The sequence below is a fragment of the Paraburkholderia sp. RCC_158 genome, assembly GCF_041355255.1.
Taxonomy (GTDB): domain Bacteria; phylum Pseudomonadota; class Gammaproteobacteria; order Burkholderiales; family Burkholderiaceae; genus Paraburkholderia; species Paraburkholderia graminis.
On the sequence record NZ_JBFUPM010000005.1, the window covers coordinates 172,756 to 228,441 of the forward strand.

The 55,686-nt window shown below is 62.1% G+C and carries 59 protein-coding genes (2 of these 59 cut by a window edge); 23 read left to right on the forward strand and 36 right to left on the reverse strand.

Translation table 11 applies throughout. The features are described 5' to 3' along the window. Nucleotides 1–274, reverse strand: the start of a protein-coding gene (locus tag AB6809_RS12335; protein WP_006046714.1) for a transcriptional regulator. It extends 371 nt beyond the left edge of the window; the window shows 274 of its 645 coding nt (coding positions 1–274); the start codon lies at nt 272–274; the stop codon falls past the left edge of the window. Between the two features lie 508 nt (nt 275–782). Between AB6809_RS12335 and AB6809_RS12340 the strand changes: the two genes are divergently transcribed. From AB6809_RS12340 to AB6809_RS12355, 4 genes are all read left to right on the forward strand, one after another. Then, the gene (locus tag AB6809_RS12340) at nt 783–1,064 is read left to right on the forward strand and encodes a hypothetical protein (protein WP_029965846.1); all 282 of its coding nucleotides are present in this window, start codon (nt 783–785) and stop codon (nt 1,062–1,064) included. Nucleotides 1,065–1,189: 125 nt separating this feature from the next. Continuing rightward, entirely contained in the window at nt 1,190–1,462 is a 273-nt protein-coding gene (gene infA, locus AB6809_RS12345) for a translation initiation factor IF-1 (RefSeq protein WP_006046712.1), read from the forward strand. Nucleotides 1,463–1,930: 468 nt separating this feature from the next. Further along, on the forward strand, nt 1,931–2,506 hold the full coding sequence (locus tag AB6809_RS12350; RefSeq protein ID WP_006046711.1) for an ANTAR domain-containing response regulator: 576 nt from the start codon (nt 1,931–1,933) through the stop codon (nt 2,504–2,506). Nucleotides 2,507–2,509: 3 nt separating this feature from the next. Next, the gene (locus AB6809_RS12355) at nt 2,510–3,781 is read left to right on the forward strand and encodes a CmpA/NrtA family ABC transporter substrate-binding protein (protein ID WP_029965848.1); all 1,272 of its coding nucleotides are present in this window, start codon (nt 2,510–2,512) and stop codon (nt 3,779–3,781) included. A 47-nt stretch (nt 3,782–3,828) separates the two neighbouring features. Here the strand turns inward: AB6809_RS12355 and AB6809_RS12360 are convergent, their stop codons facing one another. Both AB6809_RS12360 and AB6809_RS12365 read right to left on the reverse strand, forming a co-directional pair. After that, nucleotides 3,829–5,253 carry a sensor histidine kinase gene (locus AB6809_RS12360; RefSeq protein WP_029965850.1) on the reverse strand — a complete coding sequence of 475 codons (1,425 nt, stop codon included), beginning with the start codon at nt 5,251–5,253 and terminating at the stop codon, nt 3,829–3,831. Then, nucleotides 5,250–5,945 carry a response regulator gene (locus AB6809_RS12365; RefSeq protein ID WP_006046708.1) on the reverse strand — a complete coding sequence of 232 codons (696 nt, stop codon included), beginning with the start codon at nt 5,943–5,945 and terminating at the stop codon, nt 5,250–5,252. Before AB6809_RS12365 ends, AB6809_RS12360 begins: the two co-directional genes overlap by 4 nt. Before the next feature lie 115 nt (nt 5,946–6,060). Here AB6809_RS12365 and AB6809_RS12370 point away from each other — a divergent pair, with 115 nt between their 5' ends. From AB6809_RS12370 to AB6809_RS12385, 4 genes are all read left to right on the forward strand, one after another. Beyond that, nucleotides 6,061–7,149, forward strand: coding sequence for an ABC transporter substrate-binding protein (locus AB6809_RS12370; RefSeq protein WP_006046707.1), 1,089 nt, complete (start codon nt 6,061–6,063; stop codon nt 7,147–7,149). A gap of 112 nt (nt 7,150–7,261) precedes the next feature. Beyond that, the gene (locus AB6809_RS12375; protein WP_371026745.1) at nt 7,262–9,031 is read left to right on the forward strand and encodes an ABC transporter permease; all 1,770 of its coding nucleotides are present in this window, start codon (nt 7,262–7,264) and stop codon (nt 9,029–9,031) included. Beyond that, nucleotides 9,024–10,091, forward strand: coding sequence for an ABC transporter ATP-binding protein (locus AB6809_RS12380; RefSeq protein WP_371026746.1), 1,068 nt, complete (start codon nt 9,024–9,026; stop codon nt 10,089–10,091). The genes AB6809_RS12375 and AB6809_RS12380 overlap by 8 nt, the downstream gene beginning before the upstream one ends. A 46-nt stretch (nt 10,092–10,137) precedes the next feature. Beyond that, on the forward strand, nt 10,138–11,241 hold the full coding sequence (locus AB6809_RS12385) for a porin (protein ID WP_310400654.1): 1,104 nt from the start codon (nt 10,138–10,140) through the stop codon (nt 11,239–11,241). Between the two features lie 205 nt (nt 11,242–11,446). Here the strand turns inward: AB6809_RS12385 and AB6809_RS12390 are convergent, their stop codons facing one another. The 6 genes from AB6809_RS12390 to AB6809_RS12415 all read right to left on the reverse strand — a co-directional run bounded on the left by AB6809_RS12390 (nt 11,447) and on the right by AB6809_RS12415 (nt 16,268). Continuing rightward, nucleotides 11,447–12,391 (reverse strand): copper resistance D family protein, encoded by a 945-nt coding sequence (locus AB6809_RS12390; RefSeq protein ID WP_371026747.1) that lies wholly within the window; start codon nt 12,389–12,391, stop codon nt 11,447–11,449. Further along, nucleotides 12,391–12,765 carry a copper homeostasis periplasmic binding protein CopC gene (gene copC, locus AB6809_RS12395; RefSeq protein WP_006046702.1) on the reverse strand — a complete coding sequence of 125 codons (375 nt, stop codon included), beginning with the start codon at nt 12,763–12,765 and terminating at the stop codon, nt 12,391–12,393. Before copC ends, AB6809_RS12390 begins: the two co-directional genes overlap by 1 nt. A gap of 64 nt (nt 12,766–12,829) precedes the next feature. Continuing rightward, the gene (locus AB6809_RS12400) at nt 12,830–13,189 is read right to left on the reverse strand and encodes a copper-binding protein (RefSeq protein ID WP_029965854.1); all 360 of its coding nucleotides are present in this window, start codon (nt 13,187–13,189) and stop codon (nt 12,830–12,832) included. Between the two features lie 66 nt (nt 13,190–13,255). Beyond that, nucleotides 13,256–14,557, reverse strand: a complete 1,302-nt coding sequence (locus AB6809_RS12405) for a multicopper oxidase domain-containing protein (RefSeq protein ID WP_029965856.1) — start codon at nt 14,555–14,557, stop codon at nt 13,256–13,258. After that, a complete protein-coding gene (locus AB6809_RS12410; protein ID WP_371026748.1) occupies nt 14,554–15,969 on the reverse strand; it encodes a TolC family protein in 1,416 nt (471 codons plus the stop codon). Before AB6809_RS12410 ends, AB6809_RS12405 begins: the two co-directional genes overlap by 4 nt. Then, the gene (locus tag AB6809_RS12415) at nt 15,966–16,268 is read right to left on the reverse strand and encodes a hypothetical protein (RefSeq protein WP_371026749.1); all 303 of its coding nucleotides are present in this window, start codon (nt 16,266–16,268) and stop codon (nt 15,966–15,968) included. Before AB6809_RS12415 ends, AB6809_RS12410 begins: the two co-directional genes overlap by 4 nt. Before the next feature lie 264 nt (nt 16,269–16,532). Between AB6809_RS12415 and AB6809_RS12420 the strand changes: the two genes are divergently transcribed. The 4 genes from AB6809_RS12420 to AB6809_RS12435 all read left to right on the forward strand — a co-directional run bounded on the left by AB6809_RS12420 (nt 16,533) and on the right by AB6809_RS12435 (nt 19,833). Next, entirely contained in the window at nt 16,533–16,757 is a 225-nt protein-coding gene (locus AB6809_RS12420; RefSeq protein WP_157140563.1) for a hypothetical protein, read from the forward strand. Between the two features lie 233 nt (nt 16,758–16,990). Further along, nucleotides 16,991–17,662 carry a heavy metal response regulator transcription factor gene (locus tag AB6809_RS12425; RefSeq protein WP_006046695.1) on the forward strand — a complete coding sequence of 224 codons (672 nt, stop codon included), beginning with the start codon at nt 16,991–16,993 and terminating at the stop codon, nt 17,660–17,662. After that, complete coding sequence (locus AB6809_RS12430) at nt 17,659–19,059, forward strand: heavy metal sensor histidine kinase (RefSeq protein ID WP_371026750.1); 1,401 nt, start codon at nt 17,659–17,661, stop codon at nt 19,057–19,059. Before AB6809_RS12425 ends, AB6809_RS12430 begins: the two co-directional genes overlap by 4 nt. Before the next feature lie 33 nt (nt 19,060–19,092). After that, on the forward strand, nt 19,093–19,833 hold the full coding sequence (locus AB6809_RS12435) for a permease (RefSeq protein WP_371026751.1): 741 nt from the start codon (nt 19,093–19,095) through the stop codon (nt 19,831–19,833). A 70-nt stretch (nt 19,834–19,903) separates the two neighbouring features. On the opposite strand, the gene rhaS is transcribed toward AB6809_RS12435, so the two are convergent. The 6 genes from rhaS to rhaM form a co-directional block, all read right to left on the reverse strand. After that, entirely contained in the window at nt 19,904–20,911 is a 1,008-nt protein-coding gene (rhaS, locus tag AB6809_RS12440; RefSeq protein WP_371026752.1) for a rhamnose ABC transporter substrate-binding protein, read from the reverse strand. 65 nt (nt 20,912–20,976) lie between these two features. Further along, nucleotides 20,977–21,993 (reverse strand): ABC transporter permease, encoded by a 1,017-nt coding sequence (locus AB6809_RS12445; RefSeq protein WP_006046691.1) that lies wholly within the window; start codon nt 21,991–21,993, stop codon nt 20,977–20,979. After that, nucleotides 21,986–23,050, reverse strand: coding sequence for an ABC transporter permease (locus AB6809_RS12450; protein WP_371026753.1), 1,065 nt, complete (start codon nt 23,048–23,050; stop codon nt 21,986–21,988). Before AB6809_RS12450 ends, AB6809_RS12445 begins: the two co-directional genes overlap by 8 nt. Further along, nucleotides 23,047–24,576: a sugar ABC transporter ATP-binding protein gene (locus tag AB6809_RS12455; RefSeq protein ID WP_006046689.1), complete on the reverse strand. Its 1,530-nt coding sequence runs from the start codon at nt 24,574–24,576 to the stop codon at nt 23,047–23,049. Before AB6809_RS12455 ends, AB6809_RS12450 begins: the two co-directional genes overlap by 4 nt. A gap of 56 nt (nt 24,577–24,632) precedes the next feature. After that, nucleotides 24,633–25,526, reverse strand: a complete 894-nt coding sequence (locus AB6809_RS12460) for an amidohydrolase (RefSeq protein ID WP_107707458.1) — start codon at nt 25,524–25,526, stop codon at nt 24,633–24,635. Between the two features lie 37 nt (nt 25,527–25,563). After that, nucleotides 25,564–25,887, reverse strand: a complete 324-nt coding sequence (rhaM, locus tag AB6809_RS12465; RefSeq protein WP_114157115.1) for an L-rhamnose mutarotase — start codon at nt 25,885–25,887, stop codon at nt 25,564–25,566. A gap of 157 nt (nt 25,888–26,044) precedes the next feature. On the opposite strand from rhaM, the gene AB6809_RS12470 reads away from it, so the two are divergent. After that, nucleotides 26,045–27,040: a LysR family transcriptional regulator gene (locus AB6809_RS12470; RefSeq protein ID WP_371026754.1), complete on the forward strand. Its 996-nt coding sequence runs from the start codon at nt 26,045–26,047 to the stop codon at nt 27,038–27,040. A gap of 15 nt (nt 27,041–27,055) precedes the next feature. Here the strand turns inward: AB6809_RS12470 and AB6809_RS12475 are convergent, their stop codons facing one another. From AB6809_RS12475 to AB6809_RS12505, 7 genes are all read right to left on the reverse strand, one after another. Then, a complete protein-coding gene (locus AB6809_RS12475) occupies nt 27,056–27,838 on the reverse strand; it encodes an SDR family NAD(P)-dependent oxidoreductase (RefSeq protein WP_006046685.1) in 783 nt (260 codons plus the stop codon). 42 nt (nt 27,839–27,880) lie between these two features. Then, nucleotides 27,881–29,059 (reverse strand): L-rhamnonate dehydratase, encoded by a 1,179-nt coding sequence (gene rhmD, locus AB6809_RS12480; RefSeq protein WP_006046684.1) that lies wholly within the window; start codon nt 29,057–29,059, stop codon nt 27,881–27,883. Between the two features lie 48 nt (nt 29,060–29,107). Next, nucleotides 29,108–30,436, reverse strand: coding sequence for an MFS transporter (locus AB6809_RS12485; RefSeq protein WP_053859280.1), 1,329 nt, complete (start codon nt 30,434–30,436; stop codon nt 29,108–29,110). Between the two features lie 88 nt (nt 30,437–30,524). After that, complete coding sequence (locus AB6809_RS12490; protein ID WP_371026755.1) at nt 30,525–31,277, reverse strand: SDR family NAD(P)-dependent oxidoreductase; 753 nt, start codon at nt 31,275–31,277, stop codon at nt 30,525–30,527. A gap of 175 nt (nt 31,278–31,452) precedes the next feature. Beyond that, nucleotides 31,453–31,797 (reverse strand): hypothetical protein, encoded by a 345-nt coding sequence (locus AB6809_RS12495; protein WP_006046681.1) that lies wholly within the window; start codon nt 31,795–31,797, stop codon nt 31,453–31,455. 146 nt (nt 31,798–31,943) lie between these two features. Then, on the reverse strand, nt 31,944–33,203 hold the full coding sequence (locus AB6809_RS12500) for an MFS transporter (RefSeq protein WP_371026756.1): 1,260 nt from the start codon (nt 33,201–33,203) through the stop codon (nt 31,944–31,946). Nucleotides 33,204–33,403: 200 nt separating this feature from the next. Continuing rightward, on the reverse strand, nt 33,404–34,306 hold the full coding sequence (locus tag AB6809_RS12505) for a LysR family transcriptional regulator (RefSeq protein ID WP_029965881.1): 903 nt from the start codon (nt 34,304–34,306) through the stop codon (nt 33,404–33,406). 114 nt (nt 34,307–34,420) lie between these two features. Here AB6809_RS12505 and AB6809_RS12510 point away from each other — a divergent pair, with 114 nt between their 5' ends. Then, nucleotides 34,421–34,846, forward strand: a complete 426-nt coding sequence (locus tag AB6809_RS12510) for a cupin domain-containing protein (protein ID WP_371026757.1) — start codon at nt 34,421–34,423, stop codon at nt 34,844–34,846. A gap of 88 nt (nt 34,847–34,934) precedes the next feature. Then, on the forward strand, nt 34,935–35,636 hold the full coding sequence (locus AB6809_RS12515) for a carboxymuconolactone decarboxylase family protein (protein WP_371026758.1): 702 nt from the start codon (nt 34,935–34,937) through the stop codon (nt 35,634–35,636). 24 nt (nt 35,637–35,660) lie between these two features. Here the strand turns inward: AB6809_RS12515 and AB6809_RS12520 are convergent, their stop codons facing one another. The 8 genes from AB6809_RS12520 to AB6809_RS12555 all read right to left on the reverse strand — a co-directional run bounded on the left by AB6809_RS12520 (nt 35,661) and on the right by AB6809_RS12555 (nt 44,381). Continuing rightward, complete coding sequence (locus AB6809_RS12520) at nt 35,661–36,245, reverse strand: cation transporter (RefSeq protein WP_371026759.1); 585 nt, start codon at nt 36,243–36,245, stop codon at nt 35,661–35,663. Between the two features lie 28 nt (nt 36,246–36,273). Continuing rightward, nucleotides 36,274–37,320 (reverse strand): LacI family DNA-binding transcriptional regulator, encoded by a 1,047-nt coding sequence (locus AB6809_RS12525; RefSeq protein ID WP_029965886.1) that lies wholly within the window; start codon nt 37,318–37,320, stop codon nt 36,274–36,276. Between the two features lie 47 nt (nt 37,321–37,367). Then, on the reverse strand, nt 37,368–38,573 hold the full coding sequence (locus AB6809_RS12530) for an ABC transporter ATP-binding protein (protein WP_371026760.1): 1,206 nt from the start codon (nt 38,571–38,573) through the stop codon (nt 37,368–37,370). 4 nt (nt 38,574–38,577) lie between these two features. Next, nucleotides 38,578–39,495, reverse strand: a complete 918-nt coding sequence (locus AB6809_RS12535) for a carbohydrate ABC transporter permease (RefSeq protein WP_029965888.1) — start codon at nt 39,493–39,495, stop codon at nt 38,578–38,580. Next, the gene (locus AB6809_RS12540) at nt 39,495–40,445 is read right to left on the reverse strand and encodes a carbohydrate ABC transporter permease (RefSeq protein WP_371026761.1); all 951 of its coding nucleotides are present in this window, start codon (nt 40,443–40,445) and stop codon (nt 39,495–39,497) included. Before AB6809_RS12540 ends, AB6809_RS12535 begins: the two co-directional genes overlap by 1 nt. A gap of 7 nt (nt 40,446–40,452) precedes the next feature. Continuing rightward, nucleotides 40,453–41,691, reverse strand: coding sequence for an ABC transporter substrate-binding protein (locus tag AB6809_RS12545; RefSeq protein WP_006046671.1), 1,239 nt, complete (start codon nt 41,689–41,691; stop codon nt 40,453–40,455). Between the two features lie 62 nt (nt 41,692–41,753). Then, nucleotides 41,754–43,148 (reverse strand): GH1 family beta-glucosidase, encoded by a 1,395-nt coding sequence (locus AB6809_RS12550; RefSeq protein WP_371026762.1) that lies wholly within the window; start codon nt 43,146–43,148, stop codon nt 41,754–41,756. Nucleotides 43,149–43,391: 243 nt separating this feature from the next. Continuing rightward, on the reverse strand, nt 43,392–44,381 hold the full coding sequence (locus AB6809_RS12555; protein ID WP_371026763.1) for a LysR substrate-binding domain-containing protein: 990 nt from the start codon (nt 44,379–44,381) through the stop codon (nt 43,392–43,394). A gap of 75 nt (nt 44,382–44,456) precedes the next feature. Here AB6809_RS12555 and AB6809_RS12560 point away from each other — a divergent pair, with 75 nt between their 5' ends. Both AB6809_RS12560 and AB6809_RS12565 read left to right on the forward strand, forming a co-directional pair. Further along, complete coding sequence (locus AB6809_RS12560) at nt 44,457–44,855, forward strand: nuclear transport factor 2 family protein (RefSeq protein ID WP_371026764.1); 399 nt, start codon at nt 44,457–44,459, stop codon at nt 44,853–44,855. A gap of 99 nt (nt 44,856–44,954) precedes the next feature. After that, entirely contained in the window at nt 44,955–45,227 is a 273-nt protein-coding gene (locus tag AB6809_RS12565; RefSeq protein WP_006046667.1) for a hypothetical protein, read from the forward strand. A 76-nt stretch (nt 45,228–45,303) separates the two neighbouring features. Here the strand turns inward: AB6809_RS12565 and AB6809_RS12570 are convergent, their stop codons facing one another. Continuing rightward, entirely contained in the window at nt 45,304–45,996 is a 693-nt protein-coding gene (locus AB6809_RS12570) for a hypothetical protein (protein ID WP_308810916.1), read from the reverse strand. Nucleotides 45,997–46,243: 247 nt separating this feature from the next. On the opposite strand from AB6809_RS12570, the gene AB6809_RS12575 reads away from it, so the two are divergent. After that, on the forward strand, nt 46,244–46,570 hold the full coding sequence (locus AB6809_RS12575) for an H-NS family nucleoid-associated regulatory protein (RefSeq protein ID WP_006046665.1): 327 nt from the start codon (nt 46,244–46,246) through the stop codon (nt 46,568–46,570). Between the two features lie 28 nt (nt 46,571–46,598). Here the strand turns inward: AB6809_RS12575 and AB6809_RS12580 are convergent, their stop codons facing one another. After that, on the reverse strand, nt 46,599–47,051 hold the full coding sequence (locus tag AB6809_RS12580) for a low molecular weight phosphatase family protein (protein ID WP_244231069.1): 453 nt from the start codon (nt 47,049–47,051) through the stop codon (nt 46,599–46,601). Nucleotides 47,052–47,256: 205 nt separating this feature from the next. Further along, nucleotides 47,257–47,973, reverse strand: coding sequence for a J domain-containing protein (locus tag AB6809_RS12585; RefSeq protein WP_371026765.1), 717 nt, complete (start codon nt 47,971–47,973; stop codon nt 47,257–47,259). Nucleotides 47,974–48,419: 446 nt separating this feature from the next. Between AB6809_RS12585 and AB6809_RS12590 the strand changes: the two genes are divergently transcribed. From AB6809_RS12590 to AB6809_RS12610, 5 genes are all read left to right on the forward strand, one after another. Continuing rightward, the gene (locus tag AB6809_RS12590) at nt 48,420–49,079 is read left to right on the forward strand and encodes an NADPH-dependent FMN reductase (protein ID WP_371026766.1); all 660 of its coding nucleotides are present in this window, start codon (nt 48,420–48,422) and stop codon (nt 49,077–49,079) included. A gap of 381 nt (nt 49,080–49,460) precedes the next feature. Beyond that, on the forward strand, nt 49,461–49,676 hold the full coding sequence (locus tag AB6809_RS12595; RefSeq protein WP_029965901.1) for a hypothetical protein: 216 nt from the start codon (nt 49,461–49,463) through the stop codon (nt 49,674–49,676). A gap of 151 nt (nt 49,677–49,827) precedes the next feature. Further along, entirely contained in the window at nt 49,828–50,751 is a 924-nt protein-coding gene (locus AB6809_RS12600) for a hypothetical protein (protein ID WP_029965902.1), read from the forward strand. Between the two features lie 11 nt (nt 50,752–50,762). Continuing rightward, nucleotides 50,763–52,217 carry an indoleacetamide hydrolase gene (iaaH, locus tag AB6809_RS12605; RefSeq protein ID WP_371026767.1) on the forward strand — a complete coding sequence of 485 codons (1,455 nt, stop codon included), beginning with the start codon at nt 50,763–50,765 and terminating at the stop codon, nt 52,215–52,217. A gap of 12 nt (nt 52,218–52,229) precedes the next feature. Continuing rightward, entirely contained in the window at nt 52,230–53,078 is an 849-nt protein-coding gene (locus AB6809_RS12610) for a CDP-diacylglycerol diphosphatase (protein ID WP_310400707.1), read from the forward strand. 43 nt (nt 53,079–53,121) lie between these two features. On the opposite strand, the gene AB6809_RS12615 is transcribed toward AB6809_RS12610, so the two are convergent. The 3 genes in view from AB6809_RS12615 to AB6809_RS12625 are tightly spaced (at most 37 nt apart) and all read right to left on the reverse strand, a layout consistent with a single transcriptional unit that may run on beyond the window. After that, nucleotides 53,122–53,928, reverse strand: a complete 807-nt coding sequence (locus AB6809_RS12615; RefSeq protein WP_371026768.1) for a MetQ/NlpA family lipoprotein — start codon at nt 53,926–53,928, stop codon at nt 53,122–53,124. A 14-nt stretch (nt 53,929–53,942) separates the two neighbouring features. Continuing rightward, entirely contained in the window at nt 53,943–55,016 is a 1,074-nt protein-coding gene (locus AB6809_RS12620; protein ID WP_107707471.1) for a formylglycine-generating enzyme family protein, read from the reverse strand. 37 nt (nt 55,017–55,053) lie between these two features. Beyond that, a protein-coding gene (locus tag AB6809_RS12625) for an arylsulfatase (protein ID WP_371026769.1) crosses the window boundary here: on the reverse strand, nt 55,054–55,686 show its final stretch. It continues 1,338 nt past the right edge of the window; 633 of the gene's 1,971 nt are visible here — the last part of the coding sequence; its start codon lies off the right edge, out of view — the gene reads right to left on this strand; its stop codon occupies nt 55,054–55,056.

Here is a 55,686-nt window from a genome sequence, read left to right on the forward strand (position 1 = left end):
TGCTCACGCAGCGCATGCGGCGACCGTCCCAGTTGAGCTTCTCGTACGGGCCGATGGTGCGCCCGCGCGCCGCATAGTGCACTTCGTCGAGCACCGACGGACCGCCCACTTCGAGCTTCGACAGATTGTTCACGAGGTACGCGATGGTCTGGTCGCGCAGATCGTGGATCACGACTTCGGCGCACGGATAGAAGAGCGCCGCGATGCCGTCGGCGATGGGAGCGTAGCGCTCGAGCAGCAGGTCTTTCACGGGGGTCGCGGTTGTCTGGCGCATTGGATGACGATGTGACGGTGTTCGGGGGCGCGTGCTGCCTCGCGCGGCAACTCGCCATTGTAGCGACCGGCCGGCCCCTCTGTTCGTGGATGGAACTTTTTACTATCCAATCAGACGTATTTAGTGCATCATATTGGAATAGTTGTATTCCGCATTCGCAGCCTGGCTGTCTCATACCGCATCTGCGCAACACCCCCGACTGTTCGACCGCCGCCCGTCGGCGATCCCGTCACTCCGGCAATGCGCCGCCAGCATTAGCCGTCGCGAGTTGTGTAGCTGAGTTGTTCAGCTGAGTTTCAGCTTTCACCCGCCTGGTGTCCGCGCGACATCAGCGTGTTTCTTCTCCATCGAATCCGCGAATTTACGCGGCGCGCTCAAGCCCTCGCTATCGGGCCTGCGCTAACTTTTTCAATGGCGGCGCGCCTTTCCGGTGCTGCGCTGCCCGGCCTGCGGTGCCGCGCGTAACACGCGTGACATGCCGGCCACGTATTACAGGACATCTATGCTAATGAACTCGGCAGTCAAGACGTACAAAGGTTATGAGATTCACCCGCTCGTCTATCCGCGCCGCCCCACCGACGGCCAGACGAGCCGCAATCCGGACGCGGGCTACGACGCGTCGGTGCGCATTTGCCGCGTGGGCGCGAATCCGGCCGCCGAGGGCCGCGTGTTCCGCCTGCAGTATCTGTTTCCGTTCGACGGCACGGGCAAGGCGCGCATCGCGTGCATGGCTCACGCCGAGCAACTGATCGACGGCCGCGTGGACGGCCAGTCGGTCGCCGATCTTTGAGCGGTCACGGCGGCGCATAAGCCGTTGCCGCACGGCGGGCCTGCCGCCCGCCCGCAACCGTATCTGATGCAGCGCCGCCCGCAAGGCGTCGCGCAAACCCTTATCCCATCGACCAGGAGTTATGCATGGCGAAAGAAGAACTGCTTGAACTTGACGGTATCGTCGACGAAGTACTTCCGGACAGCCGTTACCGCGTGACGCTCGACAACGGCGTCGTGGTTGGCGCTTACGCGTCCGGACGCATGCGCAAGAACCACATTCGTATTCTCGCGGGCGACCGCGTGACGCTGGAACTGTCGGTCTACGACCTGACCAAAGGCCGGATCAACTTCCGTCACAAAGACGAGCGTGCAGGCGGCGGCGCCGCGCGCAGCAATTCGCAATTCCGTCGCCGTTAAGGCGAGCGGCACGCGCCGGCGGTTTTTTGCGCGTGCCTGCGTGGGCCTCTGCCTTGCGGCCCTGAAGTAACGTTGTACGCGAAGCCATTGGCGCGCCTTCTCGAGTTCGGCCCGGTTCGAACCTGAGCGGCGCGCAGCGGCGGCGCTTTTTAGGCTTTTTTAACGGCGCGTTTTTCGCCGCGTGTTTCAGCCGATTTTTTGTCGCGACGCTCGTCGCGATGTCTTCCGAGCCGTTGCCTTGCCTCGCGATTCTTGTCGCGGGTTCTGTTCGTCTCGCCTTCTTAAGAATTCTCAAGAATCGCCCGCTGTGCGCCGCTTCGGTGCATCCGCGACGCATGCCCTTTCCCGGTGCGCCACTCGTCACGAAAAAGCTCGGCCTCAGTGCGTAATCCCTTCGTACACAAGGCTTCGCGGCCACTGGCATCCAAGTTGCTTTAACGATGTTCAGCCGTCGATTGCCACTACCCCATGCTGCGTGTCCTCCTCGTCACCGATACCGATAAGCCGATAGGCGACCTACGTGACGCGCTCGCCAGGCTCGGTTACGAGATGCTGGCCAGCACCGCGACGCCGCACGCGCTGCACAGCGCGGTTCAGAGCGAGCGGCCGGACGTCATCATCATCGATACCGATTCGCCGTCGCGCGACACGCTCGAACAGCTCGCGGTGATGAACGCGACCGCGCCGCGTCCGGTGCTGATGTTCAGCCACGACTCGAACCAGCAGTTGATCCGCGATGCCGTCGGCGCGGGTGTGACCGCGTATCTCGTCGAAGGGCTGGAAACGGAACGGCTCGCGCCGATTCTCGAAGTCGCGCTCGCGCGCTTCGCACAGGAATCGCAACTGCGCGAACGCCTCGCCCAGGTCGAAAACGAACTCGCGGAGCGCAAGCTGATCGACCGCGCCAAACGCCTGCTGATGGATCAGCAGAAAATCACCGAGCACGCCGCCTACGCCACGCTGCGCAAACGCGCGATGAACCAGGGCGTGAAGCTCGCCGAGGTCGCGCGCGCGGTCGTCGCGGCGGCTGAATCGCACAAGTGAAGCATGCCCATGAACTCCGTTAGCTCACTCGTATCTTCGTCGGCTTCGTCGTCGGCTTCGTCGTCGGCATCGCCTGCTTCGTCGTCGGCATCGTCGCTCGCTTCGTCGTCTGCTTCGCCTGCTTCGTCGCTCGCTTCGTCGTCGGCTTCGTCGCCCACATCCGGCCAGCTCGAGAAAACGCATCTGCGCCTCGGCTTCGTCGCGCTGTCCGACGCCGCCCCGCTCGTCGCCGCCAAGCTGCTCGAATTTGGCCACGCGCATGGACTCACGCTCGAACTGTCGCGCCAGCCGTCATGGGCCGCCGTGCGCGACAAGCTGCTGTCCGGCGATCTCGACGCGGCGCATACGCTCTACGGCCTCGTCTATGGCGTACAACTCGGGCTCGGCGGTCCGCAAACGGACATGGCCGTGCTGATGGTGCTCAACCGCAACGGCCAGGCGGTCACCTTGTCGAACCGTCTCGCCGATGCGCTCGCCGCACACGGCACGTTGCCGAAGGCGCTCGCCGCGCTCGGCCGCAAGCCGGTGTTCGCGCAGACCTTCCCGACCGGCACGCACGCGATGTGGCTGCATTACTGGCTCGCCGCGCAAGGCGTGCATCCGCTGCGCGACGTGGAAAGCGTGGTGATTCCGCCGCCGCAGATGGTCGCCGCGCTCGCCGAAGACGGGCTCGACGGCCTGTGCGTGGGCGAGCCGTGGAATGCGATGGCCGAAGCGCAAGGCGTCGGCAGAACGGTCGCTTATACGAGCGAAGTGTGGCCCGATCATCCCGAGAAAGTGCTCGCTTGCCGGCGCGATTTCGTCGACGAAAATCCGAACACGGCGCGCGCGCTCGTGCGGACCATGCTCGAAGCGTGCCGCTGGCTCGACGGCCCCGGACATCGCCACGAGATCACGCGCTGGCTCGCGCGGCCGGAATTTATCGGCATCGACGAAGCATTGATCGCCGCACGTTTCGGCGACACGATTCCCGCGTCGGTGCCGCACGGTTTACCGGTGCGTTTCTTCGACGATGGCGCGGTGAACTATCCGCAGCCATTCGAGGGCGCGTGGTTTCTGACGCAATTCGAGCGCTGGGGAATGATCGACGCACGCGCCGATTACGCGCAAATCGCCGAGCGCATCAATCAGACGCAGTTGTATCGCGAGGCGGCCGCGCAGGTGAAAGTCGCGGTGCCGGCGCAAGAAACCACGCAACGGTTCATGGACGGCGCCACATGGAACAGCACGACGCCGGCCACGGGTTTCGCACGCAGTTTTCCGATTCACAGATAACGCATCGATAACGCACGGGCAACGCAGCGATAACGCACGAGCCCGCCTCACGCCGCCTCCTGCACGACCGCCGGAAACCACACGCTCACCACCAGCCCGCCGCCGCGCGCATCGCCCAACTCGACGCGCGCGCCATGAACCCGCGCGATCTCGCGCACAATCGACAACCCCAACCCGCTGCCCTCCACCGCCTGCGTCGCCTCGCTGCGGTAAAAGCGCTCGAATACCGCGTCGCGTTCGCTCGCGGCAATGCCCGGCCCGTTGTCGATCACCTGAAGCAAGGGCTCGCCGTGCTCGCACGCGACCCGCACGGTAATGACCGAGCCATCGCCCGAATAACGGATCGCGTTGTCGATCAGATTGCCTACCAGTTCCGCGAGCAGATCGGATTGCCCCGTCACGTCGACGCGCGTCTCCTGCTCGAAGCCGAGGTCGATGCCGCGCGAGCGCGCCACCGGCGACCAGTCGAGCGTCACGCTGCGCGCGACCTTGTGCAGCGGCACCGCGGCATGCCTGACCGTGTAGCCGCTGTCCGCATCGAGCCGCGACAGCGACAGCAACTGCTGCACGATACGCACCGCCTGCTGCACCGCGCGGTTCAGCCGCCGCAAATGGACGCCGTGACGCCTCGGGCCAGCACTGTTCGCATCGACGCCATCGAGCCCGCGCTGCGCCAGTTCGGACTCCGCCTGAATCACCGCGAGCGGCGTTTTCAACTGATGCGCGGCGTCGTTGAAAAAGCGCCGCCGCGATAGCTGCATCTTCTGCGTGCGGCCAATGTACTGGTTGATCGAATCGACGAGCGGCGCGACCTCGCTCGGCAAGCCCACGGTATCGAGCGGCGTGGGATCGTCGTCGGCGCGCGCCGCGACTTTCGCCGACAGACGATTGAGCGGCCGCAAGCCGCGCGCGACACCGAGCCACACGATGCCGAGCGCGAGCATCACCAGCAAGCCTTCCTGTTGCAGCGAGCCGGTAAGGATCTCGCGCGCCAGCGCCTGGCGCGCCTCGATCGTCTCGCCGACTCTCACCAGCACCACGCGCGTTTGCGCACTCGGCACGTCGTGCACCGGCAGCCGCAGCATCGCGATGCGCAGCGGCCGGCCGCGAAATACATCGTCATAAAACTGCACGCTGTACGGCTCGGCCGGCACCTTCTTCGTTTCTGGCAGATCGGGATAACCGGTTACCACACGGCCATGTTCCTCGCGAATCTGATAGTAGATGTTGCCGCCGCCGTTCGATTCGAACATCTCGAGCGCGAGATAAGGCAAGTCGACTTCGATGCGACCGTCGCGCAGACGCACGCCGTCGCGAATCGAGCGCAACGAAAATTCGAGCGTGCGATCGAATGCCGCATGTGCCGCGTTCATTGCGCGTTGATAGGTGAGCCAGGCATCCAGCGCGAGCAGCAATAACAGCGGCACCAGCAGCCATAGCGCGACCCGCACGCGCAGATTCGGCCGCGTCATGGCGTCCTGGCTTCGAGCAGATAGCCGAGCCCGCGCAGCGTGACGATGCCGACCGAACTGCGCTCGAGCTTCTTGCGCAAACGGTACACGTAGATTTCGATCGCATCGGCATTCACCGATTCGTCGAGCCCGAAAATTTTCTCCGACAGCGTTTCCTTGTTGATCGCGCGGCCGTTGCGCAGGATCAATACTTCGAGCACCGAACGTTCGCGCGGCGTGAGCGCGAGCGGTTCGCCGTCGAGCGTGAAGCCGCGATCGACGCTGTCGTAAACCAGCGTGCCGCATTGCGCGACCGAGGCCTCCTGACCATGACCGCGGCGCAGCAGCGCACGCGCTCGCGCTTCGAGTTCGGTAAGCGCAAAAGGCTTCGCGAGATAGTCGTCGGCGCCGAGATCGAGGCCGCGCACGCGCTCTTCCACCGAACCATGCGCGGTCAAGATGAGCACCGGCACGGCATTGCGCCGCGCGCGCAAACGACGCAGCACTTCGAGCCCGTCGAGCTTCGGCAAACCGATGTCGAGGATCACGAGCGCGTAGTCCTGTGTGCGCAATACGTGATCGGCAGATTCGCCGTCATGCATGCAGTCGACAGTGAGTTTGGCATTGGTCAGCGCGTCGGTTAACGAGCGGGAAAGAATCGGATTGTCTTCGACGAGCAGCACACGCATGAACAGAATCCCAGGGAAATCCATGAGGCGAATTCGTCCATTGTGACGCATTTCCCTCGCAAATTGAAAGCGTTCAGAAAGCGCGCGTCTCTTACCATTCGCCTTCACAAAATCAACATGATGTTTTCTGGAGGAAGACGTGCATATCTCTTTAAAGCTTCTCGCCGCCGCTGCCGCATTCGCCGCACATTCGACGTGGGCAGCGTTCCCAGCCGGCTATCCGGGCGATTATCAGGCCACTGTCGACGCAGCGAAAAAAGAAGGAAAACTGATCGTCTACTCGGTCACGGACACCGCGCTCGTGCGTCCGCTGATCAAAGACTTCGAAAGCCTGTACGGCGTGAAAGTCGAGTACAACGACATGAACAGCACCGAGCTGTACAACCGCTACATCAGCGAAAACGCGGCGAGCAGCACGAGCGCCGACGTGCTGTGGAGCTCGGCCATGGACCTGCAGGTGAAGCTCGTCAACGACGGCCTGATGGCGACTTACGAATCGCCCGAGGCGAAGCAGTTGCCGCAATGGGCGCAGTACCAGAAGCAGGCGTACGGCACGACCTATGAACCGCTCGCGATCGTCTACAACAAGCGCCTTTTGTCCGCGGGCGAAGTGCCGCAGACGCGCGCGGACCTCATCAAGCTGCTGCAATCGAAGCCCGATCAGTTCAAAGGCAAGGTCACGACGTACGACATCGAGAAGTCCGGCGTCGGCTTTAACTATCTGACGCAGGACGCGCGCGTGAACCCGCAGGTCACGTGGGATCTCGTCAAGGCAATGGGCGCGACCGGCCCGAAACTGCAATCGAGCACGGGCGCGATGATGGAGCGCATTTCGTCGGGCGAGAACCTGATCGGCTACAACATTCTCGGCTCGTATGCGCTCACCAAGGCCAAGAAAGATCCCTCCATCGGCTATGTCTATCCGAAGGACTACACGCTGGTGGTGAGCCGCCTCGTCACCATTTCGAAGAAGGCGAAAAGCCCGAACGCCGCGAAGCTGTGGGTCGACTATCTGCTGTCGCAGCGCGGCCAGACCCTGCTCGCGAACCAGGCGAGTTTGTTCTCGATTCGCTCCGACGTGGAAGGCGAAACGTCGATGGCCGGCCTCACGAAGCAGCTCGGCGATTCGTTAAAGCCGATTCCTATCGGCGCGGGCCTGCTGGTTTATCTCGATCAGTCCAAGCGCCTTGAATTCCTCAAGCAATGGCAACAGTCGATCAAGCGCTAAACCCTCGCGCCTGACACAGAGGCGCACACGTTCGCGCCGCCACGCGCGAACGTCTCTGCTTTTTCGTTGAACACCTGCCGATATGCGGCTTTTGCGCCGCAGGGGGACACTCATGCTTTTTACTAGCGCAACCGGGCCTCGCGACGCCGCGCCGCTCGCGGCTGACGACGGCCCCATCGGCGCGTTGCCGCGCGGCCGTCTGCAACCGTTGGCGGGGATGCTGCGCTGGCTCGTCGTCGCCGTGCTGACGGTCGCCGTGGCGCTGCCGCTCGGCTTCATCCTGTTTCAGAGCGTGCTCAATGCGCCTTTCTTCGACGCCAACCGCACGCTCGGCCTCACCGGCTTCGAGTTTATCTTCAGTGATCCTGATTTCTGGTCCGCGCTGAAGAACTCGTTCGTGATCGCGAGCGGCATGCTGTTCATTTCGATTCCGCTCGGCGGCATTCTCGCGTTCCTGATGGTTCGCACCGACCTGCCCGGCCGCCGGTGGCTCGAGCCGTTGCTGCTCACGCCTGTCTTCGTTTCGCCGATGGTGCTCGCGTTCGGCTACGTCGTCGCGGCCGGCCCGGTCGGCTTCTATTCGGTCTGGTGGAAAACGCTGTTCGGCAGCGCCGAAGCGCCGTGGACCGTGTACTCGATTCTTGCGATCACGGTGATCGTCGGCCTCACGCATGTGCCGCACGTGTACCTGTATTCGTCGGCGGCGCTGCGCAATCTCGGCTCGGACGTCGAAGAAGCCGCGCGCGTCGCGGGCGCGCGCCCGTTTCGCGTCGCGCTCGACGTGAGCCTGCCGATGACCTTGCCCGCCCTGCTCTTCGCAGGCGTGCTGGTGTTCTTCCTCGGCTTCGAAGTATTCGGCCTGCCGCTCGTGCTCGGCGACCCCGAAGGCCACCTCGTGCTCGCCACTTATCTGTACAAGCTCACCAACAAGCTCGGCGTGCCGTCGTATCACCTGATGGCCGCGGTCGCCGTGTGCATTGTCGCGATTACGTTTCCGCTCGTGCTGCTGCAACGCAGCCTCCTCAACCGCGCGAACCGCTTCGTCACCGTGAAAGGCAAGGCCGGACGTCAGACCGTGCTGCCGCTTGGCGCATGGCGTTGGGTCGCGCTGGCGATCGTCGCGCTGTGGCTCTTGTTGACCGTGTTCGTGCCGATCTCGGGCATCACGCTGCGCGCGTTCGTCACGAACTGGGGCGAAGGCGTGAATCTCGCCGACGTGCTCACGCTCGCCAACTTCACCGAACTGTTCGAACAGGACAACCTGGTTCGCGCGATCCTCAACACGCTCGGCATCGGCATATTCGGCGGCGCGCTCGCGGTGGGCTTCTATTCGCTCGTGGCGTTCGCCGGCCATCGCCGCAACGACTGGGCGACGCGCCTGCTCGATTACCTCGTGCTGCTGCCGCGCGCCGTGCCCGGTCTGCTCGCCGGCCTCGCGTTCCTGTGGATCTTTCTCTTCGTGCCGGGCGTGAAAGAGCTGAAGAATTCGATGTGGAGCATCTGGATCGCGTACACGGTCGTCTGGCTCGCGTACGGCATGCGCCTGATTCAAAGCGCGCTGCTGCAAGTCGGCCCCGAACTCGAGGAAGCGGGACGCAGCGTCGGCGGCACGCGTGCGCGCGTGAGCCTCGACGTGACGCTGCCGCTCGTGCGCTTCGGCCTGCTCGCCGCGTGGCTACTGATCTTCATGATCTTCGAGCGCGAGTATTCGACCGCCGTCTATCTGCTGTCGCCCGGCACCGAAGTGATCGGCGCGCTGCTCGTGTCGCTGTGGGCGACCGGCGCGGTCGATCAGGTCGCGGCGCTTTCTGTCATCAACATCGCGATGGTCGGCGCCGGGCTCGGCGTGGCCCTGCGCTTCGGAGTGAAACTTCATGGATAAGCTCTCGGTCGACAACCTCTTTCTGAGCTATGGCGATAACCCGATTCTCAAGGGCGTGTCGTTCGAACTGAATCCGGGCGAAGTGGTGTGCCTGCTCGGCGCGTCGGGCAGCGGCAAGACGACGCTGCTGCGCGCGGTCGCCGGTCTCGAGCAGCCTTCGTCGGGGCGCATCGAACTCGACGGCAAGGCGTTCTTCGACGGCGCCACGCACGCCGATCTGCCGGTCGAGCAGCGCTCGCTCGGTCTCGTGTTTCAGTCGTATGCGCTGTGGCCGCACCGCACCGTCGCGGAAAACGTCGGCTATGGATTGAAGCTGCGGCGCGTGTCGGCGGCCGAGCAGAAAAAGCGCGTGCAAGGCGCGCTCGATCAGCTCGGTCTCGGTCATCTGGCTGCGCGCTATCCGTATCAGCTTTCCGGCGGCCAGCAGCAGCGCGTCGCGATTGCGCGCGCGCTCGTCTACAACCCGCCCGTCATTCTGCTCGACGAACCGCTGTCGAATCTCGACGCCAAACTGCGCGAGGAAGCGCGCGCCTGGCTGCGCGAACTGATCGTGTCGCTCGGTCTCTCGGCGCTTTGCGTGACGCACGATCAGACCGAAGCGATGGCGATGTCCGACCGCATCCTGCTGCTGCGCAATGGCCGTATCGAACAGGAAGGCACGCCCGCGGAGCTGTACGGCGAGCCGCGTTCGCTTTACACCGCGGAATTCATGGGCAGCAACAACCGTATCGACGCGCGCGTGGCCGCCATCGACGGGGAGCGCGTGACCTTGGCCGGCGACGGCTGGCAATTGCAGGCGCAAGCGCGCGAAGCGCTGACGGCCGGCCAGCAGGTGCAGGCGGTGATTCGCCTCGAGCGCGTGCAGGTCGCCGACGGTCCGGGCGCGAATCGCCTCGAAGCGGACCTGATCACGTCGATGTATCTAGGCGACCGCTGGGAGTACCTGTTTCATTGCGGCGAACTGCGTCTGCGCGCATTCGGCAACGTGCCGCGCGCGGCCGGGCGCCACTGGATCGAATTCCCCGCGAACGATTGCTGGGCGTTCGCCCACGCGAGCTGACGCACTCACCCACCGAAGTAAAAAAACCAGCTACAGGAGACTGTCGATGAAGTTGAGCATCAAAAGAACGACCTTCGGCGCGAGCCGCGCAGGCCTCGCGTATTTCGCGGGCTTTGCGGGACTCGCCGCATTCGCGACCGGCGCGCACGCGCAATCGAGCGTGACGTTGTACGGCATCGTCGATGCGGGCGTCGAATACGTGAATCATGCGAGCGCGGACGGCGGCGCAACGCGTCTCGTGTCGGGCGGCAAGAATACGTCGCGCTGGGGTCTGCGCGGCGTCGAGGATCTCGGCGGTGGATTGAAGGCCGTGTTCCAGTTGGAAAGCGGCATCAACATCGCGAACGGCCAGTTCGACGACGGCCCCGGCGCGATCTTCGACCGGCGCGCGACCATCGGCCTGAAGAACCGCTTCGGCCAAATCACGCTCGGCCGCAATTTCACGACCACGTACGACTACATGCTGCAGTTCGACCCGATGGGTTATGCGCCGAACTACTCGTGGGCGACCTCATCCACGGCAACGGGCGGCCGCAAGGACGGACTGTTCTCGCGCTCGGCCAACGCTGTGCGCTACGACGGCACTTTCGCCGGCGTTAAATTCGGCGCGATGTACGGCTTCGGCAATGTGCCCGGCAGCATGAAATCGAGCTCGAAATACGACTTCGGCCTCGGCTACGAGAACGGCCCGTTCGCCGCCGTGGTTACCTTCGACCGTCAGAACGGTGCGAACGACAGCGTCACGCCCGCGGACACCACCAACTACATTCAGGGCATTCATGCCGGCTTGAGTTACGACTTCGGCCCGGTCAAGGCAATGGCCGGCTATCGCAACTATCGGCGCACCTTCCACACGGCCACGCCGACGCTGCGCAGCGACATGTACTGGATCGGCGGTCAATACGAAGTGACGCCGTTCTTCTCGCTGTTCGGCGCTGTTTATCATCAGGACATCAAGAACGCGAGCGACGCCGACCCGACGCTCTTTTCGCTGCGCGGCCAGTACGCGTTGTCCAAGCGCACGGTGCTGTATCTCGCGGGTGGCTATGCGATGGCGAAGCATGGCAACGCCGTCAGCCTGTCGCGCGATCTGACCGGCGCGGCGGATACGCAAGCGGGTGTGACGGCGGGTATCCAACATCGGTTTTGAGCGGCCGAGTTTAGTTCGCGCGTGACTTGCGACGCGAATACATGGCGCTCCGCCGCGATCAGCGCATCGTGGCGGAGCAAAAAAAGGCCCGACGCGCGGCCGAGCCTGTAAAAGATGGAAGCGCCAGTGCACGGCGATCATTCGACAAGACATGAAGCCGCTGCACAGACACCACCATCTGCGTGGACTGGTAAAAAGTTTTCCGTCAGGAAGAAGTCCCCGGTAAAGGACTCGAAACGAGAACCGCGGCGACAATAAGCACACCGGCCAGCACGACCGACTCAACCTGAAGTACTCGCGCAAAGCGCTTCAATGCAACGCGCGACTGCATCGCATGCGAGCCCTTCAATGACATGAGTACTTTCGGCATTTCAACGATCCGGTTATGTCCTCCAAGCGCCGCTGCAATCAGCACAAGCGCGAGCTTAAGCACAAGAACCTGCCCGTAAGTCGACGTCCAGAGATTGACGGGACTGTTCACGCCGCGCCAACCGTTGTACGTGCCCGTGATAGCCAGCATCGCGAGCGCAACAGTGGCTGCGTTTGAAAGCGATTGCACGAATGCCGCGCTATTGGGCGCGTCGTCTTCCGGGGCCTTGCCTATTCGCGGCACGACGATACTGGCCGCCACAAGCACGAGGCCGACCCATACGCTGATAGCAAGCACGTGTACCCAGTCGGCCCATACCGGCGGCGAAAAAGTACCGGCATCGACCGGATGTCCCGTATTGCTTCTCGCGAGGGCCGCGCCCGCAGTGGCGAGTGCAATGACGACTGCGTATGGTCCACGCTTATGCACGTTCACCAGCAGAAGCAGAAAAACGATCAGCAACAGAACACAGTTGACGAGCCAGGCATGACCGAACCCGGTCTCCTTCAGCATCGATACGACTGCCGGCCCCGCTTCAAACAAAGACGATTCACTCATCAGCGCGCAGTGAGCCCAGAATGCCGCGAAGCTCGAAAGCAATACAACTAACGCCGAAATCCTCATGGTCGTCAGGAGTCGCCGACTGACGCCCGACTGCCATCGCGACGCGCGTCGCGACAACCACATGTCACTCAGCATCGCTCCGATAAGCACGGCAAAGCTCACGTTTTGCAGCGCTACCGATATCAGCCGGACAACGCCGAGGAAGCCTTCGTTCATCACTTCACCGCAAATGTGTAGATGCCTTTTGTCTTGTGCGCGTCATGCGTCATCACAGCCCATTGCACGGTGTAAGCACCCGAAGCGAGCTTCGGGATCGCGACGGCCAGTACGCGCGGATTGGCGGCGTCGACGGTTGCTTTTTCTTTGGTAACAGGCGCGCCGCTCGCATCGGCGACCTTGATCGTGCTGAACGATGATTCGAGGTCCTCGTTGAACGTCAGCCTGAGTAAGTCGGGCGATACATCGACTGTGCTGCCCGCCGCCGGCGTCGCCGTTTCCAGCTTGCCGTGCGCAAGCGCGAGCGCGGGTGAAAGCATGAGTGCAGTGGTTGCCACCGCACCAAAGAACGTTTTTCGCATGTTGGTATTCATGATGTTGCCTCCCGGAATTTAACCAGGGCGCCGTGCGTGCGTCATGGGCGGCGCCCATTGCACGTCACTGCTTTTGCAGGCTCGTCACGGTCAGTGAGCCATCGACTTCTTCGGCGACGAAATCGATCTTGTCGCCGACGTTCACCTGAGACAACATCGCCGGGTCTTTAACCTTGAAAACCATCGTCATGGCTTCCATGCCAAGGTTCTCCAGGGGACCGTGCTTGATGGTGAGTTTGCCCGCGGCGGTATCCACCTTTTTAACTTCGCCATGCGACATGCTTTCGTTCGCGTCCGCGTTCACGTCCGCGCTTTGCTGTGCGCCACTCGCCATGTTCATGCTTCCCATATCGCCGGCTGCATAAGCGGTCGCGGAAACCGAAACAGCACAACACATTGCAATGAAAGCCACTACGTTCTTCATACGTTCCCTCAACAGTCAAAGTGATAAAAAATCCGGCCGAGTCCAATCATCCGGCTTCGGGCTAAATCAGCTATCCGGCATTTCGCCGGTGTACTCGTACGCCACGGTGCCCTTCGGGTGTTTGAACCAGCCGGGGTCGCGATAGTCGTTGCGGCCGAGACCGTCGCGCACTTTCACGACACTGAACATGCCGCCCATTTCCAGCGGGCCAAATGGACCCGTACCCGTCATCATCGGCAGCGTGTTGTCCGGCAGCGGCATTTCCATATTGCCCATCGCGCCGCCCGTCGCGCCCATCGCCATGTAGTCCGGCACCAGCTTGTTGATGCGCTTCGCGAGATCTTCTTGCGGTACGCCGATCAGGTTGGGAACCTGATGCCCCATTGCATTCATCGTGTGATGCGACTTGTGGCAATGAAACGCCCAATCGCCGGGCCGGTTAGCGGTGAACTCGATCGCGCGCATCTGACCGACCGCGACGTCGGCGGTGACTTCGGGCCAACGCGCGGACGGAGGAATCCATCCGCCATCGGTTCCTGCCACCTCGAAGCTGTATCCGTGAAGATGGATCGGATGATTGGTCATCGTCAGATTGCCGAAGCGAATGCGCACCCGGTCGCCGGTGCGAACGGGCAATGGATCGATGCCCGGAAACACGCGCGCATTCCACGTCCACATGTTGAAGTCCGTCATTTCGTTCACGCGTGGCGTGAAGCTCCCCGGGTCGATGTCGTAGGCCGACATCAGGAACACGAAGTCGCGGTCGACCGGCATGACGCCGCGATCCTTCGGATGAACGATGAACGTGCCCATCATGCCCATCGCCATCTGCACCATCTCGTCGGCATGCGGGTGATACATGAATGTGCCGTGTTTCTCGAGCTGAAACTCGTAGACGAACGTCTTGCCAGGCGGAATATGCGGTTGCGTCAGACCGCCGACGCCGTCCATTCCGCACGGCAGCAGCATCCCGTGCCAGTGAACGGTCGTGTGTTCCGGCAGCTTGTTGGTCACGAAGATGCGGACCTTGTCGCCTTCCACGGCCTCGATGGTCGGGCCAGGCGCCTGGCCGTTGTAGCCCCACAGATTTGCCTTCATGCCCGGCGCCATTTCGCGCACGACCGGCTCGGCGATCAGATGAAACTCCTTCCATCCGTTCTTCATGCGCCACGGCAGCGTCCAGCCATTGAGTGTGGCAACGGGCGTATAAGGCCGGCCATTGGGCGGGACGAGCGGCGGCTGCGTGGCGGTTTTTTGCATCGTTGGCGCTTCTGGAAGCGAAGCCGCGCCCGCCTTGCTGACCAGCGCTGCACCGAGCAGCGCGGCGCCTGAGCCGCCAAGAAAATTTCGACGTGACACCATGTTCATTTACCTTCTGAATTCGTCGGCGACGCCGGTTGAGCTGCGGACATCGCGGCAAGCGGCGGAAGACGGCCACCAAGCGACTGCTGAAGGTCCGTCTCGGCAACCCAGTAATCTTTCAGCGCATCGATATATCCGTTGACGGCCGCGACCTGATCGCGCGAATCGGCGAGCAGTTCGAACACGCTCGCGAGCATGCCGTTGTAGCGCAGCAGCATTTCGTCAGAGATGGTCTTGCGCACGGGCACGACTTCGTCGCGGTAATGCTTCGCGACGTCATAGCTCGTGACGTAAGCGGAATACGACTCGCGTACTTCGGAGCGTGCATCGATTGCCGTCTGTGCAAGCCGGTTAGCCGATTGCATATAGATGGCTTCGGCGCGTGCGGTCTTTGCACTGCCCCAGTCGAAGAGCGGAATCTCGACGCTGATTTCGTAGCCGCGCTCATGTCCCTTGTCGGTCTCGAAGTTGTTGAGATAACCGACGTCGAGTGCATTGACGAAGCGCGTTGCTTTCGTCAGTCCCAGAGAACTGGCAACGCTTTCGGTTCTCAGCTTCGCGGCCTGAATGTCCAGCCGATTTCGCATCGCAAAGCTCTCGAGATCGTCGAGTTGAGGCTTTTCCTTTGGCAGTTCCGGCAGACGGTCGGGTAGTTCGAATTGCGTTCCCGAACCCCATAAGCCGATCGCGCGCGTGAGCTTCTCGCGCGCCATGACTGATTGCTGCCGGGCCTTTGCGAGTTGCGCGACGGACTCGGCATAAAAGGCCTGCTCGCGCGCGTAGTCGAGTCTGCTGAAGTTGCCCGCCTGGCGCATGCGCAGCGCGAGTTCCGCGCCGGCTTCGGCCGAGTCCTTGACCTGCTCCGCGTAGAGCGCAGCCTGTTGCGCAGCCACCGCGTTCACATAAGCCTTGCGGGCGTCGGCGGCCACGGCAAGCATCGCATTGGCCGTCTCGAGCTTCGTCTGCTCGAACCGCCGGCCTTCGACGCGTGTCGCCAAAGGCAGCGTAAGCAGACTGAGCACGCCCATCGAGAAAGTACGGCTAATGCCGAATCCATCGCTCCAGTGCGTTCTGCTGAACGTGAAGCCTGGATTCGGCAGACGGCCCGCCTGCACGAGGTCGGCCTCCGAGACGCCCAGTTCTCCGTAAGCCGCCTGAAGCCCGCGGTTGTTCAGCAGCGCGAGTTGCACCGCGTTGTCCATGTCGAGCGGCTTTGACAGCAGTTCCCGCGTACGCTTGAAAACGGCTTCGCGGTCCTCGTCGGTCTTCACATAGACCGCATCCTTGCCGAGCCGCTGCGATGCAGTCGTCGATACGGCGCCGAAGCCGCCGTCGTTTGAAAACGTTGTGCAGCCGGTGAGCAGAATCGCCGCGACGGCGATGCACGCGACGCGGGTCTGCGCGAGGTGACGCATCATTTGGAGTCGCCTCCCTGCTCGGAACCGCTTTCGCCGGCCGATGCCGCATTCGCGTGCTGCCCGTGTTTCGCGTGTTTCGCACCAGTCGCTGCCCGGCTCGGTGCGACTTCGCGATTGAGCTGTTGCCAGCTCGGCGCTTCTCCATCGCGCCAGGGCTTGTAACCGTCGAATGCCGACGACGTTGCAGGCGGCGGCACCGAAGCTCCCGCATCGGCCGGGTCGGGCAAGGTCGTCGCGGCGTGCACGAGCAGCGGCAACGCCGCGGCCGCGCCAAGCAGCGCCACAGAAATTTTTCGCATGAGTTGTTCTCGTCGTGAATCATCCGGAGGCCGGTTGCCGGTCTCCAGGAACATGCCCGTTGCAGCGAACGGCTGCGAGGGCGCGGACTAGACGAGAATCGAGCGGGGAGGTCGTTCAATGCCGCCCGTCAGGAACGACACGACGGGCGCGGAAGAAGACGGGGACAAGAAGAAGTGAGCGGTTTGAGCCGTGGGCGGCAGGATCGGCACGAACAGCATGACTGCACCGGAACAGCACGATGCGCAGGTTGCGCACGCGTGCGCTTGATGACCATCGTGGTGATGATCGCCGCTTGCGTGAAGATGCTCTGCACCGGACATGGCTGCATGATGCTCGCCGCCTTCCGGCGCAACATGCGCACTATGATGATGCGCCTGGCCGACGCCACATTTCATCGCGACGGCCGCGAACGACTGAGCCGGAAGGCTCAGTGCAAGCAGAACGACGATGAAGAGTTTGCGCCAGTAGTACATGGGGCCGGAGTCTAGCACGCGATTTTGGGCGGTTGTAAGCTGAAACGTGTCAACGCGTAACGGCACGGCCGACGCTCAGGACCAAAGCTTACTGCGGGCCTTCTGACGCCGCGATGGCCACGAGATGACTGATTTTTCATGCTCGCGAAGATGAAAAAAATGTCATGCTCCCGTCATCTCACGACTGCCGAGCCATGTCTAAGCTGACCACACTCCCCTCCTTCCGCGAAAAGATGAACCGTTGACCGATGCGCATACTCATTATCGAAGACGAGCCGAAGATGGCCGCCTATCTCAGGAAGGGATTGGTTGAGGCCAGCTTTACGGTGGACACTGCCGACAACGGCGTCAACGGTCTGTTCCTCGCGTTGCACGAGGAATTCGATCTGATCGTACTCGACGTGATGCTTCCCGGAATAGACGGCTTCGAGTTGCTTCGGCGGCTGCGTAAGGAGAAGCAGACGCCGGTTCTTCTGCTGACCGCGCGCGACACGGTGGCGGACAAAGTCGAAGGTCTCGAGTTGGGCGCGGACGACTATCTGTCGAAGCCTTTCGCCTACGCCGAGTTCCTCGCCCGAATCCGTTCGCTGCTGCGGCGGGCGCCACGCGCGGTCAAGGACGTGCTGCGCATCGCCGACATGGAAGTGGACTTCATCAAGCGCCGGGTGAAGCGCGGCGATCTGCGCATTGACCTCACGGCGCAGGAGTTCTCGCTATTGCAATTGTTAGCCGAAAGGCAGGGCGAAGTACTGACGCGCACCTTCATCACGTCGCAGATCTGGGACATGAATTTCGACAGCGATACCAATGTCGTCGATGCCGCGGTCAAACGCCTGCGTGCAAAAATCGACAACTCGTTCGAGACGAAGCTGTTGCACACGGTCCGTGGAATGGGCTACGTACTCGAGGATCGTTCGTGACCGCGAGGAAGGTTCCCTATTCGCTTCTCAAGCGATTGACCGCTGCATTCGCGGTAGCGGCCCTTATCGTATTTGCGCTCATGGGTGCATTCCTTTATCGCTCGCTGTCGCAGGAATTGCAGCGGCGCGACGACATTGAGATTATCGGCAAGCTCGCGCAGTTTCAGCAGCTCGTGCGCGATGCCGGATCGATCGACGCCGTTAAAGCGGCGCCGGCAATTTTCCATGAAGTGCTGCTGTCGCATCCCGGCGTCTATCTCGGCATTTTCGACGCGCAGAATCGCGTGCTGGTAGAGCACGTTGGCCAGGAACATCTTGATCTTGCGGCTGCGTTTTCCGGCAAGCACGCTGGCGGCAGTCCGTTCACCTGCGAGATCGCGTCAATAGGTTCATCGCGTTGCATCTTCTCCGCGGCAACGCTGCCGTCGCATGAAACCGTGCGTGTGGTGCTGGTGCGCGCCGCCTCCGACCGGCAATCGCTTCTCAAGAGCTATCGCGTCGACGTGCTGATTGCCGTCGCGCTCGGTGCTGCTCTCGTGGGCACGGTCGGCTATGCCGTTACGCGGCGAGGACTTTCGCCGGTAAAAAGCATCGGCCGTCAGACTTCGCGCATCGAGGCTCACAACCTGAGCGAGCGGCTCGATATACACGGCGGACCCGTCGAGCTTCAGGCTATTGCGCTGTCGGTCAACCGGATGCTCGACCGGCTGGAACGCGCATTCGTGCGTCTGTCGCAGTTCTCATCCGACCTCGCACACGACATGCGAACACCGCTCGCCAATGTCATCAGTTCATCGCAGGTCACGCTGTCTCGCACGAGAACCATCGACGAATACGAAGCACTGATCGACTCGAATATCGAAGAGTGCGAGCGGCTTCAGCGGATGATCGAGAACATGCTGTTTCTCGCGCGCAACGAAAACGCGCAGCAGCTTATTCACGTCGTCAAACTGGACGCAACGAGCGAATTAAGCCGGCTCGCGTCGTACTTTCAGGGCCTCGCGGAAGAAGCCGGCGTGAATCTCGCCGTGGATGGAAATGCACAATTATCCGCGGATGCGACGCTGTTCCGGCGCGCTGTCAGCAACCTGATGTCCAACGCACTCGACCATGCTTTTGCGGGCTCTTGCGTCGAGTTGCGCTCGTTCGAATCGCCGAAGTACTCCGTCGTCGAAGTAACCAACCGGGGGCATGCGATTGCGCCGGAACACGTCGAGCGGATTTTCGAACGTTTCTATCGCGTCGACGCGTCGCGGCACCGTTCGGCGCGAAACGCGGGTCTCGGCCTTGCTATCGTCAAATCGATCATGGAATTGCATCGTGGCAAAGTCGAGGTCGCGAGCAATGACGAGCGCACCACTTTCACGTTGTACTTTCCGCGTCCGGTCGACGTATAGCCAGTTCAGAAGTTTCCCAAGCAGGAGGTTGCGATGCAGATAGTTACTGCTCTCGGTCACGCGCTATGGATGGCTTTCACCATGCTGTGGCAAATCTTCTGGGGCCTCAGTCTCGGCTTTCTTTTCTCTGCCGTGATTGAAGTCATCGTCTCGAAGTCCGAGATGTCGAAGCTCTTGCCCAATTCATCGGCCAAAACGCTGACCGTCTCCGCGCTGTTAGGCGCCGCGTCGTCCTCGTGTTCTTATGCGGCAGTCGCGATGGCCCGCTCTATTGTGCGCAAGGGCGGCGACTTTACCGCCGCAATGGCGTTCCAGTTCGCCGCAACCAATCTGGTGCTTGAACTCGGCGTTTTGATGTGGGTGCTCATTTCGTGGCAATTCGCCGCGGCTGAGTTTATCGGCGGCCCGATCATGATTGTCGTTATGGTGCTCTTCTTCCGTTTCTTTCTTAAAGACTCGCTCAAGCGCGACGCGATCGAACAGGCGGACAAAGGTATTGCCGGCAGCATGGAAGGCCATGCGGCGATGTCGATGAGCGAACAGCAAGGCACCTGGAAAGAACGCCTGTCGTCCAGAGAGGGATGGATAGCGATCAGTCACAGCTATGCGATGAACTGGGCGATGTTGTGGCGCGACATCGGCGTTGGCTTACTCATTTTGACGGTGATCTTTTTTAAAACCGGCGGGCCAGAGATGATGCGCATGATGGAGGGCGGTGAGCACCATCATGCGGACCATTACGGCCATCAGCACCATCACGGTCGCTCGGAATGACCTTCAGAGAGCGCCCAGCGGGGCGTTCTCTGCTCTGATTCACGAATCTATCGCGTCGTGCTCGACCGCTCTAGAAATTGAAGTTGTCGATATTGCCGGCATCGAATGTAGTCGGCGGTCCGAGAATGATCTCGCCTTGCGGGCCGATGGTGCGCTTGCCGAGTTTGCCCGCATCGAAAGACTCGCCCTCCTTGCCGCTGATCGTGCCCGACGCGAGCGCCGCGGCCGCATAGCCGGCGAGGTAACCCAACTGGTTCGGGTCCCACAACTGGAATGCCTTCACCGTGCCGTTCTTCACGAACGCGCGCATCTGGTTCGGCGTGCCGAGCCCTGTCACCGCCACCTTGCCCTTGCTTGACGACGACGAGATATAACGCGCCGCCGCAGCGATGCCCACCGTGGTCGGCGCAACGATCGCCTTCAGGTTCGGATACGCCTGCAACAAACCCTGCGTTTCGACGAACGACTTCTGGTCGTCGTCGTTGCCGTACGCGATCTTGACGAGCTTGATCTTCGAGTACTCCGGCTTCTTCAGTTCCTCCTGCATCCACTTGATCCACGTATTCTGATTGGTCGCATTCGGCGTGGCCGACAGCACCGCGAATTCGCCCTCGCCGCCGATCAGCTTCGATACCAGTTGAATCTGGCCTCGGCCGATGCCTTCCGCGTTCGCCTGATTGACGAACAATTGACGACCTTCAGGCACCGTGTCCGAATCGAAAGTGACGACCTTGATGCCTTGCGACATCGCCTTCTTCAGATACGGGACGACCGCGTTTGCGTCGTTGGCGGCGATCACAATCGCGTCCTGACGCTGCGTGATCAGCGTATTGATGTACTGCACCTGCGACGACGCGCCCGCATCCGACGGACCCACCACCTTGCCCACGCCGCCGAACTCCTTGATCGCGGCGAGGCCGCCGTCGTCGGCGATCACTTCATACGGGTTGTTGATCTGCTTCGGCAGGAACGCTATTTTCAGGCCGCTTTTCAGGCCCGCGGCGGGCGCCGCGCAACTGATCGCGAGCAACGCGATGCACAGCGCGGCCGCGCCGGTGTGACGAAGAGGTTTGAACATGAAGTGTCTCCTGCTTGTTGTTGGACGTGGTGATGTCCGGGTTTGGTGGTCAAGCAATGGTCACGTTATGGCGAAGAAACCGACTTCGCGATGAACCGCCGGTCGCGTGCCGCGCGCCAGCGTGCAACCAGATTCGGTATCAGCACCGACGCAAGCAGCAGCACGCCGGTGACGATGGTGAGCGTCTCGCTGGACACGTCGTCGAGCGTCAACGCGTTTTTCAGCACGCCGATAATCAGCAGCGACAGCAGCACGCCGATCATCGAGCCGCGTCCGCCGAAAATGCTCACGCCGCCGAACAGCACGGCGGCAATCACCGACAACTCGAAGCCTTCGCCGTTATCGCCGCGCGCGCTCGTGAAGCGCAGCGTGTAGACCACGCCGGCCAGCGCGCTCATCAAACCCGACAGCACGAACAGACGCAGCCTGATCTTCGCGACCTCGATGCCGGAGAACGCGGCCGCGGTCGGATTCGCGCCTATCGCATAGAGGCTGCGGCCAAACGCGGTAGCCTGCAGCAGCACCGTAAACAGCACGGCGCCGACGATCACGATCGCAAACGGCAACGGGATGAAAGTCGCGCCGAGCGTGTCCATGCCGAACGCGGTGTAAGCAGGCGGAAAATCGGCGACGGCCTGATCGCCGAGCAGCACATACGCGAGCCCGCGAAACAGCGCGAGCGTGCCGATCGTGACCGCGAGCGACGGCAGGTTCAGCTTCACGATCACGAGGCCATTGAGCAGCCCGGCGACCGCACCCGCGACCAGCACGAGCGCGATCACGACCGGCATCGGCAAGCCCATGTGCCACAGCACGCCCATCAATGCGCTCGATGCACCGAGCACCGAAGCCACCGACAGATCGATTTCAGCGGCGACGATAATCAGCGTCATCGGCAGCGCCATCAACGCGATCTCGGTGAGATCGGCCAGCACGTTGCTCAGATTTGCGCCGGTCAGGAACACGGGCGACAGCATGCGTCCCAGTGCAAGCGACAGTATCAGCACGATCACCAGCAGCGCTTCCCATTGCAGCGGCGTTTCGCGTTTGCGCGTGAGCAGCGCGGAATCGGGTTTAGCCATGATCGCGTTTCCTCATCATGCGTTTGGCGACGGAGCGCGCCAGCAACGTATCGGCGGTGATCGCGGCGACGATCAGCGCGCCTTCGATCGCCTGCTCCCAGAACGGCGAAACGTGCAGCACGACAAGCGCAATGCTGATCACGCCGAGCACGAGCGCGCCCAACGTTGCACCGAGTATCGTGCCGACGCCGCCTGTAATGGCCACGCTGCCGACCACGGCCGCCGCCACCACTTGCAGTTCGATGCCCTTCGCGGTGCTCGCATCGACGGTGCCGAAGCGCGCGAGCCACAATGCGCCCGCAAAGCCGGCAATCGCGCCGGACAGCAGAAAGCCCGCCATCACGCGCCGCTCGACATTCACACCGGCAAGACGCGCCGCTTCAGGATTCGAGCCGATCGCATAGTGCTCGCGTCCGCCGCGAAACTGCTTGAGGTAGATCGCGAGCGCGAGCAGCACGACGGCGGCGATCAGCGCGAGCGTCGGTATGCCAAAGAAAGTGCCTGTGGCAAGGCGCGAATACGCTTCGGGCAAGCTCGTTGCGTTGATCTGCCCGCCATGCACCCACGCGTAATCGGCGCCGCGAAAAATGTAAAGCGTCGAGAGCGTCGCAACGAGCGACGGCACGCGGCCCACCGCCACGAGCAACGCGTTAATGCCGCCCGCGACGAGACCAATCGCGAGTCCCGCCACGAGCGCGACGATTACCGGCATCTGCGGAAACGCAACGTAGAGGCTGCCCACTGCATACGCGCTGATGCCGACCGTCGAGCCCACCGACAGGTCGATATGACGCATCAGGATCACCACGGTCATGCCCGCGGTCAACAGGCTGATGATCGACACGTTGAGCAGCACGTCACGCAGATTCTGCAAGTTCAGGAACTGCGGCCTCGCGAGCGCGGTGCCCACGATCAGCAGAATCAGCACGACGAAGAGCGTCGTCTCGCGGCTCTTCGCGAGGCTCGCGACGAAGCCGCCTGGCGTACTCGCGGAGCGCTTCGAAGATGGCGGCGGCGTCTGCACCGGCGCGGCATGAGTCGATGAGTGGCGCATCATGCGGCCCGTCCCAGCGGTGGAATGGGTTGTCCGAGTGCCGCCGCCATGATGCGTTCCTCGTCGGCCTCGGCGCGCGCGATCTCCGCGCTGATGCGTCCTTCGTGCATCACCAGCACGCGGTCGGCCATGCCGAGTACTTCAGGCAATTCGCTCGAAATCATCAGCACCGCCATGCCGTCCTGCACGAGTTCGGCAAGCGCGCCATATACCTCGGCTTTTGCGCCGACGTCGATACCGCGCGTGGGTTCGTCGATGATCAGCACTTTCGGGCCCGTTGCCAGCCACTTGCCGAGCACCACCTTCTGCTGATTGCCGCCCGATAACGTGCCCACTGGCGCATGCGGATCGCCTGCTTTCAGACGCAGCCGCGTGCCCCACTTGTTCGCAAGCTGCGTCTCGCTGCGCGTCGTGATGAGACCGTGTCTGACGAGCCGGCCGAGCACCGTCATCGACGCATTGCGCGTGATGCTCAGCTCCAGCGCGAGCCCTTGCTGGCGTCTGTCTTCGGGCACGAGCGCGAGTCCCGCGCGCACCGCGGCGGCTGCGTTGCCTGCGGCAAGGCGCTTGCCGCCGACCAGGATTTCGCCGGCATCCAGCGGATCGATACCGAAGATCGCGCGCGCGACTTCGCTGCGCCCGGCACCGACGAGACCCGCGAGCGCGACGATCTCGCCCGCGCGGACATCGAACGAAATGTCCTTGAAAACGCCGACGCGCGTGAGACCGCGAACCGACAGACGCACTTCGCCGGGCGGCCGCTCCGCTTTCGGATAGAACGTTTCCAGATCGCGGCCGACCATTTTTGCCACGATAGCGTCGGTGTTCAGATCGGCGGTGAGGCCGTCGAACACCTTCGCGCCGTCGCGCATGATGGTGACGCGCTGCGTCAGCGCGAACACCTCGTCGAGCCGGTGCGTGATGAAAAGAATCGCCACGTCCCGCTCGCGCAGCTTGCGCACGATTGCAAAGAGCCGTTCGACTTCGGGCAGCGACAACGCGGCGGTCGGTTCGTCCATGATCAGCACGTTCGCGTTCAGCGACAACGCCTTGGCAATTTCAATCACCTGCTGATCCGCAATCGACAAACCGCGCACCAGTTGATCGGCACGCAGATCGACGCCGAGCGACGCGAGCAGGCCGTCCACTTCGCGGCGCATCGCGTCGTACTGAATGCGGCCGATGCGGTCCACGGGCTGCCGTCCCATGAAGATGTTTTCCGCAATCGACAGGTCGAAGAACAGCGTCGGCTCCTGGTAGATCACGGCGAGTCCGGCATCGCGCGCTTCGGCGGGCGTCGCAAAGCGGCGCGGCGTGCCGTCGACGAGCATCTCGCCGCTATCGGGCTGATGCACGCCTGCGAGAATCTTCACGAGCGTCGACTTGCCCGCGCCGTTCTCGCCGAGCAGCGCATGCACTTCGCCGGGCCACAGCACGAGATCGCCGTCGGACAGTGCGCGCACGCGCCCGAACGATTTGCTCGCATGCCGCAATTCGAGCCTCGGCTGAGCGGTTGAGGGTTGCTGCACTGCGTGTCTCCTTCGTTTGCGTTTATCGGGCGCTTTTGTTTTTTTGCCGCGGTTTTTCAGATCCGATAGAAGCGCTCCGCGTTGCCGCAAAAGAGCGCCTCTTTCTCCGCGACACTCGCGCCTTCCACAATCGCGGCATACGCATGCCACAAATCCGTATACGACCCGAACAAACGGTCGACGGGGAAGTTCGACGCGAACATCGCGCGCTCGGCACCGAACGCGTCGATTGTCTCGAGCACATAGGGCCGCAGGCTTTCCACGGTCCATTGATGGTCGAACATCGCGAGTCCGCTGATCTTCACGTACACGTTGCTGCAACCGGCGAGCATGCGCAGGCCGTCGCGCCACGCGCGATAACCGGCGACGCTGCTTCGGTCCACGAACATGCCCGCATGATTGACGGCGAACAGCGTGTCCGAATGCGCGCGCGCCAGAGCGGCGGCCTCTTCCATTTGCGACGGATACAACTGCAAATCGAACGACATGCCGTGACGGCGCAGCAACGCAAAGTTCTCGCGCCACTGCGGCTCGCGCATGTAATGGCGGCCGACGTAATCGAACAATCTGTTCTCGTGCACATTGAGAATCTGCCGCACGCCGCGCGTATTCGCAAACGACGCATGCGCTTCGAGCACCGCGGGCGCATTCGGCGAAGCGAGATCGACGGCGGCGACGATCGCATTCGGCATGCCGCGCGATTCGGCTCGATCGGCGATGCCTTGCAGCCAGCGCGTTTCCTCGACCGGATCGGCGGGATCGTGATTCGCTTCAACGTGTACGAGTTTTTTCACGTCGATGTCGCCCGCTTCTGCAAGCAGGTTATCGAGCAGATAGTCGTGCTTCAGAGCGCGCGCGTCGCCGACGAACGACACGCCCGGATTTTCCAGCCAAGGGTAACGGTGCGTCTTCAGATCCCACAGGTGGATATGCGAATCGACAACCTGCATGCGATGCCTCCGTCTTTATAGCGTGGCAAGCAATCAATTAGCTGAGCGAACTCAGACGAAACACCTGTTCGAGCGGCTGCTGAAGCGGCGTGTGGTCCGCGGCGGTATGCATGATGTCGGCCATGTAATCCCACCATTTGCGCATGACTTCGAGTTCGGGAAGCGCGTCCATCGTGTGATGCGTGGTGCGCGTGAGCACCGCGAAAAGATGATCGGTGCCGGGATCGAAGAAGATGCGGTACTCGTGCACGCCTGCGTTGTGCAATGCGTCAACCAGTTCCGGCCAGATCTGTGCGTGCCGGCGCTCGTATTCCTCGCGCATGCCGGGGTTGAGCACCATCCGGAAAGCGATTGTCTCCATTGCGGCTGTCTCTTCGTTGTCTATTCGTTGTCGTTCGTTGTCTCGGCGTTATGCGCTTTCGCGGCGAAGCGCCTGCAAAGACTATAATTCGAGCGTCGATAGCATCTCAATCCGTTGTTGGGATTGGGCGATCCACAATCCGAATCGCACCGGGACCATGAGCCAACTCTCAGCAACCGTCGCACTCGTCAATCGGCTCAAGTTCAAGCACCTCGCGCTGCTCGTCGCGCTCGACGACGCGCGCAATCTCCATCAGGCCGCCGAAGCCGTCAACGTCGCGCAGCCGAGCGCGAGCCGCATGCTCGGCGACATCGAGGAAGCGTTCGGCTTTCTGCTGTTCGAGCGCAATGCGCGCGGCATGACGCCCACGCCGCTCGGCGTCGTCACGCTGGCCTACGCGCGGCGCGCGCTCGCCGAACTCACGCGTTTCGCCGAAGACCTCGAAGTCAAGCGCCGCGGCGGACACGGCCAGTTGACGGTCGGCGCGATCATGGGCGCCGCGCCCGATCTGATGGCGATGGCGGTGGCCGCACTCAAAACCGAAAGCCCCTTGCTCAACGTGCGCATACTCGGCGAAACCAGCGACCAGGTCGTGCAGTTGCTGCATCGCCGCGAAGTCGATCTCGCGCTTGGACGGCTGACGAGTCCCTTGCAACACAACGATTTCAGTTTCGAGCCGCTCGCGCGCGAAACCTTGATGCTCGTGGTGCGCTCCGTACATCCGCTCGCGAGCCGCGCGCGCATCACGTTGCGCGAACTCATCGACTGGCCGTGGGTTGCGCAGCCTGTCAGCAGCCCGGCGCGCGTGCTGTTCGAGGAAGAACTCGCGCGTGCGGGGCTCGCGACGCCGGTCAATCTCACCGAATGCGCGTCGATCTTCGCGACGCTGCAATTGCTCGAGAACTACGATGCGGTCGCGATGCTGCCGGAGTCGGTCGTGCGCGATCACCTGCGCGGCAAACTGCTGGTCGCATTGCCGCTCGAAATCGGCAAGAGCCTTGCGGGTTTCGGCATTCTCACGCGCAAGGAAGAACCGCTCGCCGAGCCGGCGCTGCGCTTCATCGAACTGCTGCGCAATTTCTCGCGGCGCCTCACACGCGATGGCGGCACCACGTCCACGCTGGCCGCGAATGCTTCCGCACCGGTTAGCTGAAATCGGCATCGCGCGTCATTGCAGATTGACGAACAGCCCGCCGTCGACGAGCAACGCCGCGCCCGTCACATAGCGCGCACGGTCGGACGCGAGAAACACCACGCAGTCCGCCACATCGTCGGGACGGCCCAGGCGCCCGAGCGGAATGCGCTTTTCGAAGTAGGCTTTCTTCGCTTCGTCGGCGAGGTCGTCCGCGTTGAGGTCCGTCGCGATCGTGCCTGGCATCACCGAGTTGCAGCGGATGCCATACGGTCCCAATGCAACCGCACACGACTGCATCAGCGAGTGAACGCCGGCCTTGGTCGGCGTGTAATGCGTCTGCATGCCGCCGCCGACGAGCGCGCTGATCGAACTGGTCGCGACAATCGCGCCGCCCGTGCCCTGCGCTTTCATTTGCTGCGCCGCGGCTTGCGTGACGTAGAACGCGCCGTTCAGATTCACCGCGACGGTGGACTCGAGTACTTCCGCCGGCATGTCGAGAAACGCATGGAACGGGCAGATGCCGGCGTTACTCGCGAGCACGTCCACCTTGCCGAATGCCTGCACGGTTTCGCGCACCAGTTGCTGCCCTGTCTCGCGCGCGGCGACATTGCCTTCAATAGCGATCACGCGCCGCCCGAGCGCCTCGATTTCCTCGACCACTTCGGCGACGGCCGAGCGGCGTCCGTACGACGCGTCGTTATCGCCCCAGTAGTTGATCGCGACGTCCGCGCCTTCCGTTGCGCACGCAACGGCTATCGCGCGCCCGATGCCGCGCGAACCGCCGGTGACGATCACGACCTTGTCCTTGAGCAGCACGTCATTCTCCTTCGCTGATTGAATCGAAAGAAGTGCAGCGCATTAGCGCGGATAAGGCCGCACCAGCGCGCATTCCGGATTGAGCCGCACGCCGAAGCCCGGCGTGTCGGGCACTTTCATGCGTCCATTGACGGGCACCGGTTCGTCGAGCAGAAGCGGCGTGAACATCGGCACGACTTCGTCGGCTTTGGGCGCCATCATCAGAAACTCGGAGAACGGCGAGTTATGACGCGTGACGACGAAATGATAGCTATACACCGACGAACCATGCGGCACCACCATCACGTTATGCGCATCCGCAAGCGCCGAGATCTTGATGAGCTCGGTAATGCCGCCGCACCAGCCCACGTCCGGTTGAATCAGATCGCAGCATTGCATCTCGAGCAGCATGCGAAAGCCCCAACGCGTCGCTTCGTGTTCTCCCGTCGACACCATCATGCCGCGCGGCACGTTGCGCCGCAGTTCGGCGTAACCCCAGTAGTCGTCGGGCGAAAGGCACTCTTCTATCCATTTCAGTCCGTACTCGTGCGCAGCATGTGCGAGCCGCGTCGCATATGGCACGTCCAGACTCATCCAGCAGTCGTACATCAGCCAGAAGTCGTCGCCGACGCGGCTGCGCATGTCGGCAAGTTTCTCGAGATTGAGCTTGAGTCCCGCTTCGCCTTCGGCGGGACCGTGCTGCAACGGCAGCTTTCCGCCGATAAAGCCCATTTCTTTCGCGAGGTCGGGACGCGCGCCGGTTGCATAGAACACCAGTTCGTCGCGCACCGGACCGCCCAATAGCTGATACACCGGCTCCTTGCGCACTTTCGCGAGCAGATCCCACAGCGCGAGATCGACGCCGGAAATCGTATTGAGCACCACGCCTTTGCGCCCGTAATAAAGCGTGGCGTAGTACATCTGATCCCACATCTTCTCGATGTCGGTGACGAGCTGGCCTTCAAGAAAACGCGCCAGATGTTTTTCGACGATGAATGCGCCGATTTCGCCGCCCGTCGTCACCGCGAAGCCGACTGTGCCGTCGCTCGCTTCTATTTCGACGACCAGCGTGCCGAGTACATTGATGCCGAACGACTGACGGCTCTGACGGTACTCGGGATAACGCGCCATCGGCGTCGAGATGTGATCGTCGATCCAGTGTCCGCCGGGTTGGTCGTGATAGTCCGCTCCGCCGCCGCGGACGATGAAGGCACGCACGTGCCGGATTGTGGGCATGGCCATGAGAGAGAGGCTCCGTGATGGGCGTCGAAGGTGTCGCCGGAAATGCGCCTAGCGGGCGCGATGCAGCAGATCGTGAAATGAATCGGCAGGCTGCGCGCCGTCGCGGCGCAACAGCGTGCCGATCAGCAGCGCGGCGAGCAGACTGGACGCGCCGAGCACGACCAGTCCCGCCGATGTCGAGGAAAACGCGCGCTCGGCCGCGGTGCGCAAGCTCGGCGCAATGAAACCGCCGAGGCTGCCGAGCGAGTTGATCAGCGCGATGCCGCCCGCGGCGGCCGCACCGGTCAGGAGGCGCGTCGGGAATGTCCAGAACAGCGGCTGGGCGGCAATGAAACCGCTTGCCGCGCAGCACAGCGCAATGAGCCCGATGACCGGGTTATGCGCGAGCCCCGATAGGCCGATGCCGAGACCCGCCATGACGAGCAACGCGGAAGCCCAGCGACGATGCCCGCCCGTCCGATCCGCGCGGCGCGGCACATACCAGGTGACGGCGAGCGCACACAACCACGGCAATGCCGCGACGAGTCCGACGTGAAAACCCACGGTCGTTCCAAGCAAAGCGGCGACCTGTTGCGGCAAATAAAAGATCACGCCATAGACGCTCATCTGAATCAGCAGATAGATGAGCGACAGGAGCAACACGCGGCGATCCACCAGCGCGGCGAGAATGCGATGCGGTCCATGTGCCGAGGCTGCGCGCGCGTCTTCATCGAGCGCCGCGCGCAAGCTCGTGCGTTCGTGCGAATCGAGCCAGCGTGCGTCGTCGGGACGATTGTCGAGATACCAGAAAGCCCATATGCCGACGAGCGTGGCGAGCAAGCCTTCGACGAGAAAAAGCCACTGCCAGCCCGCGAGGCCGAACGCGCCATGCAGTTCGAGCAGCGAGCCCGACAACGGACCACCGAAAATAAACGCCAACGGCGCGCCGAAATAGAACATGCCGACGGCGCGGGCGCGCGCACGCTGTGGGAACCAGTGTGCGAGGTAATAAATGACGCCGGGAAAGAAGCCTGCTTCGGCGACGCCTAATAGAAAGCGCAGCGTGTAGAACATCGTCGCGGTATGCGCCATGCACATCGCCGCCGAGACGAGTCCCCACGTCACCATGATGCGGCACATCCATGCTCGCGCGCCGACGCGATGCAGCAGCAAATTGCTTGGCACCTCGAACAATGCATAGCCGACAAAGAAAACGCCCGCGCCGAACGCAAAGGCCGCGTTCGAGAGCCCGGTGTCGTGCTGCAGCGCCTTCTGTGCGAAGCCGATGTTCGCGCGGTCGAGAAATGCCAGCACGTACATCAATAGCAGGAATGGCAGCAGCCGGCGCATGACCTTGCCGGTGATCGCCTCCAGCGAAGCGCTCGCTTGCGGGTCCATGTCATCTCCTTCGCGCAGCTCGCGTTCGCGGCCTCGCGGTTCTTGTGTGATGTGACGCGTGCGCCTTGAGCGGCGCCGCGTTGGACGCTCAGTAAGTCGCGCGTCCGCCCGACAGATCGAATACCGAGCCGGTGCTGAATGCGCAGTCTTCGGAGGCGAGCCAGAGAATCAGCGACGCCGCTTCTTCGGGGAGAAGAAAGCGGTTCATCGGAATCTTTGAAAGCATATAGTCGATGTGCTGCTGCGACATTGAATCGAAGATCTCGGTCTTTGCGGCTGCGGGCGTCACGGCATTAACGAGAATGTTCTTCGTCGCGAGTTCCTTGCCGAGCGATTTTGTGAGGCCGATGAGCCCCGCCTTCGACGCGCTGTAGTGCGACGCGTTCGGGTTGCCCTCCTTGCCCGCAACCGACGCGATATTGACGATCCGCCCATAGCCTTGCTTGAGCATCTGCGGAACGACGGCGCGGCAGGTGAGATACGGGCCGATCAGATTGACGTCGATGACGCGCCGCCACATCTCCGGCTCCAGTTCCCATGTCGTGCCGTTGCCGCCGGTAATACCCGCCGAATTAATCAGCACGTCGATCGCGCCGTGATCGAGAACGGTCTGCGCAACCGCATGCTGGACGGCCGCTTCCTGGGTAAGTTCGACGGTGACCGCGGTCACCTTGCCGAGTGCGTTGAGTTCGCGCTGACTGCGGGCGAGCCGCTCGCCGTCGATGTCCCATAGCGCGACCGATGCACCCGAGTTCAGCGCGCGTTGCGCCACCGCATAGCCGATGCCGCGCGCGCCGCCCGTGATGGCGACAACGCGTCCTTCCAGATCGATTCGGTTCATTCGCGTCTCCAGCGTCCGTGTTTTCGTAGTGGGCTTTACGCCAATATACGGGCGCCGTGATGCGGCAACAATCCGAGAAATGGAAAGGTCGATAACAAAACTGGATCGGTGGGAGGGCCGTGCGGACGCGCGGCACGATTGGCGAAGTCCGCAGGAAGAGACAGTATGAATCCGGTCAGATCGCTTCCTGGCACAGCGCCATCATGCGCTGAACCATCGTGCTCGCTTCGTTCAGTTCCATTTCGCTCGTAAAGAGCGCCTGTACATTCGACAGGCGCACGGCCACGCCCGCGTCGATGAGATCCTGGCTTGCGATTTTCAAGGCGAGTTGCCCGATGCGCACACGCTCGAGCCAATGCATGGTCGTTCTATTTTTTGCGAGCCACTGGCGGCAGCACTGAACGACGTGATCCACGCGCCACTCGGCGCTAAGCGCATACGATGCCGCCGCGATCGCCACGAGAAAGCACAGCAACTCCGCACGCGTCGCCGGAGTGTGTGTCGAGTCGACTTTTTTCATCCGCGTGATTTTTCCACCTGTCCTGTTCAACTGTGAGCACTTCGACTCGCACTTGCCGGCCGTATCCGGCCGTATAAATAGTCAGCTTAGTGAATTGAGGGCGCGCGCGTCGAAATCAACACCCGCGCCTTCTGAATGACCAAAAGCTACACGCGGCAGTTGCATTCGGTGCACGCCACCGCTTCAGGCGCAGGCTTGCTCTCGCCGCTTCTACCGAAGCTCGCGAGCGCCGCCAGTCCGAGCAACGCGAGGCCGCTGCCGAACAGAAAGTCCGTCGCAATGCCCACGTGATCGACCACGATTCCGCCGACGAGCGAACCCACCGCAATCGCCACCTGAATGATGCTCACGAAGAGCGCGGAGCCGGCTTCCGGAGAATCGGGCGTCGCGCGCTGAATCCAGATGCTGAAGCACAGCGGCAGCGCGCCGAACGCCACGCCCCACGCGAGTACGAGCGCAATGACGCCGGGCGGCGAATGCTGTAATACGGGCAGCAGAACAAGCGCGAACAGCAGCAGTGAGATCATCGCGCCGAGCGAGATTTTCAGACTGCGCGTAACCGTCGACGAAACAGCGAAGTTCGAAAAGAAGCCGATGATGCCAAAGCCGAGCAGGAGCCAGGTAATGGTCGGCATCGTCAGGTTCGCATTGCGCAGCAGGAACGGCGTGATGTACGTGTACGACGAGAAGTGCGCGCCGAACACGAGGCCCACCATCATCATGCTGCGGCGCGGATGCGGCCTGCGCAGCAGCGAAACGAGATCGTGCAAACGCAATGCGGCGTTCGAGGGCAGCGACGGCACGAACAGGAACTGCGCAATCAGCGCACTCGCGACGAGCCCGCCCGTTGCCATGAACGACGCGCGCCACGACGCGAAACTCGCGATGAACGTGCCGAGCGGCACGCCGATCACCGTTGCACACGTGACGCCGGTGAGGATTGTCGCCATCGCGCGCGCCGAGTCTTTCGGCAGCACGAGACGCCCGGACGCGGCAGTGGCGAGCGTCCAGAAGCCGCCGAGCGCGGCGCCGAGCAACGCGCGACCCGCCAGCATCACACCGAAATTCGGCGCGAACGCCGAAATCAGATTGGATGCCAGCAATAAAGCCGTGAGTAACAGGAAGACGCGCCGCCGATCCATGCGGCCCGCGACCAGCATCAGGCCAGGCGCCGAAATCGCGGCGATCACGCCGGGCACCGTGACCATCAAACCGGCCGTGCCAGGCGACACGCCGAGATCGGCGGCGACGCGCGGCAAGAGTCCGACCGGCAAAAATTCCGTCGTCACGAAGGCAAAGGCGCCGATTGCAACGGCCACAACGGCGAGCCATGAACGCAAGGGCGACGACGCTCCGTCGTCGTCGGGCGCGACCTCGCTCGCCGGCAAATTATCTTCTCTCAACATGGGTGACGCATGCTCCATCGTGATTCGTTGAAATCAAGGAAACCTCGCGAACAAAGGGGTTTTTTCATTGCCTCGCTGTCCGGTATCCTTCAGCGCAATTGAGCAAGATACAGCAGTTTGGCGGACTTCGTTTGGACACGAACGCTCTCGCGGCAAGCGTCGCGAGTGAGACAAACACGCCGCGCGATTGAGCACTGTTCTTATCGCGTTCGCCCCGTAAAGCCGGCCTTCAGTGCATCGACGACGAGTTCAACCGCCCTCGACGACTTATGACGGCTCGGATAATAAACATGGTGGCCGACAAATGTCGGAAACCAGTCTTCGAGAACCCAGGCCAGACGCCCGGCCTCGACATGCGGCTCCACCAGTTTCTTCGGCACGTACGCAAGCCCGAAGCCGGCGAGCGCGGCCTCGACCATCTGATAGACGTTATTGAAAGTCAGTTGTCCCTCTACGCGAACCTGTAGCTCGCGCCGCCCCTTACTTAACTCCCAGGCCAGCAACGAGTTCATGGTCGGCAGCCGCAGATTGATGCAGTTGTGCCGAGTCAGATCCTGCGGTGTTTTCGCCACGATTCTCGATGCGAGATATTGCGGCGATCCGACTATCGACATCGTCATATCGGGCGCAATGCGCATCGCGATCATGTCTTTGGCGACCTGGTCGCCGAGGCGCACGCCAATGTCGTACCCGTCCGCGACCAGATCGGAAAGACCATAGTCGTACACGAGCTCGATTTTGATCTCCGGGTATTGGTGCAATAGCGTTTGTACTCGCGGCCAGACGTATTCGTTTGCCGCGTAGTCCGTCGTAGTGATCCGAACGCTTCCGGCGGGCCGGTCCGTCATTGCACGCAGCGATTCAAGCTCTGCCTCGATGTCCCTAAGGCGCGGTCCGATTGACGAAAGCAGCCGCTCGCCCGCCTCTGTCGGCGCGACACTGCGCGTCGTGCGAGTGAGCAACGGCACGCCCATTCGCGCTTCGAGCGCGCGCACCATGCGACTCAGAGCCGATTGCGACATGCCTAGCTGCGCGGCCGCACGCGTGAAGTTCCGCTCATGCGCGACTCGCATGAACGCGGCCAGTTCGTTGAAGTCTTCCATTTCGATTCATGCACCATTGCATAAGACCATGCCAAGTTTGCCACCTAGTCGCATGAATGGCGAGACGTTACATTGATGTAATGCACCGACCCACCTCGACGGAGAAGCAGCACGATGGAATTGAAGCGCGCGGGCTCGCAGCCCTCTATTAAAGGCCCTGACGAATGGTTCACCGGCACTGTCCGCATCGATCCTTTGAATGCTCCGCCGCCGCCCGCACGCGTGTCGTGCGCCAGCGTCACGTTCGAGCCGGGCGCGCGGACCGCGTGGCACACGCACCCGCTTGGCCAGACGCTGCTCGTGACGGCCGGTTGCGGCTGGACGCAATGCGAGGGCGAGCCGCGTGTGGAGATTCGTGCCGGCGATGTGATCTGGTGCCCGCCCGGCCACAAGCACTGGCATGGAGCGACATCGACTACCGCGATGACTCACATCGCAATTCAGGAAGCGCTCGACGGCAAGAGCGTCAATTGGCTCGAGAAGGTGACGGACGAGCAGTACCTCCAATCGGTCGGCGATGAGCAACACCGCCAGCCATAACCTCGTTCTCCGCCGGCCAGCGTTAATCGCGGCACTGAGCGCGTCGCTCTTCGTCTGCGCCTGCGCATCTATTAAAGGGAGTGGAAGTATGGAACAAGCACCGTCCGTTGCGGACTTGAAATCGGTATCGCCGGCTTTCGCGCGATACACCGCGAACACTGTGTTCGACGGTCTATGGAAGCGGCCGCTGCTCTCGCCGCGCGACCGCAGCATCGTCACGCTTTCGGTAATGATCTCGCGCGGGCAGACCGCCGACATGCCGTTTTACTTCGGGCTTGCGCTAGACAATGGCGTTAAACCAGCCGAGATCTCGGAGATGATCGCGCATCTGGCGTTCTATTCCGGGTGGGGCAATGCAACCGCTGCATCGAGCGTGGCGAAGTGCATCTTCGACGAAAGAGGCATTGGACCTGATCAGATTCCTGACGCCGACGTGACGTTACTGCCTTTAAACGAAAGCTCGGAACAGCAGCGCGCGCGGATGGTCGAGGAGAACTTCGGCGAAGTGGCGCCCGGCGTCGTTCAATACACGACCGATGCACTGTTCCGCGATTTGTGGCTGCGTCCGGGACTCGCGCCGCGAGACCGGAGTCTCGTGACAGTGAGCGCACTGGTTGCAAACGGTCAGGTCGCGCAGATTCCGTATCACCTGAACCGCGCGATGGACAATGGGCTCACAAAGGAAGAAGCGTCCGAGGCATTGACCCAATTGGCCTTCTACGCGGGATGGCCGAATGTATTCTCGGCAATGCCTATGTTCAAGGATGTGTTCGCAAAGCGTGCGGTGTGACGGATCAATTGCGGCGCTGCCCGCTCATGTCTGCGCAGACCGATGCTCATCCCTCGCAGCGAGCCAAACTTCCTTCGCGGCGTCCGCATTGACAATGGCGATTCCGAGTCCAACCAGAAGGTCGGGCCAGCCAGAACGCCAGAACAACGTGACCAGTCCGGCGAGAATGATCGCGATATTCGCGAATGCGTCATTGCGGGCCGACAGGAATGCCGCGCGAGTAAGGCTGCCCGAATGGTGCCGGAATCTGGCGAGTACAACCGCACACGCGAGGTTGACCGCTAAAGCTCCGAGTCCGGTGCCCGACAGCAGCCAAGGCTCCGGCGGTGTCGGCGCATTGAACTTCTGCCATGCGGTCCAGAGCAGCGCCAACGCAGGGACTAATAGAATTGCCGCGAGCACCATGCCGGCACGCGCTCTATTGCGCACGGACCATCCGAGAGCGGCGAAAACTAAAAAGTTGAGCGCGGCGTCTTCGAGAAAATCGATGCTGTCGGCGAAAAGCGAAACCGATTCAATTTTCCGGGCAACAAAGAACTCGACAAAAAAATACGCAGCGTTTGCCAGAGCGACGCCGGCCACGACCCGACGCAGTAGCGGCTGCGTCATTGCAGATGATGCCTTCGGCTGCATCGCATCATGCCTGCGTCGATTCACCGATGGGAACAGCCTCTACTCCACGCGCCGGCCCCACCGACTCGCGCATCGTCACGCTGACCGGAAACTCGCGGAATATCTCCCACGTGGTTCGATAGCACTGGTTGATGAGCCAGCGCACCGCGTTCTGCGTCAGTTCGGCAGTCGGAATATGCACCGATGTGAGGCCGGGCGCGGCATAGGCAGCGGAGTAATCGTCGTCGTAACCGATCACCGACAATTCGTGCGGCACTGAAACGCCCGCCTGATGAAAACGCGCGAGCGCGCTGACAGCCATCGTGTCGTTTGCGCAGAAGAGACCCGTAAAACGCTGCTTCGAATCAAGCAGTTTTTGCGCGGCCGCATAACCGCCTTCCGGCGAGAAGTCCGATTCGATCAACGTCACGTCGCCGCGCGCAATGCCCGCGCGCGCGAGTTCGGCGAAGAAACCTTCGAGCCGCGTCATGTTGTCCGACGCGGTAAAAGGCCCTGAAATCACGGCGATTTCGCGATGCCCGTGGTCCAGCAGTGTGCGCGCAGCCAGCTCGCCGCCATGCCGATGATCCGCGCAAAACGACGCTTCTGGAAACTGATCGAACGCGCGATTCAGAAAAACCATTTTCGGGTGCATCCGATGCAGCATGATGAGATCTTCGTCATGCAGATCGTGGCTGATTACCACGACGCCATCGCAGTCGCGGCCAATCAGAAAACGCACGGCCTCGATGGCCTGCTCGCGCGGCGACACTTCGCCGCAGCCGGTTGCCACGACCACATGACGTCGCACGGCGCGCAGTTCAGTGTCGGTCTGCTTGAGGATCGTGCCGTAATACGAGCCGAAGAACGTCGGCACGAAAATGCCGATCATGCCGAGCGACTGCGTCGCCATTGCGCGGCCAATGGACGATGGGCGGAAATTGAGCTGCTCGATTGCCGCCCGCACGCGCGCGGCCGCGTCGCCGGAAACCGGCCCTTTGCCGGAAATAACGCGCGATGCGGTCGACATGCCGACACCGGCCAGCGCCGCGACATCTTTCAGTGTTGCCACACGGTTCTCCGTCACCCAGGCGGGTTTCATCCCTACTCTGACCGGCGCTATAAACGCGCGCCGCCCGCTGCGTCGAAGAGCGAGACGTGTGTGCTGTCTAGCGAGAACGATACGGTGTCGCCCGGCATCAACGGCGCTTTGCTCTGATCGATCGACGCGATCTGCGCTCCATGATAGTCGAGCCAGACCACGCGGTGGTTGCCCATCGGCTCGACAAGCGAAACTTTCGCGCGCTCGCCGGCCTGCTCGCCGCTCTGCGTTGTGTGAATGCGCACGTCTTCCGCGCGAACACCGAGCACGCATGACTGAGGCTGCGCTTGCGCATCGCTACGCGGATTCGTGAACGCATACTTCGACACATCGAGCCGCCAGTGCGCAGTGCAAAAATGCAGCGCCCCGTCGCGCTGCTCGAGCGTACCGTCGACGAGATTCATCGCCGGTGTGCCGAGAAACGTTGCAACGAACAGGTTGGCGGGCCGCGCATAGACTTCGGCGGGCGTGCCGAACTGCTGGATCGCGCCGCCGCGCATCACGGCCATGCGCGTGGCGAGCGTCATCGCCTCGACCTGATCGTGCGTCACGTAAATCATCGTTGCGCCGAGCCGCTGATGCAATTGCTTGAGTTCGCGGCGCAATTCGGTGCGCAGTTTCGCGTCGAGATTCGACAATGGCTCGTCGAATAGAAACACGTCCGCTTCACGCACGATCGCGCGGCCAATCGCGACTCGCTGCCGTTGTCCGCCCGATAATTGCGCCGGCTTGCGCTTGAGCAGCGGTCCGAGTTGCAGCATCTCGGAAGCGCGCGCCACGCGCCGCGCGATCTGCGCCTTCGGCGTGCCGTTGATACGCAACGCAAACGACAGATTGCGCTCGACGCTCATCGTCGGATACAACGCGTACGACTGGAATACGAGCGCAATGCGGCGATCTTTTGGATCGGCCCACGTCATGTCCTCGCCGGCAATTTCAATGCTGCCCTCGCTCACGTCGATCAGCCCTGCGATGCTGTGAAGCAGCGTCGATTTACCGCAGCCCGAAGGCCCGAGCAGCACGACGAATTCGCCCGCCTGAACGTCGAGATCGAGGTTTTCGATCACGGTATTCGCGCCGAGCCGGATAGTCAGGTTGCGCACCGCGACGTTTGCGGCGTGCGCGACGTCCGCCGCACTCGCCACGCCCGGCGCCTCGCTGTTGCGCGGCACGCTTCCCAGCGGACTGGTCAGCGCATTTGTCTCTTTCGCCACGTATGTCATCGCCCTATCCTTTGACCGCACCGGACGCAATGCCGCGCACGAACCAGCGGCCGGAGATGAAGTACACCGCGAGCGGCACCAGCGAAGTCAGAATGGTCGCCGCCATGTTGACGTTATAAAGCCGCTCGCCGGTCGTCGTATTGATGATGTTGTTCAGTTGCACCGTCATCGGCAAGTTTTTAGTGCCGGCAAACACGAGGCCGAGAATGAAGTCGTTCCAGATACCCGTCACCTGCATGATGATCGCCACGACAATGATCGGCGTCGACATAGGCAGCATCAACTGGATAAAGATACGCCAGAAACCGCCGCCGTCGATGCGCGCGGCCTTGAACAGTTCTTGCGGAATCGACGCGTAGTAGTTGCGAAACAGCAGCGTCATGACCGGCATGCCGAAGATCGTATGAATCACGACGATGCCCGGCAACGAACTGAACAGATGCACGCTCGCCAGCACGCGCACAAGCGGATACACCATCACCTGAACCGGGATAAAGGCGCCCATCAGCAATACGCCGAACAGCACGCCGGCACCGCGCGGCCGCCAGAAAGACAATGCATAGCCGTTCACCGCGCCGATCGCGATAGAGAACACCGTGCTCGGCACGACGATACGCACGGAGTTCCAGAAGCCGACCTGGATACCGTTGCAATCGAGTCCGGTGCATGCGGACTGCCACGCGGCGCTCCATGCTTGCAGCGTGAAATGCGTGGGAAAAGCGAGCAGATTGCCGAGGCGGATTTCGCTCATCGGTTTAACCGACGTCACGAGCATCACATAAAGCGGCAGTAGAAAGAACAGCGCGGCGGTGAGCAGAAATGCGTACACGCCGACGCGCGCCGGCGTGAGCGCCGCGCGGCGCCGGTGCTTCAGCATGGGTCGCGGCATGCCGCTCTTCAGTGCAGAGCCGGGCGTGTTCATCACACCTCCTTGCGTAATGCCGCACGGCTGCGCGCATAGAAGAACGGCGCGAGAATCGCGAGCACGGTCGCGAGTAAAACGATCGACGCCGCCGACGCGAGACCGATATTCGCGCGGCCGAACAGATAGTCCATGATGAACTTCGCCGGTACTTCGCTCGCGGTGCCGGGGCCGCCTTGCGTCATCGCGACGACGGCGTCGTAGAGCTTCACGACCATCACGAAGAGCAGCACGAAGGCGGTCGAGATCGACGGCCCGAGCATGGGTACGACGATGCTTGCATAGACCCGCCAGCGCGGAATGCCGTCGATACGCGCGGCTTTCCACAACTCGTCGTCGATGCCGCGCAGGCCCGCGAGCAGCAAAGCCATCACGAGTCCGGAAGCCTGCCACACGGTGGCAATGACGATCGTATAGATCGCCCAGTCCTGGTCGACGATCCAGTCGAAGCGCGCATGCACGAAACCCAGCTTGTGCAACACAGCCTGCGCGCCGAGTTGCGGATTCAGAATCCATTGCCAGACGAGACCTGTCGCAACGAACGACATCGCGTAAGGATATAAAAACACCGTGCGCAATGCGCCTTCCGCGACCACGCGTTGATCGATAAAGATCGCGAGCAGCAAGCCGATCACCATGCACGCGACAATAAAGCACGCGCCGTAAATCACGATGTTTTGCAGCGACAACAACCAGCGGCCGTTGTTGAAAAGCCTCGCGTATTGCGTGAGGCCCGCGAAGTCGCCGGATGGAAACGTGCGCGAGTTGCTGAGCGAAACCCGCGCGGTCCAGATCATCGTGCCGAGATAGGCGAACACGACGGTCAGCGCCATCGGCAGCAATGCAAGCCATGCTGCCAACGAAAAGCGCCTTTTTAGCGGCTTTTTCGCGGGGTTTTTACGCAACTCGGAACCCGAGCGCGACGACGCATGCAGCTTGAGCGCGTGCATGTCGAGCCTAGCTCTTGAGCGCGCTTGCGAACGCCTTTTGCGCGTCGTCGACCGACTGGTTTTTATTCCAGAAGTTAGTGACGACGTCGATCAGCGCGCCTTGCATATCCGGCGACAACAGCATTTCCGGATTCGGCAACTGGCGCGACTTGTCCTTCATGATCGCAATGCCCTCCTTCGCGCAGATGTCGAGCGTGCCCGCGTCCACGTCGGGGCGAATCGGAATCGAGCCTTTCCTTGCGCTGAATGCGACTTGCGCGGACGGCGAGGTCATCACCGTGGCGAGAAGATTTTGCGCTTTCACGGTGGCGGCGTTATCGCTCTTCGGAAATACGAATACGTCGCCGGCGACGAGATACGGCGAATGCGGACCGAAGCCGGGGAAACAGCCGAATTCCTTACCCGCGCTCTGCTTCGCCGCGGAGAACTCGCCCTTCGCCCAATCGCCCATGATCTGCACACCGGCCTTGCCGGAAATGACCAGTGCCGTCGCATCGTTCCAGTTGCGGCCGGGCGAACCGGGGTCGACGAAATCGTGCAGGCGCTTGAATGCAACCAGTACTTTTTTAAACGCGTCGGACTTCACCGCATTGGCGTCGTGATCGCGATACACCTTCAGGTAGAGGTCGGGACCGCCTACATCGGCGAGCACGGCGTCGAATGTGATCTTTTCCTGCCAGGGCTGGCCGCCGAACGCGAGTGGAATGATGCCTGCGGCTTTGAGCTTGCCGAGATCGGCGATGAACTCGTCATAGTTTTGCGGCTCGGCGGTAATGCCGGCTTTCTGGAATGCGGGCTTCGAGTAGAAGAACCACGCCGGCATATGAATGTCGACCGGCGCCGCATAGTAATGGCCTTTTACTTTGATGCTGTCGAGTATCGATTGCGGGAATACGCCGTTCCAGTTTTCTTTTGCGGCGACGTCGTCGACATTGTTGAGCAGTCCCTGATCGATCAGATCATGAAACTGCTTCGACGTATTGAACTGCGCGGCCGTGGGTGGATCGCCGCCGACAATGCGGTTGATCGCCGTGGAGCGCGCCTGGTCCGCGCCCGCGACCGCGTTATCGACCCACTGGCCGCCGGCTTTGTTATACGCATCGGCGAACTGGCGAATCGCGGCTGACTCGCCGCCCGAGGTCCACCAGTGAATCACATTCGCCTTCAAAGGCTCGGCGTGCGCGACGATGCCATACAACGCGAGTGCTGCAACCATCGCCCGCAAGACCGTTTTTCTGCTGTTCATTCCGTCTCCTCCAAAGGCTCACGCCCGTGTTCCAGGTCGACATGCAAACCAGCTTTCGTTGCCTATATGTATTGCTTCCGTTCCTTGCGCTCTTTCAGGAAGCGCGACACCAGTTCGGCACTCCGCTTTATCGTGCGCTTCTGCGTCGCGTAATCGACATGCACGATGCCGAAGCGGCGCTCGTATCCGAATGCCCACTCGAAGTTGTCCATCAGCGACCACAAGAAATAACCGCGTATGTCGACGCCCGCCTTGATGGCTTCGTCGACGGCCGCAAGATGGCGCTTCAGAAACGAAATGCGTTGTGTGTCGTCCACGCGGCCGTCGATCACTTTATCGTCGGACGCCATGCCGTTTTCGGTGATATAGACCGGCGGCAAATTCGCATACTCGCGCCTGAAGCTGATCAGCAGATCGCGCAAACCGTCGGGATACACTTCCCAGCCCATCTGTGTACGCTCGACGCCTTGCAGCGGCACGTCCTTGAAGCCGTGAGCACCATCGCTCGCGACATTCGTGCGGAAGTAATAGTTGATGCCGAGAAAATCGAGCGGCGCGGAAATGGTCTGCATGTCGCCATCGAGTATCAATGGCTCGGTGCCTGGCCACAGTTCGAAAAGCGCCTGCGGATACGTGCCCTTTAGCAATGGATCGAGAATCCACGCATTGTGCTGAACCTCGAACAGATGCGCGGCGCGGCGATCGTCGGCACTATCGCTATCGGGCGTGCCGCGCCCGATGTTCGCGACAATGCCCTTTTGCGAAGCCGGATCGTTCGCGCTCAATACAGGTACGGCGAGACCGTGCGCGAGCAGCAGATGATGCATCGCCTGCGTGGCAAAGCGCCCGTTGGCAAGACCCGGCGCGTGATGGCCATTTCCATAGCCGAGATACGCGGAACACCAGGGCTCGTTGAGCGTCGCCCATGCATCGACGTTGCCGGCCAATTCCCGGCTCATCAAATCCGCGTAATCGGCGAAACGGTACGCGGTTTCTCGATTCAGCCACCCGCCGCGATCTTCAAGATGCTGCGGCAAATCCCAGTGATAAAGCGTGACGAACGTCGTGATGCCCTTCTCTTTCAGACGCGCGAGCAGGCGCTTATAGAAGTCGAGTCCCTTGCGATTGGGCGTGCCGTCCAGATGCATCACGCGCGGCCACGCGATCGACAATCTATAGCCTTCGAGCCCGAGCCCCGCGAGCATGTCGACATCCGCTTCCCAACGATGATAGTGATCGCAGGCCACTTCGCCGCTGTCGCCGGCAAGCACCTTGCCGGGCGTCGCGCAGAAGGTGTCCCATATCGAAGGCAGGCGGCCGTCTTCGTTGACAGCGCCTTCGATCTGATACGAGGCAGTGGCCGCGCCTAATAGAAAGTTCTCGCGCCACAAAGTAGAGTCGGCGGGCGGCGTGAACGGATCGGCGGATGAATGAGAGGAAAGTGCGTCGTGTGCCACGGATTCTCCATGCAAGCGAGTTGCTCGGCTGAACTGACTGAACCGGGTACGGCAATGACGAAAAGCGACTGCGGAAAAGCGACTGCGTTGGACGTCGAAAGACCTGAGACTGGAAGCGCTTCCACACAAGCGCCCGCGAACAATATCAGTGGGCTCTTTGGCGCAGCAATCAGGGTTTGTCTGGAGGGGCGCTCGCACGCGCGCTTAATGCATGTGCAATGCATCGCGACGCGTGGCGATGCATTAAAGCGGAAGCTTTGCGCGCGTGGTCAAAGACGAAGACGGTATCGATTGTTCTTCTTCCGCCATCGTCGCGAGAACATCGGCAAGCGCACGAATCTTGTGCTGCGGCGCGCGTTGCGACGGATAGACGAGAAAGTAGCCGAGGCCGTTGCGCACGACGTGGTCGAAGGGCGTGACGAGCACTCCGGCTTCGATTCGGTCTCTTGCCATCCGCGCATCGCCGATAGCGACACCGTGCCCTTGCGCGGCGGCGGTGAGTGTCAACTCCAGTGTGTCGAGAACCAGTCCCTTGTCGGGATCGACATCTTTAGCAAGCGCACTATCGAGCCAGCATCGCCATTCGTCATGACTGGGTCCGGGATGCAGCAACGTGAGACGCGCGAGGTCGGCTAAACATGTCAGCGATGCGGCCACCTCCGGCGTGCACATTGGAGTCAGCGTCTCTGCAAACAAAGGTATCGCATTCAGGCCGGGCCACTGCCCACTGCCGCGCACGACAATCGCGTCGATGTCGGGCGTAGTGAATTCCGGCGTGTCGTCGGATGAAGTCGAGATGCGCAACTCGATTCCCTTGAGCGCGCTATTGATCTCAGAGAGCCGCGGCAGCAGCCATCGAATCGCAAACGTGGACGGTAATCGCAGCGTGAGAACCGCGCCCGTTGCAGCGTGTAGATCCGCATGCTCGACGAGCCGCGCAAGTACATCGACTGCGACGGCCTGCAGCGCCTGTCCCTCGGCGGTCAGTGTCAGCCCCGACGCATGGCGCACGAAAAGCGCGCAGCGATAGTGCGCTTCCAGTTGCTGAATCTGGCGACTCACCGCGCCTTGCGTGCGGCACAGATGATCCGCGGCTTTGCTGATGCTGCCGAAATGCCCGGCCGCCACGAATGACTGCAATGCCGCGAGTGGCGGCAAGCGGCGCGTGAGGTCGGCAAGTGGATATGCGAGCGCGGCATACCCGGCTTGCAAATTTTTCGATGGTTCGGTCATCGGTGCATCGCTATGGTGTCGATACCGGATGCCCGTTTGTTCAGACGGGTCGGATTGCCAATAAGGAGGACGATCGTGAATTCATCGTCGAAAGAACTATACACGGAGCGGATTCGTACTTACCTCGCAGCGCTGGAACGCGGCGACGTCGGCGCGATTTGCGCATTGTTCACACCGGACGCGCAAATCTTCTCGCCGCTTCTCGGCTGGATGAAGCCGGCGCCGTTCTTTGCAAAGGTCAATGCGGCGTCTGGCAAAAGCACGATCACACCTATCGACATTTGCGTGAGTGCGACTGGAGCTCCGCGCGCGACGGGTTACTTCATCTACGATTGGGGACTGAAAGACGGCTCGGCGGTGCGCTTTGAATGCGTCGATGTATTCGAATTCGATGAGAACGCAATCATCGAACGGATGATCATCGTCTACGACACCTATCCGATTCGCAGCACGGTCGGCGATAAGTACGCGTAGCGGGAAAGACGCACTAGGCACGCTAACGCGCTGGGCATGGTGCTTGCTGACGGGAAACCACATCCAACGTACTCATTGCTCGATTAGAGGACATTGAACATGGTGAACAACCGCCCTTGCACCGCGACCTGCGTTATCGACGGCATGCCGGTTACTCTGACTTTCTATCCTGACAGCGGCATACTGCGAATCGCCGATCCTTCGGGCGCGTGCATCAAGGAAACGCGCTGGCACGCGTCGTGGCGCTCGCTGCTGGACGAGTTCCGCCGCTTCGGCGAGCGCGCGGCGATGCAAGGGCCGGGCGTGGAGGCAATGGTGAGCCGCATCGTCGACAGCACCGATCACTCGACGACGCAATCCGCTTTGGCATAAAAGAACCGCGAGGCAGCGGCGTCGAAACCCGCTGCCTCATGCACTGCTTCGAATAGCAACGCCGAGCGCCTTTATTTCACTGGCCAAAGTAAATAGTGCATTGCGGGCCGCCGGAACAGCGCATATTTTGCCGGCTGCCGGCTTCTGAGTGCCCTGCCGCGACGCCTCCATAGGAAACGTTTTGCGTCGGCTGCGAAGCGCCTCCGGTGGGCTCGCTCAACGACATGTCGGTCGTGGCCTGTGCCGATTCGTTCGCATGGTTCATCAGCCTTTCGCTGGCGGGCGTCGCCGTCGATGTCCCAACGCCAGGCTCGCTCGTCATGTCGCCTGCGCTCGCAGCGCGCGGCGCGAGAAAAAGAAGAGCGCTCACAAACACCATCAATAATCGTAGTTTCATGTCCAGACTCCTTGAATCCGGCGCAGCAGTGTCGTCCCTCCTCGAGAATCGATCCGTGTAAAAAGCCAGCGTGGCCAAGCCTGGGACCAACGAAAAACCAGTTGTGACGCGGGCCTGCTGCATGGACTCGTCGAATGAAACGGATAGCGAGTCGCCCGCACCTGGCGGCCGGCGTGCCTGCGCGTACGATGATTGGCGCTCGGACGCCGCAGCCGGAAAAACACGGATTGTCCTCTCCGCTATTTCTTTTATAGTTCGGCCGGCGCGGAATTCAATCCGGCGACGCGGAACCGGTGAACGATCCCGGTTGCGCAGCCGGCAGTCCCAGTCGACGCTTAAATGCGAGAAAATCAGTTCAAACGGTGCGTGCATTACGCTCGCAGTGCGTTATGATGACGACATAACCACAAGACTGGCCCCGCACATGCACCGTTGCGAAACGGAGCGTGCACATGAGACGGCCGCCCAATGTCAGTGCATCGCCCCCATCGTTTTTTCCAATTTCGATTAATGACCTCACCGCGGACGGACGCCATTTAAATGGACTCCAATCTTTCGCGGGTTTTCCTCGCAATCTGCATTTGACAGAACGCTGACGCTTTAGAAGGACGAATATCTTATGGACGAAAGGAAGCGAGATAGCATGATTGCGTATCTCCGCCATCGCATGGAAGAGTTTGGCATCAAGCCGGAAGACCTTGCCGCCGTGCTGGCATCCGAACCGGTCGCGGAAAAGAACGCACGCTACCGCAGCGCGACGGGAGACAGTTGGGACGGCCAAGGCGAAATGCCTCAATGGTTGAAGCAGGCCATTAGCGCAGGACAATCTATCGACCACTTTGAATTATCGGCGCCGCCCGCGCCCACGCCGCAGCCGAAAAAACGCGTCGACTGGAAAAACGACCCGTTCGCAGGCAGTCCGCTCGCGCGCTCGAACGAACACTAAGCGGCAAGCGCCGCGCTAACGCGGCACATCACAGGTTGGCAAACTGGCCGGTGCACGAGTGCTTGCACTGCGTCGCGGCGTCGCTCGCTCTGGGCACGGCATATTGCGGCGCGTCGATAAAGGCGCTCAACTGACGCACGATTTGCCAGAACACCTTGTCGAATAAACGAGCCCGTTCGGGTTCGGTGACGTCGTCCGCGAGCGGATTGGCGAGATTCCATTGAGAAAGCGCGGGACTGCCGGGAAAGACCGGCGCATGCGGCGCAGCGACGCCCGAGTCGAGCGCGACCACGAAATCCATGCGCGGCGCCCATTCGCCGGTGAATTCAAGCCAGCTTTTCGGGCATAGCACGCCGAGGTCGGAAACGCCCGGCCGCAATTGCGTTATCGCAAGCGGATGCACTCGCGCGGCCGGTTCCGGGCCCGCGCTGAAAGCCTCGAACCGGTGTCCGGCCAGTTCCCGCAGCAAAGCTTCGGCCATGATGCTGCGTGCTGAATTCTCTCGGCAGAGAAACAGCACTTTATATTTCTTGGTCACGCTTACCCCGTACCGTGTTTTTCGTCTCTTGTATGTGCGATTGTGCCCGCAGAGTCTTGCGCCCCCGTGACACTACGATGTCTTTATTCCGCGCGCTACGGGAATTTGCCCCTGGAGCGGGCGGATCAAGAAACCGCCGACCGGATGATCAGAAGCGCAGCCCGTTGAGGAACTGGAACCAGAGACTGGACAAGCCACCGGCTGTATCGGCTTCTTTCGCCGTTTCTTTAGCAGGTTCTTTAGCGGTCTCTTTTGCGGCACGCGCGCGACGACCGGCAGGGTCTTCGGCGCCGGCGCCCATCGTGGCCGATTCCGGCGAGCCGGCGGCCTTTGCGTGCGAGGCGGCCTTTGCGTGCGAGGCGGCATCTGCCGCTTCCGCGGCCTCTGTAGAAGCATTATTGGCCGCCGTCTCGCGCCTCGAAGCGTGCAAGGCGGCCACACTGTCGGCAATCTGCGCGGCGCGCCCCGGCTCGCATTGGCGTCCGAGCAATACGCCGAACACGACATCGCGGTTGTGGCCTTCGTCGGCAAAACGCATCGCGAGCGACACCATTTCGGCGTACGCGGCCTCGTCCGCGGCACGCGCCGCCGCCTCGCGCTCCGCCTGCGCCTGTTGATGGCGCGCGCGCTGCGCTTCCCATTCGCGCATCTGCTCGGTGTACACGGCGTCGTAAATCTTGCGCTGAGCCGCGTCCGAGAGGATCGCGTAGGCGTCCCTGATCTCCTGAAAGGTGGCGCGCGCAACTTCCTCGGAACCCGCGTTGCGGTCCGGATGCCACTTCATCGCGGCCTTGCGGTACGCGCGTTTGATCTCTTCGTCGGTGGCGTGCATGGGCACGCCGAGCGTGTCATAGAGAGTTGCCATTTGCGTGCTGGACCTTGCCGGGTATCGTGTCGCGGATCATCGTAGCACGCGATAAACGGCGCGATCGTGAAGCGGCGCGCATGCGCCTGACTGCAGAACGCGCCAATAGAGCCCACGAAAAATGCCAAAAAAAAGGCCTCGCCAGCAATATGGCGAGGCCGAGTCCCATGTCAAGGAGTGTCATGGAGGAGACGCTTCGATCATAGCGGCCTGCCCGCTCCAACCTAAACAATTGTTCGCCATATGCTTATCGGCGCGGCATGGTCGGCGATCGCGGCATCGCGGCCATCGCGGCATGCACGTCGCGGTTATATCGTTAGAACAAAAAGTCGCTTCGTGCCGCACGCCTCGCTGATTAAGATGGTGCTTCATAGTCCGGTTCGCCCCGGCGCGCTTGTGCGCAACCCGCGCGAAGCGCCGTGAGCCGCTACCGAAGGAGCATTTCGTTGACCAGTTTCGATCATCACCGCCGCCCGCTCGTCGTCGGCATTGGCGGCACGACCCGCGCAGCTTCGTCGACCGAACGCGCACTCGGCTTTGCGCTGCGTGGCGCGGAAGCCGCGGGCGCCAGGACCCGGCTCTTTGGCGGCACGTTTCTGCATAGTCTGCCGCACTATGCGCCCGAACACAGCAAACGCACCGACGAACAGCTCGAATTGATCGAAGCCGTGCGCCACGCCGACGCGCTGATCATCGCGACGCCGGGCTATCACGGCGGCGTCTCCGGTCTCGTCAAAAACGCGCTCGACACGCTCGAGGAACTGCGCGCCGACGAGCGTCCGTATCTCGACGGCCGTGCGGTTGGCTGCATCGTCACGGCTTATGGCTGGCAAGCGCCGGGTTCGGTGCTGACTTCGCTGCGCTCGATCGTCCACGCGTTGCGCGGCTGGCCGACGCCGTTCGGCGCGGGCATCAACACGCTCGAGACGCGCTTCGATAGCGTCGATACCTGCTCCGACGCGAAGGTCGTCGACCAGCTCGCCACCGTCGGCCAGCAAGCCGCGCAATTCGCGCTTGCGTTCACCGCTCATCGTGCGCCAGGTCCGAACGCATCGGGCATTCAGGTTCAGCAAGCACAGTCCGCGCGTCTGCTGCACGCGGTTTAAAGCTCGGGCTCGAAGCCCCCGTTAGAAAGTTTTCGTTTACAGCGCCCCTCGTTTCGCGTCGTCTCGCTACGCGAACGAGGGGCGCCTGCATTCGTGCGCATGGTGCAGATCATGTGGACCGTGCGGCACATAACAGACTCATCGGCCGCCTGGCGCCATAGTGTCTGCGAACCCACCAAACGCGCCGTTATCCGGTGTTCCGAAGAGCGTTGCGGAACTCCCCTGATTTGCTTGCGAAGAATGATTGGTTCACGGGCCCTTCAGTGCGGCCTACGCTTGAGCCAGCCCGCAGACTCATCCGCCGCCTGATGCAAACGCGCATGCCACGCGTCATCTGTACCGGCTTCCTGTAAAAACGCGGGCATATCCACTGCCACGATCATGAATTCACACATCCGCTATAAAGGCTACGAAGTTGCGCCGGCCGCGCAGCGTTTGCCCAATGGGCTGTTCGCCGCCAACCTGACCATCGAAAAAGCCAGCGCAAGCCACGGCCCGGCCTATTGTTTCGACGCGCTCGACTATTTCTTCGACGAAGAACACGCGCTCGCCTATGCATTCCGCTGGGGACGCATGTGGGTCGACAATCATCAGTGAGTTATTCGCAGTGACCCATCCGCAGTAACCCAGCGCCAATGACGCGGCATCGACGCTGACGCGCGCCCGCGATCGTGCACCGTAGACGCCGCGTTGCGGGGCAATGTGACAGAATAGGCGACACATCGAGTTCGCTCTCTGTATGCTTGCCATGTCCGACACATTGACAGATGTAGCCGAAGACCCCAGCCTGCGCCACTGGACATTCACGGGCACTGCCCGCGTGAAGATCGGATCGGAGGCGCACAAGCACATGTTCTGCCGCATGCTGCTGGAGACTCACGATCCCTACAAACCCGCCGTGATCGACTGGCCGGCGCTGCCGCCCGACGCGCTCGCGCGGCTCTGCTCGCTGCCGATCTGGGACATCGCCGTGCAAACGGAAGGCCGCGCGTCGATCAACGTTCACACTTACGCCGCGCAATTGCAGGACCCGCTGCTGCGCGAAGCCATCACGATGGACGGCGACGAAGAAGCCCGTCACAAGCGCGTGCTCGCGAAGCTGATTGCGGCCTACGGCATCGAGATCGCGCCCGAGCCGAATTATCCTGCGCCGCGCGATCCCGAATGGGCGTGGATGCGCACAGGCTATAGCGAGTGCATCGACAGTTTCTTTGCGTTTGGCCTGTTTCGCGCCGCGCAGCAATCCGGCTATTTTCCAGAAGCGCTCGTCGAGACTTTCGAGCCCGTGATTCAGGAAGAAGCGCGTCACATTCTGTTTTTCGTCAACTGGGTTGCATGGCATCGACGTAACATGCCGCTATGGCGCAGGCCGTGGCACGCATTGCGTGTGGCCGCGATCTGGGTCGTGCTGATCTGGGATCGCGTGGCGATTGCGAGAGGCATCGACGCAAACGGCGTGGCACGCGATTCGAATTTTCTGCCCGCGAACAGCAGCGTGATCGGCAAGGGGCTGGACACGCCCGAACTCATCGAGCTATGTCTCGCGGAAAACGAGCGCCGCATGAGCGGCTACGACGTGCGGCTGCTGCGTCCGCGACTCGTGCCCGCGCTTGCCCGATTCGCGCTGCGCTTTTTTATCCGGCGTTCGCGCGGCCCGGACACTGAACCATAAGGAGAACGGCCATGACATGGACCGTCGATGAACAGCTCGCGTTGAGCGCAACCGAAGCCGTCGCCGCGATCCAGTCGGGCCGGCTCAATGCAACCGATTATGTCGCGACGTTGCTCGCGCGCGCGGCCGCACTTCAGACGCTCAACGCGCTGACCGTGATCGATCTCGGCGGCGCGCTCGCCGCGGCACGGCGCATCGACGCGCTGCCCGCCGAAGCAAAAGCGCAACTGCCGCTTGCCGGCCTGCCGATCGTCGTGAAGGACAACATCAATACGATAGGGTTGCCGACCTCGGCGGGCACACCGGCTCTCGCAGGCTTCGTGCCGCAGACCAATGCGCGTTCGGTGCAACGGCTTCTCGATGCGGGCGCAATCATTCTCGGCAAGGCCAACATGCACGAGCTCGCGTTCGGCATCACGAGCAGCAACCTCGCGACGCATGCGGGCCCTGTGCGCAATCCGTACGACCCTGCGCTGATTCCGGGCGGCTCGTCGGGCGGCACTGCGGCGGCGATTGCCGCGCGCATCGTGCCCGCGGGACTCGGCACCGACACCGGCGGCTCGACGCGCATTCCCGCTGCGTTGACAGGCACCGCGGGCTTTCGTCCGTCGGTCGGCAATGGCGGCGCCGAGCGGCGCTATGACGACGCGTACGGCGTCGTGCCGATCAGCCACACGCGCGATACGGTCGGTCCGATGGCGCGCAGCGCAGCCGACATCGCATTGCTCGACGGCGTGATTACCGGCGCCGGTCCGCTGCCCGCCGTCGCGCTGAACGGCTTGCGCATCGGCTTGCCCGCGCCGTTGTGGGCAGGACTCGAACGACAGGTTGAGGACGTCGCGCGCGCGGCGCTCAAAAAGCTCGAAGCAGCAGGCGTCGTATTTGTACCGGTCGCGATGAGCGAACTCGCGGATCTCAACGGCATGGTCGGCGGACCGATCGCGATTCATGAAGCGCGCGTCGACCTGCAAGCGTGGCTCGCGGCCAATCAGGCGCCGGTGCAAACCGTTGCGGAGATCGCGGCCCGCATCGCGAGTCCGGACGTGCGCGCGATCTACGACGAAGTGCTCGCCGGCACGCTCGACCCGCACTATGAGGCAGCGCTCAATCACTGGCGGCCGCTGTTGCAGGCTTATATCGCCGCCACTTTCGCCGACGAGCGTCTCGACGCGCTGCTGTTTCCGACCACGCGGTTGGCCGCTGTGCAGATCGACGAGATCAACGGTTCGTCGACAGTGTCGATAGACGGCGCACCGCCGATCGACACGATGGAAGCCTTCTTGCGCAACACCGACCCTGCGAGCACCTCCGGCATTCCTGGCTTGTCGTTGCCTGCGGGAATCAGCGCGCAAGGTTTGCCTGTCGGCCTCGAAATCGACGGGCCGCTCGGCAGCGACCGGCGCCTGCTCGCCATTGGCGTTGCAATCGAACAGCTACTCGGCGAAATACCGCCGCCCGTGTTATAGACCCGACACAAGATGCCGCTAAAAAAAGCTCTGATTCACGCGCCGACCGACACACTGGCGAATCCGCAATCCGTTGTTCAATCTCATCACCGCAGTCCTGCAAATCGCGGCGCGCGCCATGTCAGGCGAGCCGCGGCGCTGCTTGGCATAGCGCTTGCCGCCGCGGGCTGCGCGCGTCTCGCGGCCATCGATTCCAACGCGTTATGGAAGATCGTCGATATTCGCTGCGTGCCGGCAGAACAGGCGACCGGCACGCCGGGTCAATGCACGGCGGTGAATCTCGACAAACGCTACGCGATCCTAAAGGATATTGTCGGACGCTCGCAGTATTTGCTGATTCCGACGGATCGCGTGAGCGGTATTGAAAGTCCGCAGGTGCTCGCGCCGCATGCGCCAAGCTATTGGGCCGACGCGTGGGCCGCGCGGAGCTACGTGAACGGCGCCGTCAAACGGCAACTGTCCGATAATCAGTTAGGGCTCGAAATCAATTCGCAATTTCGCCGCACGCAGAACCAGTTGCATATTCACATCGACTGCATGCGCGCCGATATCAGCGACGCACTCGCGCGGCACGCGAAAGACGCGCCCGGCACATGGCATTGGGACACGCTCGACGGCGACCGATACCGGATCATGCGCGTGACCGCGCTGACCGGCGCGAGCGATCCATTTCGCCTCGTCTCGCTCGACAACCCGGACTCCGACGCAATGGCGATGCAAACCATCCTCGTGACGGGCGCGGGGGCGTCTGCGGAGAAAGACGGCTGGCTGGTCGTGAACAGCGGCCTCGATGCGGATAACGGCAGCGGTTCAGCCGAGGGGCTGCTCGATCACGCATGCCGTGTGGCGGACGCGTCGTAGCCGTCTCAAGTGTTGCTGTTGCAGCATGTGAGCAAACACGCCATCACCAGGGCCGGCGCACCGAGTCCTGATAGTGCGTGAGAATGAAATGCGCGACGTCGTCCGAGTGATACGCGGCCACCAGTTGCGCGACCCACGGCTGGCCGCAATCGGCGTCGCGCACGGTCAGCACGCCGGCATAGGGCGAGCGCGCGTCTTCCATGCCGATGCTGTCGCGCGCCGGATAGAGTCCCGCCTGCTGCGCGCTCGCACTGTCGATCACGACAACGGCCGCATCGTTCAGCGCCGTTACGAGCCGCTCGCGCGGCAGCGCGCGCAGCTTCAGATTGAGGCGGTTGGCAGTCACATCGCGCAGCGTCGCGTGAAGACCGGCGCGGTCGTTGAAAGTCAGCAGCGTGTAGTTTTGCAGCAGGATCAGCGCGCGTGCCATACCGTCGCGATCGGCGGGAATGACGATGGACGCGCCTCGCTGAATCTGCGTGAGGCTCGTCAGCTTGCGCGAATAAAGCGCCATCGGCAACGTGACGGTCGTTGCTACTTCGGAGAGCGCGTAGCCATGCTTTTCGCGCGACGCTGCGAACGCGGGGCCGTCCTCGAAGCTCGCGGCGTCGATCCGATGCGCGGCGAGCGCGGCATCGATCCGCGCACCGTCGTCGAATGTCACGACGTCGATGTCGAGTCCGCGCGACGTTGCCACGCGCCGCACTTCGGCCATGATTTCAGCGTGCGTGCCGCGCGTTACACCGACTTTGACGGCGGCTTTCACATCGCCGCTGTTTGCTTCAGGCTGCACGCCATACGCGGCGATTGCCGCCCCGCCGAGCAATGCGGCAGCGATCGTGGCACGCATATAACCTCGCAGTGTCATCCGTCGACATCCCGCAAGAGAGTTCTAAAGCCGATATGCGACGCCGGCAGATCCGCTTCCTGTTGTTCACGCGACGAGGCGCGATAGCGCACACAGTAATCGCGCGAGCAGAGGAACGAGCCGCCCTTGATGACCATAGGCGTGTCGTGCCTGCGCGTGGACGGCGCGACCGCCGCGGTATCGCCGTTCGTATGCGGCTGATGCGCGCCGGTGTAGACGTCCTTGGTCCACTCCCACGCATTGCCGATCATGTCGTACAGCTTGAAGCCGTTCGCCGCGTAGCAGCCGACGGGCGCGAGACCCACATGCCCGTCGTCGTTCGTATTGAGCACGGGGAATACGCCTTGCCAGTAGTTCGCGGCGGGCTTGCCCTGTGCATTGCGCGGCGCCGTGTCGAAATCGGCGCCTTCGTTGCCGCCCTTCGCCGCGTATTCCCATTCGGCTTCGGTCGGCAGATCGCGGCCAAGCCACCGCGCGTACGCCAATGCATCGGCTTGCGTGACGAGCGTCACGGGCTGGTTCATCAGACGGTCGATGCCGCTGCCCTCGCCTTGCGGATGCCGCCACGACGCGCCCTTCACCCACGTCCACCATGCGAGGTCGCGTGCGTCCATTTCCGCGCGCGTCGGCGAGTGAAAGACGGCTGCACCGCCCTGCTTTTCCGCGTCGGTGACGTAGCCGGTCGCGTTGACGAAAGCGGCGAACTGCGCGTTCGTCACGTCCGTCTGATCGATCCAGAAGCCGCCGACGCGCGTGCGGCCGTCGCCCGCCGGTCGTTCGTCCTGATAGCCGCGCGTGCTGCCGAGCACGAATGTGCCGCCATGCAGATGCACCATGCCGGCCTTCGGATCGTCACGCCATCCGGCGGGTAAGCCGGCGTAGCGCTCGCACTGTGTTTCGGAGCCGAGCGGCGCGAGCGAACGCGCGCGGTTCAGCTCGTCGAAACCGCTGGTTCTTGCAGGCCACGCTGCCGCCACCGCGAAAGCGGCGCCGAAGGCCGCAATGAAGACCGCGACGAAGAGGCCGCCAAATGCAGCAAGTGTTCTTACTCCGATGCGCGTCCTACTCATGATGCTGTGCCCGACATGATTGCACTCACGCGCTCGCTCAGTAGTAGCCGCGCGGCCGCAACGGTTCGACACCGCCCACGCCGGACATGTAGGCATTCCACTGCTGCACGAGTCCGTCGATGATCGAAGGATTCTGCGCGGCCACGTCCGTCGTTTCGCCGCGGTCCGACGTCATGTCGTAAAGCTGCCAGTGACCATCCACGGGACCGAGCGGCGGCTCCGTCCACAAGGCTTTCCACTTGCCGTCCGCGCTGCGCAGATAGCCGCGGCCGTACGCTTCATCCCCGAACGATGCAGTGTGCACGTCCGCATTCGACTGATCGGTCAAGACCGGCAGCAACGATTGCCCGGTGATGGGATACACATAGCGGTTGTTGTAAATCACCTTGCCCTTGTTCTGATCGACGCCTGTCAGCGAGTTGATCAGCGCAGGCGCGGGCTGCGTCGGCGGCGTAACGCCTGCGACGGCAAGGAAGGTCGCCGTGTTGTCGGTGACGTGCGTAAAGACGCGCAATGCCGGCTTCTGCGTGGTCTGGCCAGGCAAGCGCACGATCAGCGGCGTGGATACTCCGCCTTCCCCGGAATAGCCCTTCGTCAGACGGAACGGCGTTGCGCTGACTTCCGCCCAGCGCAAGCCGTATTGCAGACGCCGCGCGTTCTGCAGGCCGTT

Bases quoted from the DNA above. Each gene is read 5' to 3' on its own strand.
- AB6809_RS12505 (WP_029965881.1), bottom strand. From the start codon at position 34,306: ATGGAAGACTTCAACGAACTGGCCGCGTTCATGCGAGTCGCGCATGAG.
- AB6809_RS12375 (WP_371026745.1), top strand. From the start codon at position 7,262: ATGCTTTTTACTAGCGCAACCGGGCCTCGCGACGCCGCGCCGCTCGCG.
- copC (WP_006046702.1), bottom strand. From the start codon at position 12,765: ATGAATACCAACATGCGAAAAACGTTCTTTGGTGCGGTGGCAACCACT.
- AB6809_RS12415 (WP_371026749.1), bottom strand. From the start codon at position 16,268: ATGCGAAAAATTTCTGTGGCGCTGCTTGGCGCGGCCGCGGCGTTGCCG.
- AB6809_RS12405 (WP_029965856.1), bottom strand. From the start codon at position 14,557: ATGAACATGGTGTCACGTCGAAATTTTCTTGGCGGCTCAGGCGCCGCG.
- AB6809_RS12460 (WP_107707458.1), bottom strand. From the start codon at position 25,526: ATGCAGGTTGTCGATTCGCATATCCACCTGTGGGATCTGAAGACGCAC.
- AB6809_RS12585 (WP_371026765.1), bottom strand. From the start codon at position 47,973: ATGGCAACTCTCTATGACACGCTCGGCGTGCCCATGCACGCCACCGAC.
- AB6809_RS12360 (WP_029965850.1), bottom strand. From the start codon at position 5,253: ATGACGCGGCCGAATCTGCGCGTGCGGGTCGCGCTATGGCTGCTGGTG.
- AB6809_RS12425 (WP_006046695.1), top strand. From the start codon at position 16,991: ATGCGCATACTCATTATCGAAGACGAGCCGAAGATGGCCGCCTATCTC.
- rhmD (WP_006046684.1), bottom strand. From the start codon at position 29,059: ATGGCCATGCCCACAATCCGGCACGTGCGTGCCTTCATCGTCCGCGGC.
- AB6809_RS12340 (WP_029965846.1), top strand. From the start codon at position 783: ATGAACTCGGCAGTCAAGACGTACAAAGGTTATGAGATTCACCCGCTC.
- AB6809_RS12445 (WP_006046691.1), bottom strand. From the start codon at position 21,993: ATGGCTAAACCCGATTCCGCGCTGCTCACGCGCAAACGCGAAACGCCG.
- AB6809_RS12535 (WP_029965888.1), bottom strand. From the start codon at position 39,495: ATGAACACGCCCGGCTCTGCACTGAAGAGCGGCATGCCGCGACCCATG.
- AB6809_RS12510 (WP_371026757.1), top strand. From the start codon at position 34,421: ATGGAATTGAAGCGCGCGGGCTCGCAGCCCTCTATTAAAGGCCCTGAC.
- AB6809_RS12450 (WP_371026753.1), bottom strand. From the start codon at position 23,050: ATGATGCGCCACTCATCGACTCATGCCGCGCCGGTGCAGACGCCGCCG.
- infA (WP_006046712.1), top strand. From the start codon at position 1,190: ATGGCGAAAGAAGAACTGCTTGAACTTGACGGTATCGTCGACGAAGTA.
- AB6809_RS12520 (WP_371026759.1), bottom strand. From the start codon at position 36,245: ATGACGCAGCCGCTACTGCGTCGGGTCGTGGCCGGCGTCGCTCTGGCA.
- iaaH (WP_371026767.1), top strand. From the start codon at position 50,763: ATGACATGGACCGTCGATGAACAGCTCGCGTTGAGCGCAACCGAAGCC.
- AB6809_RS12575 (WP_006046665.1), top strand. From the start codon at position 46,244: ATGGACGAAAGGAAGCGAGATAGCATGATTGCGTATCTCCGCCATCGC.
- AB6809_RS12540 (WP_371026761.1), bottom strand. From the start codon at position 40,445: ATGCACGCGCTCAAGCTGCATGCGTCGTCGCGCTCGGGTTCCGAGTTG.
- AB6809_RS12570 (WP_308810916.1), bottom strand. From the start codon at position 45,996: ATGCACGCACCGTTTGAACTGATTTTCTCGCATTTAAGCGTCGACTGG.
- AB6809_RS12500 (WP_371026756.1), bottom strand. From the start codon at position 33,203: ATGTTGAGAGAAGATAATTTGCCGGCGAGCGAGGTCGCGCCCGACGAC.
- AB6809_RS12435 (WP_371026751.1), top strand. From the start codon at position 19,093: ATGCAGATAGTTACTGCTCTCGGTCACGCGCTATGGATGGCTTTCACC.
- AB6809_RS12385 (WP_310400654.1), top strand. From the start codon at position 10,138: ATGAAGTTGAGCATCAAAAGAACGACCTTCGGCGCGAGCCGCGCAGGC.
- AB6809_RS12495 (WP_006046681.1), bottom strand. From the start codon at position 31,797: ATGAAAAAAGTCGACTCGACACACACTCCGGCGACGCGTGCGGAGTTG.
- AB6809_RS12515 (WP_371026758.1), top strand. From the start codon at position 34,935: ATGGAACAAGCACCGTCCGTTGCGGACTTGAAATCGGTATCGCCGGCT.
- AB6809_RS12615 (WP_371026768.1), bottom strand. From the start codon at position 53,928: ATGCGTGCCACGATCGCTGCCGCATTGCTCGGCGGGGCGGCAATCGCC.
- AB6809_RS12565 (WP_006046667.1), top strand. From the start codon at position 44,955: ATGGTGAACAACCGCCCTTGCACCGCGACCTGCGTTATCGACGGCATG.
- AB6809_RS12400 (WP_029965854.1), bottom strand. From the start codon at position 13,189: ATGAAGAACGTAGTGGCTTTCATTGCAATGTGTTGTGCTGTTTCGGTT.
- rhaM (WP_114157115.1), bottom strand. From the start codon at position 25,887: ATGGAGACAATCGCTTTCCGGATGGTGCTCAACCCCGGCATGCGCGAG.
- AB6809_RS12410 (WP_371026748.1), bottom strand. From the start codon at position 15,969: ATGATGCGTCACCTCGCGCAGACCCGCGTCGCGTGCATCGCCGTCGCG.
- AB6809_RS12620 (WP_107707471.1), bottom strand. From the start codon at position 55,016: ATGAGTAGGACGCGCATCGGAGTAAGAACACTTGCTGCATTTGGCGGC.
- AB6809_RS12470 (WP_371026754.1), top strand. From the start codon at position 26,045: ATGAGCCAACTCTCAGCAACCGTCGCACTCGTCAATCGGCTCAAGTTC.
- AB6809_RS12485 (WP_053859280.1), bottom strand. From the start codon at position 30,436: ATGGACCCGCAAGCGAGCGCTTCGCTGGAGGCGATCACCGGCAAGGTC.
- AB6809_RS12490 (WP_371026755.1), bottom strand. From the start codon at position 31,277: ATGAACCGAATCGATCTGGAAGGACGCGTTGTCGCCATCACGGGCGGC.
- AB6809_RS12350 (WP_006046711.1), top strand. From the start codon at position 1,931: ATGCTGCGTGTCCTCCTCGTCACCGATACCGATAAGCCGATAGGCGAC.
- AB6809_RS12365 (WP_006046708.1), bottom strand. From the start codon at position 5,945: ATGGATTTCCCTGGGATTCTGTTCATGCGTGTGCTGCTCGTCGAAGAC.
- AB6809_RS12595 (WP_029965901.1), top strand. From the start codon at position 49,461: ATGAATTCACACATCCGCTATAAAGGCTACGAAGTTGCGCCGGCCGCG.
- AB6809_RS12545 (WP_006046671.1), bottom strand. From the start codon at position 41,691: ATGAACAGCAGAAAAACGGTCTTGCGGGCGATGGTTGCAGCACTCGCG.
- AB6809_RS12530 (WP_371026760.1), bottom strand. From the start codon at position 38,573: ATGACATACGTGGCGAAAGAGACAAATGCGCTGACCAGTCCGCTGGGA.
- AB6809_RS12600 (WP_029965902.1), top strand. From the start codon at position 49,828: ATGTCCGACACATTGACAGATGTAGCCGAAGACCCCAGCCTGCGCCAC.
- AB6809_RS12580 (WP_244231069.1), bottom strand. From the start codon at position 47,051: ATGGCCGAAGCTTTGCTGCGGGAACTGGCCGGACACCGGTTCGAGGCT.
- AB6809_RS12355 (WP_029965848.1), top strand. From the start codon at position 2,510: ATGCCCATGAACTCCGTTAGCTCACTCGTATCTTCGTCGGCTTCGTCG.
- AB6809_RS12610 (WP_310400707.1), top strand. From the start codon at position 52,230: ATGCCGCTAAAAAAAGCTCTGATTCACGCGCCGACCGACACACTGGCG.
- AB6809_RS12390 (WP_371026747.1), bottom strand. From the start codon at position 12,391: ATGAACGAAGGCTTCCTCGGCGTTGTCCGGCTGATATCGGTAGCGCTG.
- AB6809_RS12380 (WP_371026746.1), top strand. From the start codon at position 9,024: ATGGATAAGCTCTCGGTCGACAACCTCTTTCTGAGCTATGGCGATAAC.
- rhaS (WP_371026752.1), bottom strand. From the start codon at position 20,911: ATGTTCAAACCTCTTCGTCACACCGGCGCGGCCGCGCTGTGCATCGCG.
- AB6809_RS12555 (WP_371026763.1), bottom strand. From the start codon at position 44,381: ATGACCGAACCATCGAAAAATTTGCAAGCCGGGTATGCCGCGCTCGCA.